The organism is uncultured Allobosea sp. (genome assembly GCF_945956895.1).
GTDB lineage: Bacteria > Pseudomonadota > Alphaproteobacteria > Rhizobiales > Beijerinckiaceae > Allobosea.
The window spans coordinates 1-51870 of the sequence record NZ_CAMFJF010000014.1; the positions used below are offsets into that span (position 1 = coordinate 1).

Annotated in this window: 64 protein-coding genes and 1 tRNA gene (1 of these 65 only partly in view); 36 read left to right on the forward strand and 29 right to left on the reverse strand. The window is 65.7% G+C overall.

Annotated elements, in window-relative coordinates; all coding sequences use genetic code 11:
* Nucleotides 1–737 (forward strand): hypothetical protein (locus Q0Q02_RS10555; RefSeq protein ID WP_293809165.1); only part of this gene is annotated, 737 nt, incomplete at its 5' end.
* Nucleotides 738–799: 62 nt separating this feature from the next.
* On the opposite strand, the gene Q0Q02_RS10560 is transcribed toward Q0Q02_RS10555, so the two are convergent.
* Entirely contained in the window at nucleotides 800–1024 is a 225-nt protein-coding gene (locus Q0Q02_RS10560) for a hypothetical protein (RefSeq protein WP_257735709.1), read from the reverse strand.
* A gap of 122 nt (nucleotides 1025–1146) precedes the next feature.
* Between Q0Q02_RS10560 and Q0Q02_RS10565 the strand changes: the two genes are divergently transcribed.
* The 6 genes from Q0Q02_RS10565 to Q0Q02_RS10590 all read left to right on the forward strand — a co-directional run bounded on the left by Q0Q02_RS10565 (nucleotide 1147) and on the right by Q0Q02_RS10590 (nucleotide 2794).
* Nucleotides 1147–1581 carry a hypothetical protein gene (locus Q0Q02_RS10565; RefSeq protein ID WP_293809169.1) on the forward strand — a complete coding sequence of 145 codons (435 nt, stop codon included), beginning with the start codon at nucleotides 1147–1149 and terminating at the stop codon, nucleotides 1579–1581.
* Complete coding sequence (locus tag Q0Q02_RS10570; protein WP_293809171.1) at nucleotides 1578–1760, forward strand: hypothetical protein; 183 nt, start codon at nucleotides 1578–1580, stop codon at nucleotides 1758–1760. The genes Q0Q02_RS10565 and Q0Q02_RS10570 overlap by 4 nt, the downstream gene beginning before the upstream one ends.
* Entirely contained in the window at nucleotides 1757–1984 is a 228-nt protein-coding gene (locus Q0Q02_RS10575; RefSeq protein ID WP_293809173.1) for a hypothetical protein, read from the forward strand. The genes Q0Q02_RS10570 and Q0Q02_RS10575 overlap by 4 nt, the downstream gene beginning before the upstream one ends.
* Before the next feature lie 209 nt (nucleotides 1985–2193).
* Nucleotides 2194–2394 carry a hypothetical protein gene (locus Q0Q02_RS10580; RefSeq protein WP_293809175.1) on the forward strand — a complete coding sequence of 67 codons (201 nt, stop codon included), beginning with the start codon at nucleotides 2194–2196 and terminating at the stop codon, nucleotides 2392–2394.
* Nucleotides 2391–2624 (forward strand): hypothetical protein, encoded by a 234-nt coding sequence (locus tag Q0Q02_RS10585; RefSeq protein ID WP_293809177.1) that lies wholly within the window; start codon nucleotides 2391–2393, stop codon nucleotides 2622–2624. Before Q0Q02_RS10580 ends, Q0Q02_RS10585 begins: the two co-directional genes overlap by 4 nt.
* Nucleotides 2621–2794, forward strand: a complete 174-nt coding sequence (locus Q0Q02_RS10590; RefSeq protein WP_293809179.1) for a hypothetical protein — start codon at nucleotides 2621–2623, stop codon at nucleotides 2792–2794. Before Q0Q02_RS10585 ends, Q0Q02_RS10590 begins: the two co-directional genes overlap by 4 nt.
* A 15-nt stretch (nucleotides 2795–2809) precedes the next feature.
* Here Q0Q02_RS10590 and Q0Q02_RS10595 read toward each other — a convergent pair whose 3' ends face one another.
* From Q0Q02_RS10595 to Q0Q02_RS10655, 13 genes are all read right to left on the reverse strand, one after another.
* Nucleotides 2810–3091, reverse strand: a complete 282-nt coding sequence (locus Q0Q02_RS10595) for a hypothetical protein (RefSeq protein ID WP_293809181.1) — start codon at nucleotides 3089–3091, stop codon at nucleotides 2810–2812.
* 440 nt (nucleotides 3092–3531) lie between these two features.
* Entirely contained in the window at nucleotides 3532–4032 is a 501-nt protein-coding gene (locus tag Q0Q02_RS10600; protein ID WP_293809183.1) for a thermonuclease family protein, read from the reverse strand.
* Nucleotides 4033–4102: 70 nt separating this feature from the next.
* Nucleotides 4103–4465, reverse strand: coding sequence for a hypothetical protein (locus Q0Q02_RS10605; RefSeq protein WP_293809185.1), 363 nt, complete (start codon nucleotides 4463–4465; stop codon nucleotides 4103–4105).
* A complete protein-coding gene (locus Q0Q02_RS10610) occupies nucleotides 4462–5457 on the reverse strand; it encodes a winged helix-turn-helix domain-containing protein (RefSeq protein WP_293809187.1) in 996 nt (331 codons plus the stop codon). The genes Q0Q02_RS10605 and Q0Q02_RS10610 overlap by 4 nt, the downstream gene beginning before the upstream one ends.
* A gap of 11 nt (nucleotides 5458–5468) precedes the next feature.
* A complete protein-coding gene (locus Q0Q02_RS10615) occupies nucleotides 5469–7253 on the reverse strand; it encodes a toprim domain-containing protein (RefSeq protein WP_293809189.1) in 1785 nt (594 codons plus the stop codon).
* A 2-nt stretch (nucleotides 7254–7255) separates the two neighbouring features.
* A complete protein-coding gene (locus tag Q0Q02_RS10620) occupies nucleotides 7256–8113 on the reverse strand; it encodes a hypothetical protein (RefSeq protein ID WP_293809191.1) in 858 nt (285 codons plus the stop codon).
* Nucleotides 8113–8412 carry a hypothetical protein gene (locus Q0Q02_RS10625; RefSeq protein WP_293809193.1) on the reverse strand — a complete coding sequence of 100 codons (300 nt, stop codon included), beginning with the start codon at nucleotides 8410–8412 and terminating at the stop codon, nucleotides 8113–8115. The genes Q0Q02_RS10620 and Q0Q02_RS10625 overlap by 1 nt, the downstream gene beginning before the upstream one ends.
* 222 nt (nucleotides 8413–8634) lie before the next feature.
* Nucleotides 8635–8886 (reverse strand): hypothetical protein, encoded by a 252-nt coding sequence (locus tag Q0Q02_RS10630; RefSeq protein WP_293809195.1) that lies wholly within the window; start codon nucleotides 8884–8886, stop codon nucleotides 8635–8637.
* Nucleotides 8883–9170, reverse strand: coding sequence for a hypothetical protein (locus tag Q0Q02_RS10635; protein ID WP_367275028.1), 288 nt, complete (start codon nucleotides 9168–9170; stop codon nucleotides 8883–8885). The genes Q0Q02_RS10630 and Q0Q02_RS10635 overlap by 4 nt, the downstream gene beginning before the upstream one ends.
* A gap of 201 nt (nucleotides 9171–9371) precedes the next feature.
* Entirely contained in the window at nucleotides 9372–9524 is a 153-nt protein-coding gene (locus Q0Q02_RS10640; RefSeq protein WP_293809197.1) for a hypothetical protein, read from the reverse strand.
* Nucleotides 9525–9722: 198 nt separating this feature from the next.
* Nucleotides 9723–10856: a hypothetical protein gene (locus Q0Q02_RS10645; protein WP_293809199.1), complete on the reverse strand. Its 1134-nt coding sequence runs from the start codon at nucleotides 10854–10856 to the stop codon at nucleotides 9723–9725.
* A 2-nt stretch (nucleotides 10857–10858) separates the two neighbouring features.
* A complete protein-coding gene (locus Q0Q02_RS10650) occupies nucleotides 10859–12073 on the reverse strand; it encodes an integrase arm-type DNA-binding domain-containing protein (RefSeq protein ID WP_293809201.1) in 1215 nt (404 codons plus the stop codon).
* Between the two features lie 165 nt (nucleotides 12074–12238).
* Nucleotides 12239–12325 (reverse strand) — tRNA-Leu (locus tag Q0Q02_RS10655).
* A gap of 287 nt (nucleotides 12326–12612) precedes the next feature.
* Here Q0Q02_RS10655 and Q0Q02_RS10660 point away from each other — a divergent pair.
* Nucleotides 12613–13617, forward strand: coding sequence for a complex I NDUFA9 subunit family protein (locus Q0Q02_RS10660; protein ID WP_293809203.1), 1005 nt, complete (start codon nucleotides 12613–12615; stop codon nucleotides 13615–13617).
* Between the two features lie 20 nt (nucleotides 13618–13637).
* On the forward strand, nucleotides 13638–14318 hold the full coding sequence (locus Q0Q02_RS10665) for an HAD-IA family hydrolase (RefSeq protein WP_293809205.1): 681 nt from the start codon (nucleotides 13638–13640) through the stop codon (nucleotides 14316–14318).
* 112 nt (nucleotides 14319–14430) lie between these two features.
* Here Q0Q02_RS10665 and Q0Q02_RS10670 read toward each other — a convergent pair whose 3' ends face one another.
* On the reverse strand, nucleotides 14431–15426 hold the full coding sequence (locus tag Q0Q02_RS10670; protein WP_293809207.1) for a D-glycerate dehydrogenase: 996 nt from the start codon (nucleotides 15424–15426) through the stop codon (nucleotides 14431–14433).
* 179 nt (nucleotides 15427–15605) lie between these two features.
* Here Q0Q02_RS10670 and Q0Q02_RS10675 point away from each other — a divergent pair, with 179 nt between their 5' ends.
* Entirely contained in the window at nucleotides 15606–16136 is a 531-nt protein-coding gene (locus tag Q0Q02_RS10675) for an SH3 domain-containing protein (protein ID WP_293809209.1), read from the forward strand.
* A gap of 37 nt (nucleotides 16137–16173) precedes the next feature.
* On the opposite strand, the gene irr is transcribed toward Q0Q02_RS10675, so the two are convergent.
* On the reverse strand, nucleotides 16174–16638 hold the full coding sequence (irr, locus tag Q0Q02_RS10680) for a Fur family transcriptional regulator Irr (protein ID WP_293809211.1): 465 nt from the start codon (nucleotides 16636–16638) through the stop codon (nucleotides 16174–16176).
* A gap of 286 nt (nucleotides 16639–16924) precedes the next feature.
* Here irr and fabA point away from each other — a divergent pair, with 286 nt between their 5' ends.
* The 5 genes from fabA (at nucleotide 16925) to Q0Q02_RS10705 (ending at nucleotide 20321) form a co-directional block, all read left to right on the forward strand.
* The gene (fabA, locus tag Q0Q02_RS10685) at nucleotides 16925–17437 is read left to right on the forward strand and encodes a 3-hydroxyacyl-[acyl-carrier-protein] dehydratase FabA (protein ID WP_047578039.1); all 513 of its coding nucleotides are present in this window, start codon (nucleotides 16925–16927) and stop codon (nucleotides 17435–17437) included.
* A gap of 114 nt (nucleotides 17438–17551) precedes the next feature.
* Complete coding sequence (gene fabB / locus Q0Q02_RS10690) at nucleotides 17552–18778, forward strand: beta-ketoacyl-ACP synthase I (protein WP_293809213.1); 1227 nt, start codon at nucleotides 17552–17554, stop codon at nucleotides 18776–18778.
* An 8-nt stretch (nucleotides 18779–18786) separates the two neighbouring features.
* Nucleotides 18787–19059, forward strand: coding sequence for a DUF3303 family protein (locus Q0Q02_RS10695; protein WP_293809215.1), 273 nt, complete (start codon nucleotides 18787–18789; stop codon nucleotides 19057–19059).
* 128 nt (nucleotides 19060–19187) lie between these two features.
* The gene (gene fabI, locus Q0Q02_RS10700; RefSeq protein ID WP_293809217.1) at nucleotides 19188–20021 is read left to right on the forward strand and encodes an enoyl-ACP reductase FabI; all 834 of its coding nucleotides are present in this window, start codon (nucleotides 19188–19190) and stop codon (nucleotides 20019–20021) included.
* A 54-nt stretch (nucleotides 20022–20075) separates the two neighbouring features.
* The gene (locus tag Q0Q02_RS10705; protein ID WP_265058013.1) at nucleotides 20076–20321 is read left to right on the forward strand and encodes a DUF2188 domain-containing protein; all 246 of its coding nucleotides are present in this window, start codon (nucleotides 20076–20078) and stop codon (nucleotides 20319–20321) included.
* Between the two features lie 70 nt (nucleotides 20322–20391).
* On the opposite strand, the gene Q0Q02_RS10710 is transcribed toward Q0Q02_RS10705, so the two are convergent.
* The gene (locus Q0Q02_RS10710; RefSeq protein ID WP_293809219.1) at nucleotides 20392–20745 is read right to left on the reverse strand and encodes a hypothetical protein; all 354 of its coding nucleotides are present in this window, start codon (nucleotides 20743–20745) and stop codon (nucleotides 20392–20394) included.
* Nucleotides 20746–20917: 172 nt separating this feature from the next.
* Here Q0Q02_RS10710 and Q0Q02_RS10715 point away from each other — a divergent pair, with 172 nt between their 5' ends.
* A complete protein-coding gene (locus tag Q0Q02_RS10715) occupies nucleotides 20918–21202 on the forward strand; it encodes a GIY-YIG nuclease family protein (protein ID WP_293809221.1) in 285 nt (94 codons plus the stop codon).
* Between the two features lie 91 nt (nucleotides 21203–21293).
* On the opposite strand, the gene Q0Q02_RS10720 is transcribed toward Q0Q02_RS10715, so the two are convergent.
* Entirely contained in the window at nucleotides 21294–22526 is a 1233-nt protein-coding gene (locus tag Q0Q02_RS10720) for an argininosuccinate synthase (protein WP_293809223.1), read from the reverse strand.
* A 348-nt stretch (nucleotides 22527–22874) separates the two neighbouring features.
* On the opposite strand from Q0Q02_RS10720, the gene Q0Q02_RS10725 reads away from it, so the two are divergent.
* Both Q0Q02_RS10725 and Q0Q02_RS10730 read left to right on the forward strand, forming a co-directional pair.
* Nucleotides 22875–23483 carry a 2-hydroxychromene-2-carboxylate isomerase gene (locus Q0Q02_RS10725; RefSeq protein ID WP_293809225.1) on the forward strand — a complete coding sequence of 203 codons (609 nt, stop codon included), beginning with the start codon at nucleotides 22875–22877 and terminating at the stop codon, nucleotides 23481–23483.
* Complete coding sequence (locus tag Q0Q02_RS10730) at nucleotides 23480–24385, forward strand: hypothetical protein (protein ID WP_293809226.1); 906 nt, start codon at nucleotides 23480–23482, stop codon at nucleotides 24383–24385. Before Q0Q02_RS10725 ends, Q0Q02_RS10730 begins: the two co-directional genes overlap by 4 nt.
* On the opposite strand, the gene Q0Q02_RS10735 is transcribed toward Q0Q02_RS10730, so the two are convergent.
* Together Q0Q02_RS10735 and Q0Q02_RS10740 are read right to left on the reverse strand one after the other, a co-directional pair.
* Nucleotides 24386–25459, reverse strand: a complete 1074-nt coding sequence (locus tag Q0Q02_RS10735; RefSeq protein WP_293809228.1) for a M48 family metallopeptidase — start codon at nucleotides 25457–25459, stop codon at nucleotides 24386–24388. It lies immediately after the preceding gene.
* Nucleotides 25460–25496: 37 nt separating this feature from the next.
* Nucleotides 25497–26054, reverse strand: a complete 558-nt coding sequence (locus tag Q0Q02_RS10740; protein ID WP_061968393.1) for a LemA family protein — start codon at nucleotides 26052–26054, stop codon at nucleotides 25497–25499.
* A gap of 437 nt (nucleotides 26055–26491) precedes the next feature.
* Here Q0Q02_RS10740 and rpsA point away from each other — a divergent pair, with 437 nt between their 5' ends.
* From rpsA to Q0Q02_RS10770, 6 genes are all read left to right on the forward strand, one after another.
* Nucleotides 26492–28195, forward strand: coding sequence for a 30S ribosomal protein S1 (gene rpsA, locus Q0Q02_RS10745; RefSeq protein ID WP_293809230.1), 1704 nt, complete (start codon nucleotides 26492–26494; stop codon nucleotides 28193–28195).
* Nucleotides 28196–28387: 192 nt separating this feature from the next.
* Entirely contained in the window at nucleotides 28388–29677 is a 1290-nt protein-coding gene (locus Q0Q02_RS10750; RefSeq protein ID WP_293809231.1) for an Hsp70 family protein, read from the forward strand.
* A gap of 70 nt (nucleotides 29678–29747) precedes the next feature.
* Nucleotides 29748–30719: a signal peptide peptidase SppA gene (gene sppA, locus Q0Q02_RS10755; RefSeq protein WP_293809232.1), complete on the forward strand. Its 972-nt coding sequence runs from the start codon at nucleotides 29748–29750 to the stop codon at nucleotides 30717–30719.
* Between the two features lie 28 nt (nucleotides 30720–30747).
* Complete coding sequence (gene ihfB / locus Q0Q02_RS10760; protein WP_047576935.1) at nucleotides 30748–31032, forward strand: integration host factor subunit beta; 285 nt, start codon at nucleotides 30748–30750, stop codon at nucleotides 31030–31032.
* A gap of 177 nt (nucleotides 31033–31209) precedes the next feature.
* Nucleotides 31210–31548 carry a LapA family protein gene (locus Q0Q02_RS10765; protein WP_293809234.1) on the forward strand — a complete coding sequence of 113 codons (339 nt, stop codon included), beginning with the start codon at nucleotides 31210–31212 and terminating at the stop codon, nucleotides 31546–31548.
* A complete protein-coding gene (locus Q0Q02_RS10770) occupies nucleotides 31548–32495 on the forward strand; it encodes an ornithine cyclodeaminase family protein (RefSeq protein WP_293809236.1) in 948 nt (315 codons plus the stop codon). Before Q0Q02_RS10765 ends, Q0Q02_RS10770 begins: the two co-directional genes overlap by 1 nt.
* A gap of 95 nt (nucleotides 32496–32590) precedes the next feature.
* Here the strand turns inward: Q0Q02_RS10770 and Q0Q02_RS10775 are convergent, their stop codons facing one another.
* The gene (locus Q0Q02_RS10775; RefSeq protein ID WP_293809237.1) at nucleotides 32591–32761 is read right to left on the reverse strand and encodes a DUF3309 family protein; all 171 of its coding nucleotides are present in this window, start codon (nucleotides 32759–32761) and stop codon (nucleotides 32591–32593) included.
* 91 nt (nucleotides 32762–32852) lie between these two features.
* A complete protein-coding gene (locus Q0Q02_RS10780) occupies nucleotides 32853–33833 on the reverse strand; it encodes a tripartite tricarboxylate transporter substrate binding protein (RefSeq protein WP_293809239.1) in 981 nt (326 codons plus the stop codon).
* A gap of 116 nt (nucleotides 33834–33949) precedes the next feature.
* Here Q0Q02_RS10780 and mepA point away from each other — a divergent pair, with 116 nt between their 5' ends.
* Nucleotides 33950–34888, forward strand: coding sequence for a penicillin-insensitive murein endopeptidase (gene mepA, locus Q0Q02_RS10785; RefSeq protein ID WP_293809240.1), 939 nt, complete (start codon nucleotides 33950–33952; stop codon nucleotides 34886–34888).
* A 132-nt stretch (nucleotides 34889–35020) separates the two neighbouring features.
* Here the strand turns inward: mepA and Q0Q02_RS10790 are convergent, their stop codons facing one another.
* Together Q0Q02_RS10790 and Q0Q02_RS10795 are read right to left on the reverse strand one after the other, a co-directional pair.
* The gene (locus tag Q0Q02_RS10790; protein WP_293809242.1) at nucleotides 35021–36172 is read right to left on the reverse strand and encodes an extensin family protein; all 1152 of its coding nucleotides are present in this window, start codon (nucleotides 36170–36172) and stop codon (nucleotides 35021–35023) included.
* A gap of 590 nt (nucleotides 36173–36762) precedes the next feature.
* Nucleotides 36763–37014 carry a hypothetical protein gene (locus Q0Q02_RS10795; protein WP_293809244.1) on the reverse strand — a complete coding sequence of 84 codons (252 nt, stop codon included), beginning with the start codon at nucleotides 37012–37014 and terminating at the stop codon, nucleotides 36763–36765.
* 242 nt (nucleotides 37015–37256) lie between these two features.
* On the opposite strand from Q0Q02_RS10795, the gene Q0Q02_RS10800 reads away from it, so the two are divergent.
* The 3 genes from Q0Q02_RS10800 (at nucleotide 37257) to Q0Q02_RS10810 (ending at nucleotide 39842) form a co-directional block, all read left to right on the forward strand.
* The gene (locus Q0Q02_RS10800) at nucleotides 37257–38252 is read left to right on the forward strand and encodes a TIM44-like domain-containing protein (RefSeq protein WP_293809246.1); all 996 of its coding nucleotides are present in this window, start codon (nucleotides 37257–37259) and stop codon (nucleotides 38250–38252) included.
* Between the two features lie 160 nt (nucleotides 38253–38412).
* Nucleotides 38413–39219, forward strand: a complete 807-nt coding sequence (gene dapB / locus Q0Q02_RS10805; RefSeq protein ID WP_293809364.1) for a 4-hydroxy-tetrahydrodipicolinate reductase — start codon at nucleotides 38413–38415, stop codon at nucleotides 39217–39219.
* 2 nt (nucleotides 39220–39221) lie between these two features.
* Nucleotides 39222–39842, forward strand: coding sequence for an alpha-ketoglutarate-dependent dioxygenase AlkB (locus Q0Q02_RS10810; protein WP_293809248.1), 621 nt, complete (start codon nucleotides 39222–39224; stop codon nucleotides 39840–39842).
* Between the two features lie 173 nt (nucleotides 39843–40015).
* Here the strand turns inward: Q0Q02_RS10810 and Q0Q02_RS10815 are convergent, their stop codons facing one another.
* The 3 genes from Q0Q02_RS10815 to Q0Q02_RS10825 all read right to left on the reverse strand — a co-directional run bounded on the left by Q0Q02_RS10815 (nucleotide 40016) and on the right by Q0Q02_RS10825 (nucleotide 44182).
* Nucleotides 40016–40636 carry a trimeric intracellular cation channel family protein gene (locus Q0Q02_RS10815; protein ID WP_293809250.1) on the reverse strand — a complete coding sequence of 207 codons (621 nt, stop codon included), beginning with the start codon at nucleotides 40634–40636 and terminating at the stop codon, nucleotides 40016–40018.
* Between the two features lie 4 nt (nucleotides 40637–40640).
* A complete protein-coding gene (gene grpE, locus Q0Q02_RS10820) occupies nucleotides 40641–41243 on the reverse strand; it encodes a nucleotide exchange factor GrpE (RefSeq protein ID WP_293809252.1) in 603 nt (200 codons plus the stop codon).
* 170 nt (nucleotides 41244–41413) lie between these two features.
* On the reverse strand, nucleotides 41414–44182 hold the full coding sequence (locus Q0Q02_RS10825) for a [protein-PII] uridylyltransferase (RefSeq protein ID WP_293809366.1): 2769 nt from the start codon (nucleotides 44180–44182) through the stop codon (nucleotides 41414–41416).
* A gap of 312 nt (nucleotides 44183–44494) precedes the next feature.
* Between Q0Q02_RS10825 and Q0Q02_RS10830 the strand changes: the two genes are divergently transcribed.
* From Q0Q02_RS10830 to Q0Q02_RS10845, 4 genes are all read left to right on the forward strand, one after another.
* Nucleotides 44495–44764 carry a hypothetical protein gene (locus Q0Q02_RS10830; protein WP_293809254.1) on the forward strand — a complete coding sequence of 90 codons (270 nt, stop codon included), beginning with the start codon at nucleotides 44495–44497 and terminating at the stop codon, nucleotides 44762–44764.
* Between the two features lie 74 nt (nucleotides 44765–44838).
* The gene (locus Q0Q02_RS10835; protein ID WP_293809255.1) at nucleotides 44839–45204 is read left to right on the forward strand and encodes a hypothetical protein; all 366 of its coding nucleotides are present in this window, start codon (nucleotides 44839–44841) and stop codon (nucleotides 45202–45204) included.
* A 42-nt stretch (nucleotides 45205–45246) separates the two neighbouring features.
* Nucleotides 45247–45762 carry an OsmC family protein gene (locus Q0Q02_RS10840; protein WP_293809257.1) on the forward strand — a complete coding sequence of 172 codons (516 nt, stop codon included), beginning with the start codon at nucleotides 45247–45249 and terminating at the stop codon, nucleotides 45760–45762.
* Between the two features lie 115 nt (nucleotides 45763–45877).
* Nucleotides 45878–46534: a response regulator transcription factor gene (locus tag Q0Q02_RS10845; protein ID WP_293809259.1), complete on the forward strand. Its 657-nt coding sequence runs from the start codon at nucleotides 45878–45880 to the stop codon at nucleotides 46532–46534.
* A 15-nt stretch (nucleotides 46535–46549) separates the two neighbouring features.
* Here Q0Q02_RS10845 and Q0Q02_RS10850 read toward each other — a convergent pair whose 3' ends face one another.
* Nucleotides 46550–48724 (reverse strand): ATP-binding protein, encoded by a 2175-nt coding sequence (locus tag Q0Q02_RS10850; RefSeq protein ID WP_293809260.1) that lies wholly within the window; start codon nucleotides 48722–48724, stop codon nucleotides 46550–46552.
* Nucleotides 48725–48786: 62 nt separating this feature from the next.
* Nucleotides 48787–49761, reverse strand: coding sequence for an ABC transporter substrate-binding protein (locus tag Q0Q02_RS10855; RefSeq protein ID WP_293809262.1), 975 nt, complete (start codon nucleotides 49759–49761; stop codon nucleotides 48787–48789).
* Nucleotides 49762–50012: 251 nt separating this feature from the next.
* Between Q0Q02_RS10855 and Q0Q02_RS10860 the strand changes: the two genes are divergently transcribed.
* The 4 genes from Q0Q02_RS10860 to Q0Q02_RS10875 all read left to right on the forward strand — a co-directional run.
* Complete coding sequence (locus tag Q0Q02_RS10860; RefSeq protein ID WP_293809264.1) at nucleotides 50013–50756, forward strand: transporter substrate-binding domain-containing protein; 744 nt, start codon at nucleotides 50013–50015, stop codon at nucleotides 50754–50756.
* 72 nt (nucleotides 50757–50828) lie between these two features.
* A complete protein-coding gene (locus Q0Q02_RS10865; RefSeq protein ID WP_293809266.1) occupies nucleotides 50829–51314 on the forward strand; it encodes a heme-binding protein in 486 nt (161 codons plus the stop codon).
* 99 nt (nucleotides 51315–51413) lie between these two features.
* On the forward strand, nucleotides 51414–51692 hold the full coding sequence (locus Q0Q02_RS10870) for a hypothetical protein (RefSeq protein WP_293809267.1): 279 nt from the start codon (nucleotides 51414–51416) through the stop codon (nucleotides 51690–51692).
* 36 nt (nucleotides 51693–51728) lie between these two features.
* Nucleotides 51729–51870, forward strand: the 5' end (the start) of a protein-coding gene (locus Q0Q02_RS10875; RefSeq protein WP_293809269.1) for a hypothetical protein. It continues 158 nt past the right edge of the window; the window shows 142 of its 300 coding nt (coding positions 1–142); the start codon lies at nucleotides 51729–51731; the stop codon falls past the right edge of the window.

Below are 51870 nucleotides of genomic sequence, written 5' to 3' on the forward strand. Positions count from 1 at the left end.
GCGTCCATGTCCTCGGTTTCGAGGAGGGTCGCTTCATCTTGCAAAAGCAGGTGCAGACGCTCGCGGCGCTCGTCCTCGGATTTCGGAGGCGTGAGGCCAGGAAGGCGATCGGGAAGATGAAGCCGGAGGAAAAGGCGCTATTCGCGGAGGGCTTTCGGTCCGACCTCATCGCCAAGATTCGGGAGACTAGCGACGGTCGGGACATCGTGAAGGCCATCTTCGGCTCGCCAGCAGCTCGGGAGCGTGTCGAGATTGCGCTGGGCAAGGCACAGGCTACGCAGCTTGAAGCGGTGCTGAGCGTCGAGACTGCGATGCTCAAGCTCCAGATGGCGCTTGGCAACTCAAACACGACCCGCCAACTCGTCGAGCTTGGCTTAGCCGGCACAACCGGCGGCATCTATGGCGGGTATCAGCACGGCACGATGTCGGGGCTTGGTATCGGCGTGCTCGCTGGCCTCGCGGCGCGGCAGGCACTTCAAAAAGGCAATGCCAAGATCAACGAAGGCTTGTCCAAAAAAATCGGGGAGATGCTGGCGAGCGGCGATGTCGCCCAGCTCAAGAGCCTGAGCAAGATGGCGACCAAGAGCCCCACCGTGATGCGCTTCCTCGGCAGTGTCGCGGACGAAGCTGGCCAGATCAGCGGCCTCGCCTCAAATACGGGGCCATTGAATATATCGGGCGGGGCGCGGGGTGCGACGCCATATCTGCCAGCAGCCGCAGGCGACGACCAGAAATGACGCCCATGGCTGAGGGCCGCACGATAACAGGATGGCCGCGACCGCGACCGCAAGCGCTCGTCTCAATAGCCGCGAACCCGCTTCACGGCGGCGTCGATCTCGTGGTCAACGATATGGGCGTAAGTGACGACCAGCAGGAAAGCGAAGGCATACGGCGCAAGGATGCCATACCCGACCCCATGCAGCGCCAGCGGAATCAGGCAGGTCGCGATGAACAGCGCAATTTTCTTGCGCTCATAGCGACGCTCGGCCTTGGCTTCCAGATCAGGCTCGATGTCTTGGACCATCCGAACGCCCCGCGATTTGTGTCTCTAAATTGCCCCCTCCAGGCGATGCTCGCAAGGGGACATGCCGTTGCCACGCTGGCGAGCTTCGCGCTGATGGCGTGGGTGATTGCAGGGGGTGCGGCATGAGCGACGATCCGCGCAAAAACGCGAGCAATACGCGAGGTCGTCCGTTCGCTCCCGGCAATCCCGGCAAAGCCAAGGGCTCCCGCCACAAGGTGACGCTGGCGATCGAGGCGCTGCTGGACGGCGAGGCCGAGAAGCTGACGAAAAAGGCTATCGACCTCGCAATGGCGGGAGATATCACGGCTCTGCGTCTCTGCATGGATCGGCTGGCGCCTGTGCGTCGTGACCGGCCCGTCACCTTCGACCTTCCGAAGATTGAGACTGTCAGCGACCTCCCGAAGGCGACGCAGGCCATCATGGAGGCGGTGGCAGGCGGAGAGTTGACGCCATCGGAAGCGGCCGAGCTGGGCAAGCTGGTCGACGCGCACGCCAAGGCGATCGAAGTGACGGACCTACATCGCAGGCTTGAGGTATTGGAAGGAGGCCGCCCATGACTAGGCAGATATCGGCGCGCATCGATCGGCTGGAGCAGGCGCGCGATTCCCAGGCCGGCCGCTTCGTCATGTGGTCGGATTCCGAAGACCCGAACGCGCCTCTGGAGCGCGTCGAGCTTTGCGGCTTATCGCATGAGGAGTGTCTGGATCTCCTCGACGAACCCGAGGTGCTGCAATGACCAACGCCATGCTCGCCCGCATCGTCAAGCTGGAGGAACGGCGCCGGCCGGTCGTCGAGCATGTCGCCAAAGTGGCCCGAGACGCAGCAGTGGCCGCCGACCTCGCCCGGCTCAGGGCCTCCCCCGAGGCCATGGCGGCAGTTCGCGCTCGGCTCCGATGGAACGAGGACGCATGGCGTTCCGGGCAGGCCGCGATTACAGCAGCCTTGAGGGCGGACACATGACCAACGCTCTCGCCCGCCGACTCGATCGGCTGGAGGCAGCGCTGCGGTCGCGCGTCCCTCTGCGCTGCCTGATCCTCTGCGGGACGGTGGAGGAGAATGAAGCCGAGTGCGCGCGGGCGTTTGCTGAAGGGCGCATCTCAGCGCGTGAACCCATCATCCGGGTCAATTGGCCCGCCGGCTATAGGCCAGCAATTCAGGGAGCGGCGTAAATGCGGCTGAACGAGCGATTGGCGAAGTTGGAGCGTGCGGCGGGTGGCAAACTGTACCAACGGCGCATTCTGCATCACGTACTGAACTGCGCTCCTGCCGAGCGGCCGGAACGACTGGCAGCGATTGAGGCATCCGACCCCGACGCATTCCATATCGTCCGCGTCATTGTTCGTCCTGGCGAGCAGGCGATTGCCGCATGAGCCGGGAACTGGAGCGCAGGCTAGCCAAGATGGAGGCTAAGCATCACGCCGACCGCAGCATAGGAAAGCGGGTCGAGCGCATGACTGACGCTGAGCTAACTGCCGCCATCAGGGCATGCAATGCCAAGCTGGAGGAAGAGCATGGCCCCGGTTGGCGCGAGTGGCTGGCCGAGAACGATCCGGCAGGACATAGCGCATTGAGCGAGCTTGAGCAGGAGGGCGCACTATGAGCCGCGAGCTAGAACGCCGCATCGTTGCGCTAGAGCGTGTCAAGAATGGTCACGGTGGGGTGCGTTATGTCGTTCTCGATTATCCGCCGGAAGATGACGAGTGCGAGCCTTTTGAGCTGCGGCGCCCCCTGAGCGAAGCGGAATGGGTGCAGAAGCATTGTTTCGAGTGAAAGGGAACCAAATGGCTAGTTCACCGGGCCAGACTGACTTGGTGCAACTCGGTCTTGCAGCCTTTGAAGCAGGGCTACGAAATGAGCGTGCGCCTTCTCCTTTAGATCCGGCTCAAGATTGGACGAGTATTGTCCCACTGCAAACGATACGGTTTGGACAATCTCGTTCACGCCGGCCATCCCTTTTTGCTCGCCTGCTTGCCGCAATAGGCCTTCGATAAGGGTGTAGACAAACCCCTCCAGGACAACGAGCCGGGCCGTCAGCTCCTCGCGCGTCAATCCTTCATCGTCGTTCATATGCCGCTCCTGCTTCGCATTATCTGGCGGCACTCTGCCTTACCGCATTGGGATTCGATAATCTTGCAGAGGCGCCATAGCTGCCCGTTCCTCTATGCATGGGCGCATGCAAAGAAAAAGCCCGCTGCTCGATGGCTGCGGGCCTCTGGCATTGCCAGGACTTAGGGGTTGCGGCAGTCGCCGGGAAAACTGATGGCTCTCCGCTGATGCGGTCGGTACATCCGCGACAACGCGACCAGGGAGAGCATGCGGCACCGTAGGGCGCCGCGCAGACAACGAGATAATCGCCCGACTGGTTCCCGCAAGGTTTGCGAGAGCGAAAACAGCGCCAAGCGGGCGGGATTGGTTGGCCTTTTCGATGGCCCTTGCCGCTTCGTCTCAATGAAGAGTGCTTTTGACGCAGCAGCTTAGCTCTCCAATTAAGTTCCAGCCGTCAGCATTTAATCCGGCCAACGCTCTCCGCGCCGCCATTGCTCGGGGTCGATGAACGTCCCGGCATGCATCCCGACATCGGCCGCCAAGGCCTCGTCATAGGCCTTGGAGTAGCGAGCGCCCCCATATCGCCAGTACGGGACGGCCCAGCCCTGCCGGATCATCTCCCGCCCGATATCGAGGCCGGCGGCATTCGTGCAGGTGGCGACCTCGCGTCCATAGCGGTCATGGGTTTCGACCGTGCAGCGGACACCATGGCGGATGAGGCCCGCCAGCGCATCCCGCGAATCCCGTCCGCATAGCGTCGCCTTGCCCGCGTCCGATCGGCAGACCTGGCTCAGCTCGGGCGCGTCCATGGCCGAGAGGCGGATGCGCTGCGAACCTATGCGAAGGGTGTCTCCGTCGATGGCCAGGGCTTGGCCGGGGCGAAAGTCATAAGCCTGCGCCCCGGCGCTCGCTATCGCGGCGAGCCATAGGAGCACGACCAGGGCGGGACGGGATTTGAGCATGCGAGAATCTATCAACCCGGAGCCGGATAAACAAACCGCCGGGAACCGAAGTCCCCAGCGGTCGAAGCGCCTAAGCCGCAGGCCGTGGCCACTCAGGATCTAGCGAAACCGATTCACCTTCCGGCCCGTAAACCGTGATGCCGTTATGCCCGCCGAAGACGCGACAGGCAGCCGCCGCGACGCTGTGAGCGATGCCTGCGGTACTGTGCTCGCCTTCCAGCCGTAGCCACACGTTGAAGGCAGGCGAAGCCTTGCTGTTGCACTCGATGCGCTTGATCTTCGCCAGCGCTGCGGCGCCCCACATGAGGCCCAGCATCGACCGCATGCCGTCCAGCTCGTGTTTCAGCGAGTGCCGGCTGGCGACGGCGATATGATCCGCAGGATTGCCAGGACGGCGGACGATGCGACGTTGCGGGAAGTCGACCACGCTCATGCTGCGGCCCTCTTGCCGCGCCAGTTGCCAACCGTCTGCGGGCTGACGCCGCAGCGGCGGGCAATCTCCCGGTTCGAAAGGCCGGGCTCGCTGTCCAAGATGGACAGAACGTCCCGCTGCTTGTTGGCATTGGTCCGACGCAAATCCGCAGGTGGTGCAGATGCGGCGTGTCCATTTTGAGCGGGCGCTCCATAGAGCTGGCGCAGGATGGCGAAATCCCTCCGTAGGCGCTCAACCTCGTCTGCGTCCGATCGGGCATGCCCGGCAGGGTCGATCCACTGGCTTTCCCATTCGAACTGATTCCAGTCCAAGCGGGCCTGCATGTCATCCCAGCATGTGATTGGCCGCGTGCGAATCTTGTGCTCCAGCAAATCGCGCCGGAAGTTTGCCTCCAGATCGTGCATGTATTCACCGCCGCCAGTGGCATCCGCGAAGGCGTTGCGGTCGCGGCGGAGCGTTTCCCAGAACCGCAGTTCGTTCAAAATGCCGGATAGCGTCGGCGGCATCGGCCAGCCATCGTGTATTGCCAGGACGGCAGCCGGATCGGCTTCCCTCATGCTGTACGAGCCGGCCCCCCCAAGCTTTTGCGTGAACCAGCGCTTCGTGCCGCAATAGTCCTCGAACTGCTCGCGGACGGCGAACGGCGTCGCCGCGTTGAATAACGCGACCTCGATCGGTTGCCGCAGGAACACGCCCGCGACGTTGCCATAGCGCTTGAGCGCTTCCCGACATCGAGCAGAGGAATAGTGGCGGCGCTTTTCCTGCCCCTCGCGCATCATTTCGCGAAGCCCGGCGAACGGATCTTCAGCCCGAGCTTTGGCGTCCAATTTGGACGCGGCCTGCTTGAGCGTCATCCCGGCCCGCGAGGCCATGGCTTCAGCCCGAGCACGAGCCGCAGCGCGCTCGCCATCGGTGGCGCCTTCGCTCATCAGGCGGTGGACCTTGGCAAACTTCTCCATGTCCAAAGTGGACGCTTGTGCGTGCATCGTCATCGTGCGTCCTCTCAAGCCGATCGGCGGTTGGTATTTGCGGCGGAGCCCGTTTCCTGGCCCTGAGAGCGGTAGCTGCCTTCGATCGGGTCGAAACGGCGGCTGGCGCTCATGAACCAGAACTTGACCTGGCCAGGATGCCCGCAGATCGGCTGTCGCCTGATCTTCCTCGCCAGCACCAGCGTGCAGCGCTCTTCGAAGTCGCGATAAACCACAATCCCAGCATCCGCTTTGTTGCGCCAATGGGCCGAACCAGAGATGTCATAGAGGCCAGGCACAGGCTCTTTACCGCCGGCAGGGTTCGAAATCTTCGTGGGGTGCGCGACCATGAAGACCGTCACGCCGTGGACCTTGGCGAAGCGCTTGCACTTGCTGATGAGCTGCGAGACGAACTCGGTTTCCGTCATGCCCTGTGGGCGGCCAGCCTCCAGCTCGTTGTAAGGGTCGACGATCAGGCCATTGATGCCCTTGCGCAGAACAGCAGCCTTCGCTCGCTCCAGAACCCAATCGATCGAAGGCGTATGCTCGCCCGAGTCGATGAACACGAAGCGGTCGTGAACCCACCGCATCGACGTGTGAAGCTGCTCCTCATCCATCCGCATCGATGGGCCATCGTGGAAAGGCAGGCCAGCATGAATCTCGCACAGGTCGATGATGTGGCTTTCGCTTCCCGTCTCAGGCGAGAACACAGCCCAGCGCCAGCCGTGCAGGTCCGACATGGTCGCGGCAGCCTGATCCAGCCAACGGCTCTTGCCGTGGTTGGGGATGCCGGTGACGACGACGAACTGGCCGGGCAGCACCTTGAAGGCCTGATCCATGTCCCGCCCCATGCCGAGCGAGAGAGGCTTAGGCCCTTCGCCGCGATAGGTGGCCAGCACCTCGTCCGCGAACGTGTCCGCGCCATAGAGGCCATCGATAGGCCAGGGCTCGGCATTCTCGACACGCCCCCGCAGCACGCCCTTGCCGAACTGCATCAGGCACTCGTTGGCGTCCTTCGTCTGCGTCGTCTCATCGGCCGGGAAGGTGACGCGCCAGCATCGATCCTTGCCCAGCCGGCGGGCCAGCTCCTGAGCGAGCATTTCGCCCGGCCCATCCATATCGGTGGCAATCAGGATGCGGCCGGCGGCCTCTAGCTCGGCCGCATGCGTGGCGAGTGGGTCATAGCGTTTGGCGCCTTCCTGCTCTGGCCGCTCGGGAGCCCCGTTCGGAAGGCTGACCACATTGGACAGTCCGGCCTCGACGAACGCGAGCACGTCCATTTCGCCCTCGACGAAAATCAGATCCTCGCCCGGCTTGATCGCATCGGCGTTGTAAAGGACGGGCTCGGGGTTCTTCTCCTGACAAAAGTTCTTGTCGTTATCGCGGTACTTCACGTTGCGCAGCGTGCCGGCCCATTCGTAGGGAAAGGCGATGCAACTGGCCTCGGCCTCAATCTGCGGAAACCACTTCCGGGTGCGATAGACGCCCATGCGCTCGACGGTGGCGGCGGAGATGCCGCGACCAGCGAACCATGCCAGCATCTTGTCGGGGCGTTCGGGGTGCTCGATCCGAACAGGGCGATTGAACATGCGGACCTCGCGGACGGGATTGCGCCTGAAGTCATCGCCCCCGGCGCCGCCGGTCCAGCCGCAGTGATGGCACTGCCAGCGGACCCGATCGGCAAACACGGTGACGGACAGGCAAGGGTCGGTTTTCTTTTTGCGGAGATGCGAGCAGCGCGGGCAGATTGTCTTGTGGTTGCCCTGCGCCCATGAGCGAAGCCGGATGCCTTCGGCCTTGGCGGTTTCGAGGAAGTCCATGCTCAGCCCCTCGCCATCGTGAACTGGAGGGAATCGGAGCGCTGGGCCGGCCGGGCCTTCAGAGCCGCCTCGATCCAGGCGACGGGATCAGCCGCGTTCTGCTCCTGCGCGTCCTCGATCGTGCGCAAAACCTTGCGCGCATCGTCGCTGGCAACGCGGAGCCATCGCCCGATCAGCGACCGCGCCGGACCAACAGGCTTCCCGGTCAATTCTGAGACGGAAGCAAGGCCCTGCCGGAAGAGACGTTCCCGCCAATCGACGGGGAGGGCAGTAACTGCCGAAGGCTCAGCCGGGGCGGCAACGCCCGTAGCTTTAGCTACGGAATTACCTCCTCCATCCTCCATCTGGCGTGACACTTCCGAAAAAGGCGGAAACCGTCCCGGCTCTGCCGCGTCGCATTCGGAATGCGTCACGGCTGAAGCGTGACCACTCCGCCTATTGTCACGTTCCCGGCGCTTTCTTTCGGCGGCGGTTACGTCTCTCGGGTGATTGAGCGGCCCGGCAACCCCGCGACCGTCGCAGGCGAGAAAGCTGCTCAGCTCGGCGGGATGAGGATGGATCACCTTCGGGGATTTCGGCCGCTGGTAGCGACCGAAGTTGCGGATGGCGCCGTACTGCTTTCCCTCGTGATCGAACGCGCGGATCATGTCGCGCGCCGCCAACTCGGAGAGCATGCTGGGCACGTCTACGGCATCGCCGGGGAACAGCCGCATCTTCAGCGTGAGAGCCTTCCATTCGAAGACGCCCAAATCATCAGCCTCGCACCAGAGGCCGATGAAGAGCACCCGGCTTGCCATGCTGACGGCGGCAAAGGCCTCGTCGGTAAAGAGGCCAGGATGAACCGAGCGGATGCGAGCCATTAGCGCTGCGCCTCCGCAATCATCTCATCGGTCACGTTCTCATCGCACCACGAGCACCATTCAGCATGGACGCGGAGCGGCACGTCATACCGATTGATGGTCATGGTGGTCCCGCGAAACGGACCAGGCACCTCTTCAGGCCGGCGCTCGATCAGCCCGCGCGAAACGAGCGCTTCGAGCACGCGCGGGTGATGGCCGGCCAGATCGTTGCCGATGGCGATTTGTTCGAAAACCTCATGGGCGCGCTTACTCAACCCGGCGCACGGATGAGGCTGGCGAGCAGCTTTCGTGCTGGTCATTGTCCTGCCTCGCTGGAGATGAGGCGCAGGCCATCACGCTCGGCCATTTCGCGAGCGAGAGCGGCGGCAGCCTCGGGAGTGTTCGGGGTGGCGGAGTGGCGCCTGACAAGGCGCCCTCCCTGACTGGTAGCGGCACACCAGCAACCGAAGTCCAAGACGACCTCGACCGCGTCGGGCATGCGCTTAACGCCGCGCACGTTGGGGCGGGGGAACCGGACCACGTCAGCCATCGTGCTCGGCCTCCGTGGTGAGCTGGCGCATCGCCTCGGGCAGCGTATCGAGAGCCGCGTTGGCGAATGCTGCGAACTTGCGGACAGAGCGCATCAGGGCTGGCGCATCGCCCATCGCGAGATGGTCGTAAGCGTGGTCCAGATGGAGGCTGGCATAAGCCAGCGCTCCGCCCATGAAGGCGCGAGGGTTGCTCGCGCTATCGATGTCGCCATGTTGCGGCAGAGGGAGAGGGATAACGTTCACGCCGCCCTCCGCTCGATGACAGTGACAGGGACGCTCAGGATGTAGCGGGCATGCGTACCGGCATAAGGCCCCGCGTGCTTTTCATCGTGGGTGATGACGCCAACCCCGCCCCGGCGGAGCTTGAAGACGTAATGCGACCAGCGCGGGCCGGGATGGTCGATGGGCGTGCAGCCTTTCGAGCCGGCGTTGATGAGGTTGTCCAAGGCCCAGGCGTCGCGGCCCTTGAAGGTGCGCGGCGTCGAATCGCCTTCGATGGTGATGGTGATGCTCTTGAGGTTTGCCATCAGTCGCGGCCCTCCTTCGGCCCGAGAGAGGCGAGGCGGAGAACCGTCAGGGCGTGCAGCTCGGACAAGCCGAAACGACGCTGAAGACGATTGACGATAATGGCGGGGATGGTATCTTCGCTCGGCATTCCGGCCAGGAATGAAGCCTTCGCGAGCCCGGCGCTTCCCCCGCGCCGGGTTTCGTTTGTCAGGTGCATGGCTTCACGCGGCCTCTTTCTCGGAGGCGGCGTCGAGCGCAGCGATATAGCGGTTGACCTCGGAGGCCTTGACGAAGCTGCGGCGGCCATTGCGCGTCAGCTTGAGCTTGCCGGCCTTCACCTCGGCATAAGCCTTGGTGGTCCTGATCCCGAGCATATCAAACGCGGCCTGGGCGGGGATCAAACGATCGACCGGCGCGTGTGAAATCGGAGTGTTCATTTTGATCCTCAGTTCGCCCGCATTCGTTGGAACGCAACCGGCGGGTGAGGACGAAAATGGCTGCGGATCAGCGGCCCCGCGATTTGTACAATTGTTCGGGCGGAAATGGTCCGAACAATCGGCCGTACAATTCAGCTATTGCGACTTCCGACCACGCTTAAGGGTCGGAGCGTGCTGCCGCCAAAGAGCTTGAAAAGAATCGCGCGACACTTCAGGCCGGCTCAATTTGCGCCATGCGTCACTGACTCGCCAGTCGGGCCAAACGCCGGGATGGGCGGCTTTCAATGCCTCAATGTCGGCCGAAGCCGCCGCTCTCTTTTTTGGTAAGGGAGCCGGTGACGTTTCATGGAGTAGGCCGGAAATCCAGCTCCTCAATGAGGATCGCATCACGGTGACATCATTCCACCTCAGCGCATGAGGCTTGTTGTCGCGATACTTTGCATACGAGTCCATATCACCGCGAGCAGGATCGATATCGAGTCCGGCGCCGTCATGGGTCACGGCCAGATCATGTGCGAAAACGGCGACTGGGATGGGCTCGGGGCGGCCCACTGTAGCGCAGGTACCGAACAGCTTGATCTTTCCTTGGCGCGCCTGAGCGAGCAACGCAGCGCCCGTGCGAGCCCGGCGCGCTGCTGCCACTAGTGGGGCCACGTCTGGCGGCGGGATCAGAGAACCAAAAGACAGGACGCTGAGAGCCTGAGCGAGCAAAACCCAATCGCCGCCGGGCATCTGATCCAAGCTCGACAATTCAATCTCGGGCGCCAGCGCCCAAGGCGTTCGGCCTATCAGGTCTGCGCCAGCAACAGAGTTCAACGCCGGCTGTTGGAGGCGAATGAACCTCTCTAGTTCATCTCTCCGGACAAACACTGGCGCGCCACCTGTTTCAGGCCCAGGACAGGTGAGATGATGAAGCTCCGTGCTCAAGCCGGGAACGCCGAACGAAATGGCTTCGATCCAACGTTCGCGGTCAGCGAGTTCGGCTGGTTCGCCGGTTCTCGCATCGCGGATCATCGCGCGGAATTGACCTGAAGCCAGTGCCGTGCGCATCAACCTCTCGACTCGTCTTCGCGATTCGTCAAACGCATTTCGAGCGTCATCAAGTGCGCCGACCCAGTTTCCGCCGAACTCCCTCGAAAGCTCCTCTTTGGGAACCCGTTGGCTAAGCGCAAGGAAGTGCTTCTCGCTATCCTCGATCGTGCGCCAAGCATGCTCAAACGCGTCGGATAGCCACTCGTGGCCATTGGGTAGCGTATGTGCAGCGCCCATCCCTATCGCTCCACCGGCCAACGACGCTTTGCACCTTCGCGCAGTAGATCAACCTGATCTGCCCACCATTGGGCCATCTCGACGCGCTCTTTCCAGTGTGCCCCGCGCGCGTAGGCGCGCCGGACGGCATCAACTTCCTGATGCGCCAGCGCTCGCTCGATAGCATCGGGCGACCACTTGCCGGATTCGTTCAGGAGCGTTGACGCGCTCGCGCGGAAACCGTGCGAGGTAGCGTCTGAATTGGTGTAGCCAAGGCGGCGCAGCGCCGCGTTCAGCGTATTCTCGGACATGGCCCGCTTGACCGATCGGACGGACGGAAAGACCAGCTCCCCATCGCCCGATATCGCCCGCAGTTCGTCCAAGATGGTGAGCGCCTGCTTGGGCAGAGGGACCGCATGCGGCTTGCGCATCTTCATTCGGCCGGCCGGGATGGTCCAAACGGCTTCCTCGGTATCGAACTCCCTCCACTCGGCTAAGCGTAGCTCGCCCGGTCGCGGGAAGAGCAGCGCCATCAGGCGCAGGGCGTGCCGGGTGAGAGGCATTCCGTCATAATCGTCGATGACGCGAAGGAGCGCGCCGAAGGCCTTGGCCTCGGTCACGGCGGCATGGCTCTTTACGACCGGCGCCATCAGCGCCCCCCGCAGCGCCACGGTCGGATCGTCCTTCGCCCGCTGCGTTGCGATGGCGTACCGAAATACCTGCCCGATGATGGATCTCATGCGGCGCGCGGTTTCGAGATGGCCCCGCGCCTCGATCTTCCGCAGGACAACGAGAATTTCGGCGGCGCTGATTTCCGTGATGGGGCGCTTGCCCAGCACCGGCTTGGCCAGGTCCAGGAACCAATCGAACTTGTCGAGCGTCGCTTGGGCCTTGCCGCTCTGTTTCTTCCTGGCGGCAACCTCTGCGGCGATGGCCTCGAAAGTGTTTTCCCTGTTGGCCTTGCCCGTCAGCTTCTCCAGCCGCTTTTCGGCGCCGGGGTCTTTGCCGTCCCGCAGCAGCGCCTTGGCCTCCTCCCGCTTGGCGCGGGCCGCGCGAAGGTCGATCGCCGGATATGTGCCGATGGAGAGTTTCTTCTGCTTGCCATCGTATCGGTAGGCAAGGCGCCACAGCTTGCCGCCTTTCGGCTCAATCCAGAGCTGCAAGCCGCCTCCATCGGAGAGCTTCACCGTGCTCGCGGCGGGCTTGGCGTTCCTTATCGCAACGTCTGTCAGGGGCATGATGTTGGCCTGAATTTCGGGCCTGTTGGCCTATGCAGGCGAGCAGGCCAACAAATTCGGCGGCTGTCAACGAAGGCCGGCGAAGGCCAGCAAAGAGAAAGGCCCCCGAAACCAGCGGTCTCGGAGGCCTTTTCGGTCACCGGCGAAAGCCGGCGAAGGTAAATGTGGTGCCCAGGAGAGGACTCGAACCTCCACGCCCTTGCAGGCGCCAGCACCTGAAGCTGGTGCGTCTACCAATTCCGCCACCTGGGCAACGGCGGTTCGTTTACGGGGGCCGAGTCGTCCTGTCAACGGCCCTGTCGCGGCGAAATGAATTTGTTTTCGCCACCCTGTGGAAAGGGCCTTTGCGGATCGTGCGGATTACGGGCTGTTTTCGTCCGGAAGCGGCGGGTCTGCGTCAAACAAGGGCAGGGCCGCGTCGCGGATAGGGCGGAACGCCGCAGGGGCCGGGATAGAGGGGGCGCCGGCCGCAAAAGGCATTTCCACTTTGGCGGAACATGATCTAGGAGGGCAGAAGCATTCTAAACGGAGCTTTCGCGATGGCTTCCCAGGCCCCGGCCCAGCAACTCGTCACGGTCTTCGGCGGCTCCGGTTTCGTCGGCCGCCATGTCGTGCGCGCGCTCGTCAAGCGCGGCTACCGGGTGCGCGTCGCCGTGCGCCGGCCGGATCTCGCCAATTTCCTCCAGCCGATCGGGACCGTCGGCCAGATTCACGCCGTGCAGGCGAATCTGCGCTATCCCGCCTCGGTCGCTGCCGCCGTGAAGGGCGCTGATGCCGTCGTCAACCTCGTCGGCATCATGCAGGAGCAGGGTCGCCAGAGCTTCTCGGCCGTGCAGGCGAACGGCGCCCGCGCCATCGCCCAGGCTTGCGCCGCCGCCGGCATCGTGCGGCTTGTCCATGTCTCGGCGCTGGGTGCCGACGCCGAATCGGCTTCGGCCTATGCCCGCTCCAAGGCCGAGGGCGAGGCGGCGAGTTTCGCCTCCGTGCCGAATACGGTCGTGCTGCGGCCGTCGGTGATGTTCGGGCCTGAGGATACGTTCTTCAACCGCTTCGCTTCGCTGGCGCGGATGCTGCCCGTCCTGCCGCTGGTCGGCGATGGCGCGACGAAATTCCAGCCGGCCTTCGTCGGCGATGTCGCCGAGATCGCCGCCCGCGCCGTCGACGGCACCGTCCAGGGCGGCCGGGTCTATGAGCTTGGCGGGCCGGAGGTGCAGAGCTTGCGCCAGATCGTCGAGGAAGTCTGCAAGGTGACCGGCCGCAAGCGTCTCCTCGCGCCGCTGCCTTTCGCGCTGGCGCGGATCATGGGCAGTGTCCTTCAGGTCGTCGATACGCTGACGCTCGGGCTGATTCCGGACGAACTCGTCATGACGCGCGATCAGGTGACGCTGCTTGAAAGCGATAATGTCGTCTCGGCAGCAGCCAAGGCCGAAGGCCGCGACTTCGCCGGGCTTGGGCTCGCGCCGACCTCCTCCGAGGCGGTCGTCTCGTCCTATCTCTGGCGCTTCCGCAAGACCGGCCAGTTCGACACGCTTCAGGCCCGCTGAACGGCGGACGGAGCGCGCTCGTGTCGTTCGACCTCGTCATCTACGACTGCGACGGCACGCTGATCGACACCGAGACGCTCTATGGCGAGATCAGCCTCGCCATCTGTCGGGAGATCGGCCTCAACCACTGGACGCTTGACCATTATGTCGAGCAACTCGTCGGTATCCCCTGGGCCGACGGCATGAAGATCATCGAATCGGCGCTCGGCCGGCCTCTTCCGGCCGATTTCGAAACGCGCATCGAGGATGCGGTCGCCCGGCGGCTGGAGACCGAACTGCGCGCGCTTCCCGGCGTACGGGAGGCGTTGTTGGCCATGGCAGAGCGTCGCTGCGTCGCATCCTCGACGGTGCTCGAGCCGCTGCGCCGCAATCTCGCGCTGGCAGGCTTGAGCGACCTGTTCGGGCCCCATGTCTTCTCGGCCTCGCAGGTCGCGCGCGGCAAGCCGGCGCCGGATGTTTTTCTGTTCGCGGCGTCGCAGATGGGCGCGGAGGCGGGGCGCTGCCTCGTGCTGGAGGATTCGGTGCCGGGGGTGTTGGCGGCGCGGGCGGCGGGCATGCAGGTCGCCGGCTTCACCGGCGCCTCTCACGACAAACGGCGCATGCGCGAACGCCTGCTGGCCGCCGGTGCGGCAGCCGTCATCGACGATTACAGGGACTGGCCGGCGGAAGCGGCGCGCCTTGCAAGTGAACGCGCCGCCTGAGCTGCCGGTCTAGGCGCCTGCCGGATCGTTCATCGTCTCAACTGCTCTTGTCAGTCCGGGTTCGCGCCGATGGCACGCCCCGGAATGACAATGGTGTGAGAGGCGCGGCGCCTCAGAGCATGCTCGGCAGCACGCGGTCCGGTGGCTTGTGGCCGTCCATGAAGGTCTTGATGTTGACGATGACCTTCTCGCCCATGTCGGCGCGGCCCTCATGGGTGGCAGAGCCCATATGCGGGAGGACCACGACCTTGTGCTGGCGCGCGAGCTTGAGCAGGCGCGGATTGACCGCCGGCTCGCTCTCGAACACGTCGAGGCCGGCGCCGGCGAGTTCGCCGGCTTCCAGCATGCGGGCGAGCGCCGTCTCGTCGACGACTTCGCCGCGGGCGGTGTTCACCAGGATCGCGTCCGGCTTCATCAGCTTCAGGCGGCGCGCCGAGAGCAGGTGGTAGGTCGCCGGCGTATGCGGGCAGTTGACCGAGACGATGTCCATCCGCGCCAGCATCTGGTCGAGCGAATCCCAATAGGTCGCGTTGAGCTGTTCCTCGATGCGCGGATCGACCCGGCGGCGGTTGTGGTAGTGGATCGAGAGGCCGAAGGCTGCCGCGCGCTTCGCCAGCGCCTGGCCGATGCGGCCCATGCCGACGATGCCGAGGCGCTTGCCGGTGATGCGCCGGCCGAGCATCCAGGTCGGCGACCAGCCGGCCCAGTCGTCGTCCGGGATGACGCGCGCGCCTTCGGCGATCCGGCGGGCGACGGCGAGGATCAGCGCGATCGTCATGTCGGCGGTGTCGTCGGTCAGCACGCCCGGCGTGTTGGTCACGGTGATGCCGCGCTGCACGGCGCTGGCCACGTCGATATTGTCGACGCCGTTGCCGAAATTGGCGATCAGGCGCAACTGGTCGCCGGCTTGCGCGATGATGGCGGCATCGATCTTGTCGGTCACGGTCGGGACGAGCACGTCGGCGGTCTTCACCGCCTCGACCAGAGCTGCCTGCGACATCGGCTTGTCGTCGATATTGAGCCGGGCGTCGAACAGCTCGCGCATCCGGGTTTCCACCACGGCGGGGAGCTTGCGCGTCACCACCACCAAGGGCTTCTTCTTCGACATGGCGGTCACCCCTCCGTCATTGGCCGTATCGGCTGCAATTCCTCAACCCGCCATTAACCCTGGTGGCCCAGGAATGGGAATTGTTGCGCGGCACCATATGCGTGTCTAGGCGGCAGCGCGGCGGATGACAACTTGCCCCTTCGCCGGGGGGGGGGCGGGATGCGAAGGAGAATGGCGCCATGATGGTCTCGTCGATGCGTCACCTGGCTCTGGCGGCGCTGGCCCTCATCGGCTTGCCCGCGATCGCGTCCGCGCAGGACATGCAGGCCGGCTCGGTAACCGGGCTGCCGGTGCCCCGCTATGTCAGCTTGAAGACGGACCGTGTGAACCTGCGCGAGGGGCCCTCGAAGGAGCACCGTACGCGCTGGGTCTATCAGCGCGCCGGCCTGCCGATGGAGGTGACCGCCGAATTTGAGACCTGGCGCCGCGTCCGCGACGCCGACGGTGCTGAGGGCTGGGTGTTGCACAGCCTGCTCTCCGGCCGCCGGACAGCGCTCGTCGCACCCTGGTCGAAGAATAAGGACGAGAATTTCCCGATGCGCAGCGCCGCGAACGAGGAAGCCGCCATCGTCGCCAGGCTGCAGTCCGGCGTCGTCGCCAGCGTCGCATCCTGCGCCAACACCTGGTGCCGCGTCAGCGTCGGCAATATCAGCGGCTTCATCCGTCAGGAGCGCCTCTGGGGCGTCTACCCCAACGAGAAGGTCGACTGAAGACGAGGTGGCGGGAGTTGCTGCGCCGTCAGAGGCGTCAGCCGCCGATCTTGCACAGCCGCACCACGACGTCGACCCGCGCGATCTCGTAGCCTTCGGGCGGGACCGGGAGGCTGGCGATGTCGATCTCGTCGGCGGGGATGTCGATCACCCGGTTTTCGCCGTCGACGACGAAATGGTGATGCTCGTGATCGGCCGTGTCGAAATAGGCCTTGGCGCCGTCGAGCGTGAGCTCGCGCAGGAGGCCCGCTTCGGTGAACTGGCGCAGCGTGTTGTAGATCGTCGCGAGCGAGACCGGAATCCGCTCTTTCATCGCCTCTTCGAACAGCATCTCGGCGCTGACATGGCGCTGGCCCTTGGCGAAGAGCACCCAGCCTAGCGAGACGCGCTGGCGGGTCGGGCGCAGGCCGACGCGCCGGAGCTTCTGGCGGATATCGTGGAAGGGGCAGCCCTGCCGCACGGGCATTCCGTAACCCTGGTCCTGGGAGGTCAGGTCGCTCATGCCCCGCTCGTGCACCCTCGTATGAAACGGATGTCCTGAAGGCTCCGTCTGCTGGAAGAATTCCAATCTGGAATGTAGGGCGTCGACCTCGCGGTCGCAAGCGTTGAACCGGCTTATGGGCTCCTGCGAAGCCTGCCTGCATTGATCTGTCGCAGTTTCGTTGCGGTTTTTGACGCTGCGATGTGGGTCATGGGACGTGCTGCCCTTTCGTTTCCCTCTTCCGCCGTGTTAGCACGGCACACGAGACATCGGCCGAATCCGGCGGGTGCCAGGGAGCCGTACGGGAATGCAGCGTCAGTCGTCTTTCAGCTACGAGGAGATCCTCGCCTGCGGTCGTGGAGAACTGTTCGGGCCGGGCAATGCGCAGCTGCCGCTGCCGCCGATGCTGATGTTCGACCGGATCGTCGAGATCGCCGAAGAGGGCGGTGAGCACGGCAAGGGCCTCGTCCGCGCCGAGTTCGACATCAAGCCCGACCTCTGGTTCTTCGATTGCCATTTCAAGGGCGATCCGGTGATGCCGGGTTGCCTCGGCCTCGATGCGCTCTGGCAGCTCACCGGCTTCTTCCTCGGCTGGCTCGGCCTGCCCGGCCGCGGCCGCGCGCTCGGCGTCGGCGAGGTCAAGTTTGCCGATCAGGTTCTGCCTTCGGTCAAGAAGGTCGTCTACGGCGTCGACTTCAAGCGCGTCTTCAAGTCGAAGCTCGTTCTCGGCATCGCCGATGGCTGGCTGGAGGCCGACGGCAAGCGCATCTACACGGTCAGCGACATGCGTGTCGGCCTGTTCAAGCCGGAAGCGGCCTGAGGAAAAACGTAAGCCGACCTTGCGCGCGACTGCCGCTCGGTCCATTTGCGCGATATGAATCCAGAAGCGGCCGGGCTTGGCCCCGCCGCGTGCTGACAGCTGGAGTAAGCGAGCATGAGACGCGTCGTCGTCACCGGGATGGGCATCGTCTCGTCCATCGGCAACAACACCCAGGAGGTCCTGGCCTCGCTGCAATCAGCCAAATCGGGCATTTCCTATGTGCCGGATTTCGCCGAGCACGGCTTTCGCAGCCAGGTCGCCGGCGTGCCGACGCTCGACCCCGCGACCGTGCTCGACCGGCGCGCCATGCGTTTCCATGGCGGTGGCTCGGCCTGGAATCAGGTCGCGATGGAGCAGGCGATCGCCGATGCCGGCCTCGAGCAGGCCGAGATCAGCAACGAGCGCACCGGCATCATCATGGGCTCGGGCGGTCCCTCGACCCGTGCCCTGATCGACGCCTATGACAAGGCCCGCGAGAGCGGCTCCTCGAAGAAGGTCGGCCCCTTCGCCGTGCCCAAGGGCATGTCCTCGACCGCTTCGGCGACGCTGGCGACCTGGTTCAAGATCAAGGGCGTCAATTATTCGATCTCCTCGGCCTGCGCGACCTCCAATCACTGCATCGGCAACGCCTACGAGCTGATCCAGTGGGGCAAGCAGGACATGATCTTCGCCGGCGGCTGCGAGGAGCTGGACTGGACGCTCTCCGTCCTCTTCGACGCGATGGGCGCGATGTCCTCCGACTTCAACGGTACGCCCGCCCGCGCCTCGCGCGCCTACGACGTCGCCCGCGACGGCTTCGTCATCGCCGGCGGCGCCGGCGTCGTCGTGCTGGAAGAGCTGGAGCATGCCAAGGCGCGCGGCGCCAAGATCTATGGTGAGATCGTCGGCTATGGCGCGACCTCGGACGGCTACGACATGGTCGCGCCGTCGGGCGAGGGCGCGGTGCGCTGCATGCGCATGGCGCTCGAAGGCGTGAAGAGCAAGGTCGACTACATCAACCCGCACGGCACCTCCACCCCGGTCGGCGACGGCAAGGAGATCGAGGCTATCCGCGAGGTCTTCGGCGCGGGCGACAAGGCGCCGCCGATCTCGGCGACGAAGTCGCTGACCGGCCACTCGCTCGGCGCCACCGGCGTGCAGGAGGCGATCTATTCGCTCCTGATGCTCAACAACGACTTCATCTGCGAAAGCGCCCATATCGACGAACTCGACCCGGCTTTCGCCGACATGCCGATCGTGCGCAAGCGCATCGACAATGCGGGCCTGGGCACCGTGCTCTCGAATTCGTTCGGGTTCGGCGGCACCAACGCCACCATCGTGATGAAGCGGCTGGAGGCCTGAGAAGCGCCATGCTCTTCATGGTGATCGAGCATTTCGATCAGGCCCGCGTGAAGGATGTCTACGCCCGCTTCCAGCATAGCGGGCGGATGGCACCGGCTGGCCTGCGCTATGTCGAGAGCTGGATTTCGGCCGATCTCGGCCGCTGCTTCCAGATCATGGAATGCGACGATGTAGCCCTGCTGCAGGAATGGGTCCGGCAGTGGAACGACCTCGTGCGTTTCGAGATCGTGCCGGTCTCCTCCTCGAAGGCCGCCGCTGCCGCGATCACCAAGACCGACTAAGCTTGCAGGCGCCGGCAACAACCCTGCAATGCGGACATGCCGTTCAGAGTTAGACCGACCAGACCAGCCGACTGTCCCTCCTTTTTCCCGCCTTCGGGCCAGATCCTGAAGCCCCTTCAGAGTTTGCCATGCTCCCGCTGATGCACAACAAGCGCGGCCTCATCATGGGCGTCGCCAATCAGAATTCCATCGCCTGGGGCATTGCCCGCACCCTTCACGCCCATGGTGCCGAGATCGCCTTCACCTATCAGGGCGATGCGCTCGGCAAGCGCGTCCGGCCGCTGGCCGAGAGCATCGGCTCGAAGCTGGTCGTGCCTTGCGATGTCGAGGATACCGCCTCGGTCGACGCCGCTTTCGCGACGCTGGACGAGGCCTGGGGCGGCGATCCCGAGCGCAACACGCTCGATTTCATCGTCCACGCCATCGGCTTTTCCGACAAGAACGAGCTCAAGGGGCTCTATGCCGACACCAGCCGCGAGAATTTCTCGCGGACCATGGTGATCTCCTGTTTCTCCTTCACCGAGGTCGCCAAGCGCGCGGCGGAGCGCATGCCCAAGGGCGGCAGCATGATCACGCTGACCTATGGCGGCTCGACCCGGATCATGCCGAACTACAATGTCATGGGCGTCGCCAAGGCGGCGCTGGAGGCGAGCGTGCGCTATCTCGCCGGCGATTACGGTCCGCGTGGCATCCGCGTGAACGCGCTCTCGCCCGGACCGGTGCGGACGTTGGCCGGCGCCGGCATCTCCGATGCGCGCGCGATGCTGTCCTGGCAGCGTGCCAATTCTCCGCTACGCAAGTCGGTTTCGCTTGAAGAGATCGGCGGCTCGGCGCTCTATTATCTCTCGGATCTCTCCGGAGGTGTCACCGGCGACGTCCACCATGTCGATGCCGGCTATCACATCACCTCGATGCCGGCTCTGGATTCGCTGCGCGCGGCCGATAGCGGCAACGGCGACTAGCCGGAACCTCCTGGCCGGGGCGCGGTTTTCCTTCGAGCGAAAGGAGGGTGCGCGATGGTCATGGTCAAGTATGAGGTTGTCGAGCACGACGGCGGCTGGGCCTACAGGGCTGGCGGAGCCTTGTCGGAAACCTTTCCGACGCATGACGCGGCGTTGAAGGCTGCGACCCGTGCCGCCGCCCGCCAGACGGTGGCGGGGAACACCGACGGAATCGTCTATCAGGATCAGAACGGCCGCTGGCACGAGGAGCTGGCGGATGGCCATGACCGGCCCGTGACCCGGGTTGTCGACGGAAGCTGAGCGTGGCCCGTTCGGATGACGTGCAACAGGGCCGCAGGGCGGCCCTTTCGCTTTCGCCTGCTGATCCGTTTCAACGTGCCGTGAAGAAGGTCAGCAGCACCTTGTTCTTCTCGCCGAGCAGGCAGAGGAAGCGGCGCGGTTTGTCTGAACGATCGGTCCGCAGATAAGCCTCGCTCATGACGATACGGGTGACGGGAATATCCTCGATCTTCGTCTCCGACACCGCGACCGTGGCACCGTCCTCGTCGATATAGATATCCTTGATCTCCGGCTCCCTGGCATGGAGCGCCTGCAGCGCGACCGCTTTGCAGGTCGCGATCTCAGGCGTGGCGGGCTTTTCGCTTTTCGGTGGGACTTCTTGCGCGAGGGCAGGGGCCGTCAGCAGCAAGGCGAAGGTTAGCGCGGGGGCGAGGAAGCGAAGCATGCGAGGAGCACTCAGGTTTATCGGTGAGTGCTGAACGCGCGAAGGCGGCGCGGGTTCATGAAGCGGTGCTTTTGAAGGGTGTCATCCCGTGCGCGCTGCGGCGCGAAGTGCCGCTGCGCAGACACGGGATCGCGTGCCGGATTAAGCTCCATCTCTCAGGATCGGAGCCGATATGACCGCCCGCAGCTACGCCGTCTACATCCTCGCGACGCGGAAGGACGGCCCGCTCTATATCGGCATCACGAACGACCTCGAACGCCGGATCAACGAGCACAAGGCCCACGCGATCAAGGGACATGCGGCGAAATACAACATCGATCGCCTCGTCTACGTCGAAACCTTCGACGACCCCAATCAGGCGATCGAACGTGAGAAGGTTTTGAAGAAGTGGCGCCGCGCCTGGAAAGTGGTGCTGATCGAAAAGGAAAACCCGGCGTGGTCTGACCTCACCGGGTGATGGGAGCTTTTATCGTCACGCGGTCCCGTGTCTGCGCAGCGGCATTCACATGCCGCAGCGCGCACGGGATGACGCGCTTCAAGAGCTGGTCTCAGAGCCCCAGCTTCTTCTTGCGCTGGCCGAGCGTGCGCAGGCGCAGCGCGTTGAGCTTGATGAAGCCGGCGGCGTCGCGATGGTCGTAGGCCACCGCGCCTTCCTCGAAGGTGACGAGGTCCTGGTCGTAGAGCGAGTAGTCGCTCGACCGGCCGATGACATGGACGCCGCCCTTGTAGAGCTTGAGGCGCACATCGCCGGTGACGAACTCCTGGCTCTTGTCGATCAGGGCCTGCAGCATCTCGCGCTCCGGCGAGAACCAGAAGCCGTTATAGATCAGCTCGGCATATTGCGGCATGATCTGGTCCTTGAGATGCGCCGCGCCGCGGTCGAGCGTGATCGACTCGATCGCGCGATGGGCCGCATGCAGGATCGTGCCGCCGGGCGTCTCGTACATGCCGCGCGACTTCATGCCGACGAAGCGGTTCTCGACGAGATCGAGACGGCCGATGCCGTTGTCGCGGCCGAGATCGTTGAGCTTGGCGAGCAGCGTCGCCGGCGAGAGCTTCACGCCGTCGATCGCGACTGCGTCGCCCTTCTCGAAGGAGACCGTGACGATCGTCGGCTTGTCCGGCGCGTCTTCCGGCGAGATCGTGCGCGAATAGACGTAATCGGGCACCTCGACCGCCGGATCCTCCAGCACGCGGCCTTCCGATGAGGCATGCAGCAGGTTGGCGTCGACGGAGAACGGGGCCTCGCCGCGCTTGTTCTTGGCGATCGGGATCTGGTGCTGCTCGGCGAAGGCGATCAGCTGCTCGCGCGAGCGCAGGTCCCATTCGCGCCAGGGCGCGATCACCACGACGTCGGGCTTCAGCGCATAGGCAGTGAGCTCGAAGCGGACCTGATCGTTGCCCTTGCCGGTCGCGCCATGGGAGACGGCGTCGGCGCCGGTCTTCTCGGCGATTTCGATCAGCTTCTTGGCGATCAGCGGCCGCGCGATCGAGGTGCCCAGCAGATAGACGCCCTCATAGGCGGCATTCGCGCGGAACATCGGGAAGACGTAGTCGCGCACGAATTCCTCGCGCAGGTCCTCAATATAGATGTTCTCCGGCTTGATGCCGAGCAGCAGCGCCTTGTCGCGCGCCGGTCCGAGCTCCTCGCCCTGGCCGAGATCGGCGGTGAAGGTCACGACCTCGCATCGATAGGTGGTCTGCAGCCATTTGAGGATGATCGAGGTGTCGAGACCGCCGGAATAGGCGAGGACGACCTTTTTCACGCTGCTGTCAGCCATCTGTTCAATTTCCTACCAGAGCATTTTCAAGCGAAGTAGATGCCGGTTCGCATGAAGAAAATGCGATAAAACAAAGACCTAGAACATCTCCACGATTCGAAGAAACGCGGAGATGCGCCAACAACCCCCATGGGCCGCGTTTCGGACGCAATGGCGCACTATCGCAGCACTCGGGGCGAAGCAATCGGAACCTTCTGATCGATCCCGCGTCGTCCTGTGATGGATCGGCGCGGGCGAACGCGTCGTCCCCCCATTCCACAGGCGCCATTCGCGGCGCTTGCGGTCGCGTTACGAAGAGCGCAGGCTCGATCGGGCGCGACACGACATGACGACCTGTTCGGAGGCTGAATGCCGAATCGTCCCGTTTTGGACTTCTGGTATGAGTTCGCGTCGCCCTATTCCTGCCTGAGTGCCCTCAGAATCGAAGAGCTGGCCGAAAAGGCCGGCGTCACCCTGCGCTGGCGGCCTTTCCTGCTCGGCCCGATCTTCGCGGCGCAGGGCTGGAACACCTCGCCCTTTGCGCTTTATCCCAGCAAGGGGCGTTATATGTGGCGCGATACGGCGCGGCGCGGACGGCGGCAGGGCGTTGCCATCGTCAAGCCCGATAATTTTCCCCAGAATTCCTTGACGGCCGCACGGCTCGCGCTCGCTGGCCGCGATGGCGGCTGGACGCCGGCCTTCTCGAAGGCGCTGTTCCGCGCGCATTTCTGCGAGGGGCGCAACATGGCCGAGGAGGCGGTGCTGAGCGCCGCGCTGAAGGAGGCCGGCAGCGATCCCAATGTCGCTCTGCCGTTGTCGCGCAGCGAGGAGGTCAAGGGTCGCCTGCGCGCCGAGATCGAATATGCCAAGTCGATCGGCATTTTCGGGGCGCCCTTCTTCGTTGCCGGCGACGGCGAACTCTTCTGGGGCGATGACCGTCTGGAGGAAGCACTGGAATGGGCGACGGATGGGCGATGATCCTTGATCGGCGGCGCATGTTGATGGTGGGGGCGGGCCTGTGCCTGGCCTCGGCCGCGCGTGCGCGCCCGGTCTTGCCTGGCGACGCACCGACCTATGATGCGCGCGAGCTCACCGACGTGCCCAATGCCGCAGCGATCGGCCGGCGCTACTGGTCGCCCGGTCTCAACGAGGGGTATGTCCCGCAGGGGCTCACGGTTTTCGGCGACGAGGTCCTGATCGCCGCCTATCGCAGCACCGAGCGCGAGCAGGACAACGGTCCGGCGCGGCTGTTCAGGCTTTCGCGTCGGGACGGGCGCCTGCTCGGCAGCTTCGCGCTGCCGGCGACCTATGGCCATCCCGGTGGCCTCGCCACGGCGCGCGATACCTTGTTCGTCGCCAATTCCGGCCGGCTTCTCGCGCTCGATTTCAAGGAATCCTGCCGCACCGGCGAATGCGCGCCGTTGAAAGAGGTGCGCGTCGACAAGCAGATGGGACCATCCTTCCTGGCGGCTTCCGAGGATGCGCTCTGGTTCGGCCCCTATCGCCGCGAAGGCGCGCCGAACCTGCACGCCGTCCCCATCGATCGCATTTTAGCGGACAGCGAGGCGCCGATCGGCCTGGGCGATAGCCGGTCCATCCTGCCGCTGCCGCTCTTCGCGCAGGGCGCGACCTTCGACAAGGCAGGGAAGGTCTGGATCTCGCAGAGCTCGGGCAACCGCCCGGCCTTCCTGTCGCAGCTCGATCCCGCCACGGGCGTCGTGCTGGCGCGCTACCCTGTGCCCGGCGGCATCGAGGATCTCGGCCTCGCGCCGGACGGGAAGCTCTGGGCGGTCAGCGAGGCCGGCACGCAGCGCTGGAACCGGTGGAACACCTTCTATCCACTGGTCTTCGAGATCGACCCGGCGAAGCTCGTCGCCTGATCAGCCTTGGCCGGGAGCCTGCGGCGGCTTGGCCCAAGGCCCGCGTGCCGCGGTTTCCTCGACCATGGTCGGCAGGTCCTGACGTTCGCCGATCTTCGGCGGATGCGGCGGCATCGCCGGCATCCGCCCGCCGGCCGTCTCGATCAGCGCCTGCACGCGCTTCGTGACGGAGGGGTGGGTCGAGAACAGGTCGGCGAAATCGTCGGGGTCGTTCTCGAAGCACATGTCCATCACGCCGGATGGCACGCCCTCGATATCGGCCCGGCCGGAGATCTTCAGCAGGGCGGAGATCATCGCGTCCGGGTTCTTGGTCAATTCGACGGCACCGGCATCGGCAAGATACTCGCGCGAGCGCGACAGCGACAACCTGATCAGGATTGCCAGGAACCAGGAGATCGCGATCACGGCGATGCCGACGACGATGGCAAGCCCGTTGCCCTTCTTGGCATCGTCGGAGGAAACCCTGATCCGGCTGCGGCCGAAGCCGCGGAACACGATCTCGCCGACGAACGAGACGATGCCGGCGATCACCACCGCGATCACCATAAGGCGCACGTCGCCATTGCGGATATGGGTGAGTTCATGCGCCAGGACGGCTTCGACCTCGGCATCGTTGAGCTGGGCAAGCAAGCCGGTCGTGACACTGACCGTGAACTGGCTGTCGTTGACGCCGCTGGCGAAGGCGTTGAGCGCCTCGCTCTCGACGATGGCGAGCTTCGGCACGGCCAAGCCGCGCGAGATGCAGAGATTCTCCAGCATCCGGTAGAGCTTGGGGTTGTCCTCGCGCGCGAGCCCCTTCGACCCCGTGACCGCGTTGATCATCGCGACATTCATGCGAAAGCCGACGAAGACCCAGAGCATCGCCGCCGCGGTGATGAAGGGGAACCAGGAGCGGAAGACGCGGCCGGCCTCGCCGAAGGCGGTGCGCCCGCGCGGCACGCCGCCATAGCCGAAGGCGACGAGCAGCAGGCCCCAGGCGGTGAGATAGACGAGCAGGAAGAGCCCGGCGATCAGGAGGTTGGACCTGATCCGGTTGTTGCGCTGGTGGGTATAGAGCCCGAAGGCCTCGGCCATCGCAGCTGCTCCGCCTGCTGGAAATGTTATTCTGCGGTCAGAATTTCACGCTGGGCGCGACCTCGATCTGGGCCCTGGTCTCGGGGCCGACATCGAAGAATTCGCGCTGGGTGAAGCCCATCTGCGGTGCGAACAGCACGGCCGGGAAGGCCTGGATCGCGGCGTTGAACTCGCCCACCGCATTGTTGAAGAAGCGTCGCGCCGCCGCGAGCTTGTCCTCGACATTGCCGAGATCGACCTGGAGCTGCTGGAAATTGGCGCTGGCCTTGAGGTCGGGATAGGCTTCGCCGAGGGCAAGCAGTCGGCCGACGGCGCCGGAGAGCTGTTGTTCTGCGGCGGCCTTGTCGTGGACGCCGGTCGCGCCTTGCGCTGCATTTCGGGCGGCGATCACGGCGTCGAGCGTCGATTTCTCGTGCGTCGCATAGCCCTTCACCGTCTCGACGAGGTTCGGGATCAGGTCGTGGCGCTGCTTCAGCTGCACGTCGATATCGGCGAAGGCCTGGTTCACGCGCTGCCGCATCGCGACGAGCCCGTTATAGGTCATGATCAGATAGACGACGAGGACGACGATCAGCCCCAGAATGGCCCAGCCCATGGCACCCCTCCCAAATCGCAGACGAAATCCGCCCACAGCCTTGCACGAAGCGTAAGGCCGGGGAAGCTACGCGATATCAGATGGTGCAGGCTCCCTCGAATAGGGGATGCCGGGATGACGATGCCAAATCGGCGCCGCGGGCAGGGCTTCGGCCTTGCTCCGGCGCCTTGCTTGCATTACATCGCCTCTTGTCCGAAGGGCCGTGATCGATCATGTGCCGGGGGCGGTCCAGGAGACCTGCTCCCGTTTCGTGTTGGAGGCATGCCTGCCGGATACGGATCGAGCCGCTGGTCCTGGCGCCTCCGCCGGCCCCGTCTGACGGGGAGGCGGAAACCTCCGAGAGGAGGTGCCGACGGCCGCGATCCGGAACGCAGCACCAACCACGGCGCCTAAAGCCGGACATCCGCGGGATACGCGGCCGGCTCCCAGGAGATTACATGTCTGCAGTTGAAAGCTACAGCGCGGGTCGCGAGGATTTCGCCGCCCTGCTCGAGGAATCGTTCACCCGCAACGAGGCCCTCGAAGGTTCCGTCATCAAGGGCAAGGTCGTTGCCATTGAGAAGGACATGGCGATCATCGACGTCGGTCTGAAGACCGAAGGCCGTGTCGCCCTCAAGGAATTCACCGGCCCCGGCCGTGAGCAGGAACTGAACGTCGGCGACGAGGTCGAGGTCTATCTGGACCGGATCGAGAACGCGCTCGGCGAAGCCGTCATCTCGCGCGACAAGGCTCGCCGCGAAGAGAGCTGGGTCAAGCTCGAGAAGGCCTTCGAGGCCCGCGAGAAGGTCACCGGCATGATCTTCAACACCGTCAAGGGCGGCTACACCGTCGACCTCGACGGCGCCGTTGCCTTCCTGCCGCGCTCGCAGGTCGACATCCGTCCGATCCGCGACGTCGGCCCGCTGATGGGCCAGCCGCAACCCTTCGAGATCCTCAAGATGGATCGCCGCCGCGGCAACATCGTCGTGTCGCGCCGCACCGTCCTCGAAGAGACCCGCGCCGAGGCTCGTTCCGAGCTCGTCGCCTCGCTCGAAGAGGGCCAGGTCATCGACGGCGTCGTCAAGAACATCACCGAATACGGTGCGTTCGTTGACCTCGGCGGCATCGACGGCCTGCTGCACGTCACCGACATGGCGTGGCGCCGCGTCAACCATCCGTCCGAGGTCGTGACCATCGGCCAGACGGTCAAGGTCAAGATCATCAAGATCAACCAGGACACGCACCGCATCTCGCTCGGCATCAAGCAGCTGCTGGCCGATCCGTGGGATGGCATCGCCGAGCGTTACCCGGTCGGCACCCGCCTCAAGGGCCGCGTGACCAACATCACGGACTACGGCGCGTTCGTCGAAGTGGAGCCGGGCATCGAAGGCCTGATCCACGTCTCCGAGATGTCCTGGACCAAGAAGAACGTCCACCCCGGCAAGATCGTCTCGACCTCTCAGGAAGTCGACGTCGCGATCCTCGAGGTCGATCCGGTCAAGCGCCGCATCTCGCTCGGCCTCAAGCAGACCCTGCGCAACCCGTGGGAGCTCTTCGCGGAGCAGCACCCGGCTGGTTCGACGGTCGAGGGCGAGGTCAAGAACAAGACCGAGTTCGGCCTGTTCCTGGGCCTGGAAGGCGACATCGACGGCATGATCCATCTCTCGGATCTCGACTGGAACCGTCCGGGCGAGCAGGTCATCGAGGAATACAAGAAGGGCGACGTCCTGCAGGCCGTCGTTCTCGATGTGGACGTCGAGAAGGAGCGCATCTCGCTCGGCCTGAAGCAGCTCGGCGGCGATCCCTTCGTGGATGCCGGCGAGTTCAAGAAGGGCCAGATCGTCACCTGTGAGGTGGTCGAGGTGAAGGAATCGGGTCTCGACGTGAAGATCGCCGACACCGACATGATGACCTTCATCAAGCGCGCCGAGCTGGCTCGCGATCGCTCCGAGCAGCGCCCCGAGCGCTTCGCGGCCGGCGAGCGCATCGACGCCCGCGTCGTGCTCTTCGACAAGAAGGCCCGCAAGATCCAGGTCTCGATCAAGGCCCTGGAGATGGCCGAGGAGAAGGAGGCGATGGCCCAGTACGGCTCCGCCGATTCCGGCGCCTCGCTCGGCGACATCCTGGGCGCTGCGCTCAAGAAGGCCACCGACAAGAAGTGAGGTTTCGGCCGCGAAAGCGGCCGGACATCCAAGACAGCCCGCGCGGAGCGATCCGCGCGGGCTTTTGTTTCGGTCCTGCTCGTCATTCTCGGGCGGAGCGAAGCGCAGACCCGAGAATCTCAGGACCAGAGAGCACTGGTTTCCGAGATGGTCGGATCAAGCCCGACCATGACGCCATAAAAGGAGCCTGCCATGACCCCCGCCGCTATCGGCATCGACTTCGGCACCACCAACAGCGTCGTCGCGCTGGCGGGGCCGGACGGATCGGTCATGACGCGCTCTTTTGCTACCAAGCAGGGCGCGGTCGATGCCTATCGCTCGGCGCTGATGTTCTGGCGCGAGGGGCGTCCGCCTGAGACCCGCATCACCCATGTCAGCGGCCCTGATGCGCTCGACATGGCCTTAGGCATGACGACCGAGCATCGCTTCCTGCAATCGCTCAAGACCCATCTCTCCAGCCGCGCCTTCCAGGAGACCCGCCTCTTCGGCAAGCTCTTCCAATTGGAGGACCTGATCGGCGTCTTCCTTTCCGATCTCACGACGGACCTGCCGGGCCATGACGTATTGCCGCTGGTTTCCGGCCGCCCGGTCGTCTTTGCCGGCGAGCGCCCTGACGAGGAGCTGGCAGTCGGCCGCCTGAAGGGCTCCTACGGCAAGGCTGGCATGAGCCAGGTCGATTTCGCCTATGAGCCGCTCGGCGCCGCCTATTGGTACGCCCGCGACCTGAAGACGCCGCAGACCATGCTGGTCGCTGATTTCGGCGGCGGCACCAGCGACTTCTCGGTGATGCGCTTCGAGCCCGGCCGCAATGGCGGCCTGGAAGCGATCCCGCTCTCCCATGCCGGTGTCGGCGTCGCTGGCGACACCTTCGACTACCGCATCATCGAGCACGCGGTCTCGCCGGCGCTTGGCAAGGGCACGGACTACCACTCCTTCGGCAAGCTCCTGCCCGTGCCCGCCCATTACCACGCCGCCTTCGCGCAATGGCACAAGCTCTCGCTGATGAAGAGCCGCGAGACCATGGCTGAGCTCAACGCCCTGATCCGCGAGGCGGTCGAGCCCGGCAAGCTCGAGGATCTGTTGACGGTCATCGAATACGATCTTGGCTACGAGCTTTACCGCGCCGTCTCCGCGGCCAAGGTCGCGCTTTCCGACAAGGAGGAGACGACGCTCAGCTTCAGCCAGATGGGCGTCACCATCGAGAAGCCGATCCGCCGCGCCGATTTCGAGCGCTGGATCGCCGATGACGTCGGCGCAATCGAGAGCGCGCTCGATCGCGCGCTGGCCGAGGCCGGGCTCGGTGGCGACCGGATCGAAGCGGTCTTCATGACCGGCGGCACGTCTTACGTTCCAGCCGTGCGCAGCCTGTTCGACCGCCGCTTCGGCGCCGGCAAGGTGCATATCGGCGACGCCTTCCGTTCGGTCGCGAGCGGCCTCGCGCTGCTCGCGCTCGACCGGGCGCGCGCCTCGGTCGCGGCCTGAGGCGGCCCTCGCGCCTTGCCCGTCCGGCGCGGCGGGTCTACATCACGGACCCAGTTCCAGGAGCCTCCCGATGTCGTCCGATGCCGATCTGCTCGCAGACCGCCGCAGCCTGCGGCGCAAGCTGACGCTCTGGCGCGTGCTCGCCGTGCTCGGCGTGATCGTCGCGGCGGTGATCGGCGGCTTCGCCTGGAAGGGCGCCGGCACGGGCAGCCTGTCGAGCCCGCATATCGCGCGGATCACGATCTCCGGCTTCATCTCCGGCGATCGCCGCACGCTCGATCTGATCAAGTCGGTCGAGGACAGCAAGGCGGTGTCGGCTGTCGTGCTGCGTGTCGACAGCCCCGGCGGCACGACCTCGGGCTCCGAAGCGCTGCATACGGCCTTGCGCCAGCTCGCCGCGAAGAAGCCGATGGTCGCGGTCGTCGACGGCCTCGCGGCCTCCGGCGGCTATATCGCCGCGATGGGGGCGGACCGCATCGTCGCCCGCCAGACCTCGCTCGTCGGCTCGATCGGCGTGCTCTTCCAGTTCCCGAACGTCTCGCAGTTGCTGGATACCGTCGGCGTCAAGGTCGAGTCGATCAAGTCGAGCCCGCTCAAGGCGGCGCCGAGCGGCTTCGAACCGACTTCGCCCGAGGCGCGTGATGCCTTGCAGCGCGTCGTCAACGACAACTACGCCTGGTTCAAGGACATGGTGCGCGACCGCCGCCATCTCGCCGAGGGCGAGGTGGCCACGGTCTCGGACGGTCGGGTCCATTCCGGCCGCCAGGCGCTGAACCTTAAGCTCGTCGACCAGATCGGCGGCGAACAGGACGCCATCGCCTGGATGGAGCGCGAGAAGAGCGTCGCCAAGGACCTGAAGGTTCGCGACTGGCGTCGCCGCAGCCAATCCTCCTCCTTCGGCCTGTGGAGCCTGGCCGAGGCGATGGCGCGTGGTGCGGGTCTCGATGCGCTCGCCGCGACGATCGCGCGGGCGGCGGACCAGCCGGTCGGCTTGCGGCTTGACGCGCCCTTGGCGCTCTGGCAGCCTGCCGCTGAAAAATGATGTTGATACAAATGGTTATACTCCAGCGATGATTAAATCCGAACTCGTTCAGCGGATCGCCGACCGCAACACCCATCTTTACCAGCGCGACATCGAGAACATCGTCTCGGCCATCCTGGACGAGGTCGTGAAAGCTCTGGCGCGGGGCGACCGGGTGGAACTGCGCGGCTTCGGCGCCTTCTCGCGCAAGGGCCGTTCGGCCCGCATCGGCCGCAACCCCCGCACCGGCGACGCGGTGGAAGTCGAGGAGAAGTTCGTCCCCGTCTTCAAGACGGGCAAGGAGCTGCGGCTGCGCCTCAACGGCAAGGACTGAGCCGAAGCGTTTTTCAGGGCTGGGTCCATCTCCAGCTCTCACCCTGAGAAGCCACGAAGCGGCGTCTCGAAGGGTGATCCAGGAGGTTCCGGTGGCATCTGGAGCATCCTTCGAGACACAAGCCTACCGGCTTGCTCCTCAGGATGAGGGCTCGCACATGCAAAGGGCACAAACCCGATGAAGGCCTTCTTCAAGGCGCTGGTGCTGGTTCCCATCGCACTGGTGATCGTATTGTTCTCGGTCGCCAATCGCGGCGCGGTGCGCGTCTCGCTCGACCCCTTCAGCCGCGACTTGCCCGTGCTCTCGTATGAGCTGCCGCTCTTCGCGGTGGTGCTCGCCGCGATCGCCATCGGCGTTCTCGTCGGTGGCCTGGCTTCGTGGTTGGCCCAGGGCAAGCACCGCAAGGCGGCGCGCCGCAACCGCCGTGAGGCGGAGGCGCTGCGCTCCGAAACCCAGGCGCTGCGCTCGGCCGTGCCCGACTCGGCGCTGCCGGCACTGACCAACGGACGGAATTGATGCGACTTTTCGATGTGGCCGAGATCGATGCGGCCCTGAGCTATCCCGGCCTGATCGACATTCTCGACGACGCCTTCCGTAGCGAAGTGATTGCGCCCAAGCGCGGCCAGTATGCGATCGAGCGTCCCGGCGAGACGGACGCCATCCTGCTGACCATGCCGGCCTGGAGCGGGCCGGATGTTGCCAATCCCTATATCGGCACCAAGATCGTCTCGGTCTTCTTCGGCAACGGCAAGCGCAACCTGCCGGGCGTGATGGGCGCCTATCTGCTGATGGACGGCGCGACCGGAAAGCCGCTCGCGGTGATGGACGGCAACCGGCTGACGACCTGGCGCACGGCGGCGGCCTCGGCCTTGGCCTCCCGCTACATGTCTAACCCCGAGGCCAGCCGCATGCTGATGGTGGGCGCCGGCGCGCTCGCGCCCTTCATCATCAAGGCGCATCGCTCGGTGCGTCCGCTGACCGAGATCGCGGTCTGGGCTCGGCGCCCCGAAGCCGCGGAGGCGACCGTCGCCGAGCTGGCGAAGGACGGCATCGCGGCCCGCGCCACCACCGATCTCGAAGGCGAGGCGCGTACGGCCGACATCATCTCCTGCGCCACCAACGCGACCGAGCCGCTGATTCACGGCCATTGGCTGAAGCGCGAGGCTCATCTCGACCTGATCGGCGGCTTCACCATGCAGATGCGCGAAGCCGATGCCGATGCGCTGCACCGCGCCCGCGTGATCGTCGATTCCAGCAAGGCGATCGACGAGGGCGGCGACGTCGCCGTCGCCATCGCCGAGGGCAGCTACAGCGCCGACAAGGTGGCGGGCACGCTGGCCGATCTCTGCCATGGCCGGATCGCCGGCCCGGTCGAGGGCGGCGGGATCACGCTGTTCAAGTCGGTCGGCGTCGCGCTCGAGGATCTGGCGGCTGCGGTGGCCGTTTGGGACAACCGTTCCTGACGCTCGAGGCGATCGGGCGGAGGGACAATCCCGTCGCACCGATCGCCAAGCCCAAGCAATCTCGCGCGGCCTGGCTGACGGTTCGCTCGTTTGGCTCAGGCGATCCGCGCGCCGCCAATGGCGCCGAGCAGCCACAGGATCAGGACGATCACGAGCACGAGACCGAGCACGCCGCCGAGCCCTGCCGACCCATAGCTGCGATGCCCGTAATAGCCGCCGCCTCCCAGCAGGAGGACGAGCAGGACGATGATGAGCACGGTGGACATGGCGAATTCCCGTAGATGGGCGCCCCTTTCGGGCGCAGTCTAGCGGGAAACGCCGGCCGTGAAGACGCGGTTCCGCGGGGCCGGCTGCCGGTCATTCCACCTTGAGGCCGACCTCCTTGATCAGGTCGCCCCAGCGCTTCATTTCGGCCTGGAGGAAGGCGCCGAGCTCGGCCGGGCTGTTGCCGACCGGCTCGGCCGCGAGCGCATCCATCTTCGCGCGCACCGCAGGATCCGCGATCGCCGCCTTGGTGTCAGTCTGGATCTTGGCGATGACAGCGGGCGGTGTCTTGGCCGGGGCGAACAGCGCGAACCATGACGAGACGTCGAAGCCCGGCACGGTATCGGCGATGGGCGCAAACTCGGGCGCCGTCGGCGAGCGTTTCGCGGTGGTGATGCCGAAGCCGCGGACGGAGCCGGCGCGCACATGCGGCAACGCCTGCGGGATATTGTCGAAGATCAGGTCGATGCGGCCGCCGATCAGGTCCTGCGTCGCCTGCGCCGTGCCGCGATAGGGCACATGCACCATCTTGGTGCCGGTCAGCTTCTGGAACAGCTCGCCGCAGAGATGCACCGAAGTGCCGATGCCGGAGGAGCCATAGGTGAGCTTGCCGGGATTGGCCTTCGCATAGGCGATCAGCTCGGCGACATTCTTCACCGGCAGGTTGTTGTTGACGATCAGCAGGTTGGGGACCATCGCGACCATGGTGATCGGCGCCAGATCCTTGGCGGGGTCGTAGCTGAGCTTCTGGTAGAGATACTGGTTGGTCGCCATTCCCACTGAGACGATCAGGAAGGTGTCTCCGGTCGGCTCGGCCTTGGCGACGGCGTCCGTGCCGATATTGCCGCCGGCACCCGGCCGGTTCTCGACCACGATATTGGTGCCCCAGCCCTGGCCGAGCTTGTCGGCCACGAGGCGCGCCAGCAGGTCGGTCGCGCCCGCCGGCGGAAACGGCACCACGAGCTTGAGGACGCGCCCCTGTGGCCATGGCTGCTGGCCGAAGCTGATGGAGGGGGCCGCGAGCAGGGCGCTGGTGCCGGCGAGAAGCGCGCGGCGGTCGATCTTCACGGTCATCGATGTCCTCCCGGAGCGGCGCTCTGCGTCGCCATCGCGCAAGGCTGCAATTCGCCGCGGCGCTTGTCCAGCCGTCGCGCTTGACCGGCATGGACGGTCGCGGCGATTCTCCCGCCATGCGCAACCTCTCCCGAATCGCAGGCTCTCTCGCCGCGCTTGCCCTCCTATCGACGGCGGCATTTGCCCAATCGACTGCGGATCAGGAAGCGAAGACCCGCGCCGCCAATATCGCGGCCTGGCCCGATGCCGCCCGCTCGCTTTTCGGCCAGAAGACCGAGCCGGCGAGCATGCAGGCGCGCGCCATCGGCTCCTATGCACGCGGCTGCCTGGCCGGCGCCGAGGCGCTGCCGGTCGACGGGCCGAGCTGGCAGGTCATGCGGCTCAACCGCAACCGCAACTGGGGCCATCCCGCCCTGATCGACTATCTGGAGAAGCTCGCCCGCGACGTGCCGCGCATCACCGGCTGGCCGGGCCTGCTTGTCGGCGATATGTCGCAGCCGCGCGGTGGGCCGATGCTGACCGGCCATGCCTCGCACCAGATCGGGCTCGATGCCGATGTCTGGCTGACGCCGATGCCGCGCGGCCGGCTCGATCGCGAGCAGCGCGAGAACATGTCGGCGGTCAACATGGCGCGCTCCGACTGGCGCGATGTCGATCCCCGCAACTGGACTCCGGCGCACACGAGGTTGATCCGCACCGTCGCGGCCGAGCCGAAGGTCGAGCGCATCTTCGTCAACCCGGCGCTCAAGGTCGCGCTCTGCCGCGAGGCCGGCGCCGACAAGAGCTGGCTGGACAAGGTGCGGCCGATCTGGGGCCACAACTACCATTTCCACATTCGGCTGGCCTGTCCGGCCGGGATGGCGAGCTGCCAGGGTCAGGAACCGCCGAATTTCGGCGATGGCTGTGGGGCGGAGCTCAGCGGCTGGGTCGAGCGCCAACATCAGGCGATCTTCAACCCGCCGAAGCCCAAGCCCGGACCGAAGCCCAAGCCGAAGCCGCCGATGTCGCTCGATGCCCTGCCGCCGGAATGCCGGCAGGTGCTGGTCTCGCGCTGAGCTTCGGCCTCGATTGCCGTCATGCTCGGGCTTGACCCGAGCATCTCATGACCAGCGGTCGACGAACCTTTTTCGGCCAGAGATTCTCGGGTCTGCGCTTCGCTCCACCCGAGAATGACGAGTCCAGTTATTTCAGCGCCGCGGTGGCACGCGCGCGGAGCTGTAGGCGAAGGGGTCGTTCTGCGGGTTGATCGGCAGCGCCTCCTCCGAGCCCTGCTGGTCCATGACGCCCGAGCCGCCGCCATCGCCGAAGGCGGCCTCTTCCTCCGAGGGCTCGACCGCGCCCGGCAGGGTGAGCGGCCCGCGCCGCTCGCTCGGCAAGGGCTGCGGCTGGAAGCGCCCCTGCTGCTGGCGCGCGTCGTATTGCTCCAGGAATCGCTGCTGCGCCTCGAGGTTGTGGTCCTGGCCGCGCCCGTTATTCGCGACCGGATAGCCGCCCTGCAAGGCACCGGGCGGGCGCAGGCCGCCGCTCGGCTGGCGCAGCATCGGCTCGCCGGCATAGGCTGTGGCGGCCTGGGTGCCGCCGCGCTGAGATTGAGGCACGGGGGCGCTCTGCGCGGAGATGTAGGGGCGCGCCGGGTCCGGTGGCGGCAGGTTGTAGTTCGGCGTGTATTTGATGATCGGCTTGCAGATATGCCGGCCCTTGGAGTGCCGGGCGAGGTCGATATGGAAATGGTCATAGTGCATCGGATCGGCGCCCGGGCCGAGCACCGTGCCGAAATAGGTGCAGGCGCCGACGAAGATCTCGCGCAGGAAGTTCTGCTCCTCGGGCGAGCCGCGCCAGCCCTCCTTGACCGTGACGATGCGGTTGTCGTTCAGCCGGAAGGAGAACACGTCGACGGCATTGCCGAACGCGTGCTCGGAGGTGCGCGAGGTTCCCGTGCCGTTATTCATCGCCCGGCAGGAATAGGAGCCGGACCGGATCTCGATCACCTGCGCACCGAGGATGTTCATCGCGGCGGGCTGCACGACCTCGGCGAACCACTGGTCGGTAGTCGCCACGACCGGGCAGGCCAGCAGGGCAGCGCTCGTCAGGCTGACGCTGCCGTTCTGCAGGGCCGTGACCTTCAGGGGCTGCTGCATGCCGCAGGTCCCCGGCCCGTCGATCGGCTTGCCGCGCAGGCTGACATAGGAGGAGATCTGCACCTGGCGGGAGGCCATGCAGGCCGCTTCCGCCTGGTCGCGCCAGGCGGCCCGCTGGGGCTTCTGGAACTTGCCGCAGCCCGCCAGGCCGGTTGCGCCGACGATGCCGAGTGCGATGAGGGCGAGATGTGCGCGTCGCATGACCCATCAAATGCGAAGCGCTTGGTGAATGGTTTCTCAACCGACTGCGCCCCGGCCGCCACAGGCGCATTAACTTTGCCGCCGTGGTGAATCGGGGCTTAATGCGCCGGTCCGGGTCTTGACCGGTGCCGATTTCGACGGCCGAAGCCGCCGTCGGGATGTTGGCAAGATCAGCGTGGGGCGCCTTGGGTCTAACCATGGCGGAGCTGTGGCGAAGCGCGGGACAGTGCTCGCGACGAAATCGCGCAGTCAGAAATATCCCCAAATCTAATCAATGATTTAACCGATAATTAAGGGTGATGTAGCCTCCGCCGCCGGCCCGCCATGGTGCCGCCCCCTTGCGGCCTTCGTCAGTTCTGCTAGCCTTCACGACAGGTCAATGACACAGGAGGGTGTGATGAGTGTCACGCTACGTCTCGACCGATTGATCATGGGTGCGGCCTTCGTTTTCATGATGGCGATCGTTCTGGGAGCGTTCTGACAACCGGTCAGGCTCGAAGTCGCTAGGACCACAAGAGCAATAAAAGCAACGCCGCCGGGTAATGTCCCGGCGGCGTTTTGTTTTGCCGTGAGGTCTCAGGCGGACGTGCTCAGCTTTCCGGGCAGGCGGTTTCCGTCACTTCCCAGGACATCATGTTGACCACCCGCCCGCAGGTCGCGACCTTGCGCCCCTGCGTGGTCCGGATGCAGGACTTGGAGCCTTCGGCGATCTTGCGGCCGTCGTTCCAGCAGAAGCAGAGTGGCTCCGGGGCCTGGGCGAGGCGCGGCTTGTCCAGCGCGATGGCCGGCTCGCTGGCAGCGGCCGCTTCGCTGAGCAGGAACAGGACAGCGAGTGCGAGCATGCAGCTCAGCACGCGATGTCGGCGAGGCCTCGGTCCGGATCCGGTCACGGCGCTCTCCCGGCGCCCCGCATGGCGAGACGGTCCCTCAGCTTACCATATCGGTCCAATCGCAACGAATAATTATGCACTGAATTGAAATAGTAAGGCATTTCAGTCTGTTAGCCGGATGGGGCCTTGCGCGGAATGCAGGCTCTCTCCATATTGGTCGGCGGTGAGCCCATTGGGGGGCTCCGGGAGGAACAATGTCTCTGATTTCGCTCGCCCGTCGTGGACGTGCCGTCGCCCTGGTCACCGGGGCCCTGTTGCTCGTGCCGCTCGTTGCCGAAGCCCGTCCGGGCGGCGGCCGCAGCTCGGGCAGCCGTGGGTCGTTCACCAATAGCGCGCCGCCGTCGACCAACACGACACCGGGCGGCGCCCAGACTTTCCAGCGCTCGGCTCCGTCCTCGCCGGCTTCGCCGTCCATGGCTGGCCCCTCGGCCGCCGGCGCGGCTGCGGCGCAGGCTGCCCGGCCGTCCTTCGCCCGCAACATGATGATGGGCATCGGCGCCGGCCTGCTCGGCGCGGGTCTGTTCGGCATGCTCTCGGGCTCCGGCTTCTTTAGCGGCCTGGCCTCGCTTGCCGGCATGCTCGGCTTCGTTTTGCAGCTCGCATTGATCGCCGGTATCGTGGTGCTCGCCATCCGCTTCTTCCGCCGCCGTTCCGAGCCACAGCTCGCCGGCGCGGGCGCACCTTATGCCCGCCAGGGCTATGATGCGCCGCAGCCGCAGCCTGCCGCTTCCGCCATGGGCGGCTTCGGTGGCGGTGCCGCTGCTGCCGCCGCGCAGCCCCAGCCGATCGAGCTTTCGGGCGAGGATTTCAACGCGTTCGAGCGCCTGCTCGGCGAGATCAACACCGCCTACTCGAGCGAGGACGAGGCTGGCCTGCGCCAGCGGACGACGCCCGAGATGTTCGGCTATTTCGACGAGGATCTGAGCGACAACGCCCGCCGCGGCGTCGCCGATCGCGTCTCCGACGTCAAGCTGCTGCAGGGCGACCTGTCTCAGGCCTGGAAGGAAGGGGATACCGATTACGCGACGGTTGCGATGCGCTTCAGCCTGATCAACGCGGTCTATGATCGCAAGTCCGGCAAGATCGTCGACGGCAGCGCCACGCAGGCCCAGGAGGTCCGCGAGTACTGGACCTTCCTGCGCGAGCGCGGCGGCGCCTGGAAGCTCTCGGGCATCCAGCAGACGGCCTGAGCGTCAGCGACGTGAGAGAATGAGAAACGGCCGGGGCGACCCGGCCGTTTTGCTTTGCCCGGCTTTCGGGTGTTCCGCTGGCGAAGCCCGGCCTATTGCGCTACTGGCGAAGGTGCCTGCCTTCGCAGAGCCAGACCGGAGCCCGCCTTCCATGAGTGATATGCGTCTCGTCGTCGTCGGTGCTGCCGGGCGGATGGGCCGGATGCTGATCCGCGCCATCGATCAGGCCGAGGGCTGTACGCTCGTGGCCGCGATCGAGCGCTCCGGCTCCGCCGCGCTCGGCGATGACGCCGGCATCCTCGCCGGCCTGCCGATGTCGAGCGTCAAGGTGACGAGTGATGCCGCCGCTGCCTTCGCCGCCGCCGACGGCGTCCTCGATTTCACCGCGCCGGAGGCGACAGTCGCTTTCGCGAAGCTCGCCGCTGATGCCGGTATCCTGCATGTCGTCGGCACGACCGGGCTTGAGCCCAAGCACCTGGCCGAGCTGGCCGAAGCGGCCAGGCGCACGCCGATCGTCCGCTCCGGCAATATGAGCCTTGGCGTCAACCTGCTGGCGGCTTTGGTGCGCAAGGTGGCCGCGACGCTCGGCTCCGACTGGGATATCGAGATCGTCGAGATGCATCATCGCATGAAGGTCGATGCGCCCTCCGGCACGGCAGTCCTGCTCGGCGAGGCGGCGGCCGAGGGGCGCACCGTCGATCTCGCGCAGCAGCGCGTCGCTGGCCGCGACGGCATCACCGGTGCGCGCGAGGCCGGCACGATCGGCTTCGCGGCGCTGCGCGGGGGCACGGTCGTCGGCGACCACAAGGTGATCTTCGCCGGCAGCGGCGAGCGGCTCGAGCTCGCCCATGTCGCGGAGGATCGCAGCCTCTTCGCGCAAGGCGCGGTCAAGGCCGCGCTCTGGGGCAGGGGGCGCAAGCCCGGCCTCTATTCCATGGCCGACGTGCTCGGCCTCGACGCGCTCTGACCATGACCCGCGTCACCGTCGCGCCGGGCGTCGTCCACTGGCCGGGCCGGCTAGCGCCGGAGGAGCAGGCGGCGCTGGTGGCGGAGCTCAGGGCAGTGGCGCGCAAGGCGCCGTTCTTCCAGCCGCGCATGCCCAAGACTGGCACGCCCTTCTCGGTCCGCATGACCAATTGCGGCTCGCTCGGCTGGGTCTCTGACATCAATGGCTATCGCTACCAGCCGGATCATCCCGAGACCGGCGAGCCTTGGCCGATCATGCCGGCGCCGCTTCTCGATCTCTGGCGGGAGCTGGCGGGCTATCCGCATCCGCCCGAGGCCTGCCTCGTCAATTTCTACGCCGCCGGCGCCAAGATGGGCCTGCATCAGGACCGCGACGAGCAGGATTTCGATGCGCCTGTCCTGTCGGTCTCGCTCGGCGATGCCGCGCTCTTCCGCATCGGCGGCACGACGCGCGGCGGCAAGACGACCTCGCTCAAGCTCGCTTCCGGCGATGTGCTGCTCTTCGGCGGCGAGGCGCGGCTGGCCTATCACGGCATCGACCGCATCCTGACGGGATCCTCGACGTTGCTGCCGGAGGGCGGGCGGATCAACCTGACCTTGCGGCGGGTAACGAAGCCGAAATAGACTTCGTCCGGGCAGGCGCACCCTTTGTCATTCCGGGGCGCGTCGCAGGCGCGAACCCGGAACCCACGACTGGGTGGACCGCTCGTTGTCCGGCATCGAATGTCTCACCCGGTCGTGGGTTCCGGGTTCTTCGCTTCGCGAAGCCCCGGAATGACAAGGGTGGATCGTACCGCTTAATCAGGCGTCTTGCGCGGCAGGCTGGGGAAGGACCAGCCGAACAGGAGCGAGCCCGCCCGCAGGCCGAAGCCGGCCGCGAGGCCCCCGAGCATGACGACTGGAGCGGACAGGCCAAGACCGACGAGCAAAGCGGTCATGGCCGCTCCCGCCGTTGCAGCGGTGACGTAGAAGTCGCGGCTCCACAGCACTATCGGCCGGTCGCCGGCGAGGATGTCGCGCAGGATGCCGCCGAAGGTCGCGGTCATCGCGCCGAGCGCGACGGCCGAGAGCACGGGCGCCGCGGCGTCGAGTCCCTTGAGCGTGCCGACGACGGCGAAGAGCGACAGGCCCGCGGCATCGGCCCAGATCAGCAGCTTGCGGCCGGCCCAGCCTTCGAGGACGCCGGGCCTCACATAGGCGAGGGCCCAGGCACCGAGCGCGACCACGGTGCAGGCGATGACATCGCTGGGATCGCGCACCCAGAAGATGCCGCGCCCGAGCAGGATGTCGCGCAAGGTTCCGCCGCCGACGCCGGTGACGGTCGCCAGCAGGATGAAGCCGAACGGGTCCATGCCCTTGCGGGCGGCGACGAGGGCGCCGGTCAGCGCGAAGATGGCGACGCCGGCGACCTCGAACACGGCGTCAGTGCTGGGTCGGTTCGCCGGCCGGCGCTTCCGGAGCCTTGGGCGCGCCGGCGGAGACGCCGACGAGCGCCGGGCGCAGGACGCGCTCGCCGATCTTGTAGCCGATCTGCACGACCTTCGAGACCAATCCCTTCGCGATCGTGGCGTCGGGCGCCTCGAACATCGCCTGGTGCAGGTTGGGGTCGAATTTCTCGCCCTGTGGGTCGATCTGGCGCACGCCGTGGCGCTCCAGCGTCTTGAGCAATTCGCGTTCAGTCAGTTCGACGCCTTCATGCAGCGCCTTCGCCGCAGCATCGGCTGCCTTCATCGCATCGGCCGGCAGGCTTTCCAGCGCCCGGCGCAGGTTGTCGGAGGAGCCGAGCATGTCGCGCGCGAAGCTGGTCACTGCATAGGCCTTGGCATCGGCGATCTCGCGCTCGGTGCGGCGGCGCAGGTTCTCCATCTCGGCGAGCGTGCGCAGCAGTTTGTCCTTGAGGTCGTCGCGCTCGGCCTGGAGCTTGGCGAGCTGCGCCGCGAGGCCTGCCTCGGCGGCGGCCGCCTGCTCGGGCGCGTCCGCGCCGACGTCGAGGTTGGGGTCTTCCGTCGCAGGGTTCTGCGTCATTTTATCGTCACGTCCCTTTCTCAGCATTTTCGAGCGAAGTGGATACCGGTTCGCGTGAAGAAAATGCGGCAAATCAAGACTAGGCTGCGCCGCCCCTCGTGGGGCTGGCACCGATCTGATCGGGGTCACAGCCGCGTTCGTGCCGGATATCGGCCTTATGGTCGTTTAAATCAAGCGCGGGCCGGCACTTTCGCCTTGGCCGGGGCCGGCTTCTCGCCCTCGAACTTGAAGACGTCGATGAGCGCCTTGCGGATCGTCAGTTGCCGGCCGGTCGTCACGATCTTCGCATGGGTCAGGTCGGTGACGTAGAACACGTCGACCGCCTTTTCGCCGAAGGTCGCGATATGGGCCGAGGCGATGTTGAGGTTGAGCTTTCCGATTGCGGTGGTGAGATCGTAGAGCAGCCCCGGCCGGTCGAGGCCGGACACCTCAAGCACCGTGTGCCGGGCCGAAAGCACATTGTCGATCACGACCTCGGGCTCGACCTGGAAGGTCTGGCCGCGCGGCGGCGGAGCACGGCGCTGCGCCACGAGATCGGCGATCTTGATCTCGCCCTTCAGCGCACGCTCGATCGCGGCGGCGATGCGTTCGGCCCGGCGCAATTCGTCGTCGTCCCGGTCGAAGGCGCGCGAGACCGAGATCGTATCGAGCACGAGCCCGTCGCTGGTCGTGAAGATCTGCGCGTCGACGATATTGCCGCCGGCCGCCGCACAGGCGCCGGTGACGATGGCAAGCAGGCGCGGGTGGTCGGGCGCGAGCACGGTGAGCTCGGTCACGCCGCGGAACTTGTCGGTCTCGACGATGGTCGCCGTGGTGCGTCCGGCAGCTTCCGCCTCGCGCAGGAAGCGCGCATGCTTCTCCTGCTCGTCCGGGTCGACCTTGATCCAGTAGGCGGGATAGTGGCGGGCGACATAGGCGTCGCGCTCCTCGGTGCTCCAGTCCGACAGGCGCCGGCGCAGTTCGTCCTGCTTCATCGCGACGCGCGCCTTGCGCTCGACGGCCGAATGCCCGCCGGTGAGGACGAGTTCGGTCTCGTAGTAGAGCGTGCGCAGCAACTGGCCCTTCCAGCCGTTCCAGACGCCGGGCCCGACGGCCTTGATGTCGGCCACGGTGAGAACCAGCAGTAGCTTCAGGCGCTCCAGGGTCTGCACGGTCGCGGCGAAGCTCTCGATCGTCTTGGGGTCGCCGAGATCGCGGCTCTGCGCCACCGTCGACATGTCCAGATGGTGCTCGACCAGCCAGGCGGCGGTCTCGGTCTGCGCGCTGGTCAGGCCGAAGCGCGGCCCGAGCTTGCGGGCGATCCGCGCCCCGGCGATCGAATGGTCTTCTGGCTTGCCCTTGGCGATGTCGTGCAGGAAGAGCGCGACATAGAGCGCCCGCCGGTTGGCGATGGTCGGCATGATCTCGTTGGCGAGCGGGTGCTCGGCCTCCAGCACGCCGGCGTCGATCTCGGCCAGCACGCCCATGGCGCGGATCAGATGCTCGTCCACCGTGTAGTGATGGTACATGTTGAACTGCATCATCGCGACGACGCGGCCGAAATCCGGGACGAAGCGGCCGAGCAAGCCGGATTCGTTCATCCGCCTGAGCACGACCTCGGGCGAGCGCCGGCCGGTCAGGATCTCCAGGAAGATGCGGTTGGCTTCCGGCTCGTTGCGCAGGCCGGGCGTGACCAGCCGGAGCGACTGTGTCACCAGCCGGCTGGCATCGGGGTGGATCGCGAGATCCTCGCGGCTGGCGATGGCATAGAGGCGGAGCAGGTTGACCGGATCGCGCTCGAAGGCGCTGTCGTCGACGACATCGAGGCGCTGGCTCGTCAGCTTGAAATCGGCATGGCCGAGCGAACGCTCGCGCTTGCGCTTGGCGAAGGTGCCGAGCAGCTTCGACAGGCTGGCGCGCGGCTTCTGCTGGCGGGCTTCCAGCGCGGCGCAGACGATGGCGGTGAGATCGCCGACATCCTTGGCGATCAGGAAGTAGGCTTTCATGAAGCGCTCGACCGGCGCCTGGCCGCGGCGTCCGGCATAGCCGATTTGCGCCGCGACCTGCCGCTGCAGATCGAAGGACAAACGCTCCTCCGCCCGGCCCGTGATGAAATGCAGCCAGCAGCGCACGCGCCAGAGGAATTCCTCGGAGCGCTGGAACATCTGCAGTTCCTGCTGGTCGAACAACCCGGCCTCGACCAGTTCGCGCACGTCATGGACCCGGTAGGCGTATTTGGCGATCCAGAACAGCGTGTTGAGGTCGCGTAAGCCGCCCTTGCCGTCTTTGACATTCGGCTCGACCAGATAGCGCGAGGCGCCGGCCCGCTGCACCCTGAGCTCGCGCTCGGCGAGCTTGGCCTCGGTGAAGGCCTGGGCCGTGCCTTCGACCACCTCCGCATCGAAGCGGCGGACCATCTCGTCGAAGAGCGCGCGATCGCCGACCAGGAAGCGCGCTTCCAGTAAGGCCGTGCGGATCGTCATGTCGGCGCGCGCCTCGCGCACGCAATCGTCGATCGAGCGGACGGAGTGGCCGGTCTTCAGCTTCAGGTCCCAGAGCGGGTAGAGCATGGATTCGACTACGCTCTCGCCCCAGGCCGTCTGCTTGTGCGGGAACAGGAAGAGCAGGTCGACATCCGAGCCCGGCGCCAGCGTGCCGCGCCCGTACCCGCCGACGGCGACAACCGCGATCCGCTCGGATTGCGAGGGATTGTCGGCCGGATAGAAATAGGTCGTCGCGGCGCTGTGCAGCCCGCGCACAACGGCGTCCATCACCGCCGAGAGCCGATGCGCGCAGGCGAGCCCGCCGCGCGGCCCCGACAGGATGGTCCGGGCCGAGGCATGGCCCTCGTCCAGCAACTGCCGGAGCCCGGCGATCAGGGCCTGCCGCATCTGGGCCTTGTCGCGGCGGTTGATCGTCTCGAACAGCCGCGCGATCCCGACCTCGGGGCCATGCAGCATCTCGGCGAGCGACAGGGCGGGCATGGCGGGAGGCGTGGTCACGAAGGCTCCGGTTCGGCGAGCATCGCCTTTCGTAACATGGGTAGGGGTGCAGGGAGAGCGTAAAATTAAACGTTATTCAATGTGAGATTTTGGCAAAAAACGCTACTGAATGTATTGTTTGACAAAAAGAACAATCGGACCTTAAGGTCGGATACGCGCCGATTTGAGCCTCAGCTTGCGGGCGCGAAACAAATGCAGCTAAAGCGCGGGACGACGGGACGGCCGATGCCGTTGGCGCTCCTTCCGCTTTGTCTATGGATGGAGCCAGCGATGTCGGCAGTTCTTCACGATTTCTCCCGCCCTTCCGAGCATGCCCTGCCGCGCCCCCATGCTGGCGAGATTGTCGCCCTGCTCGGTCCGTCCGAGGTACGGAAGGCGGCGCTGCGAGCCTTTGCCGGCCTGAAGGACGATGAGGGGGCGATACCGACGGCCGAGATCGGCCTGCTCTGCGCCCGGCCGCGCTTCTTCCCTTGGCTCGATCTCTCTGAGAACTGGCTTTCGTCCTGCCGAAGGCGACGCCGTTCGAGCGCGAGGGCCTGATCGCCAATGCGCTGGTTCGTCTTGGTCTCGCCGGGCGGGCGACCCAGCGGCCGGCCGAGCTCTCGCCGGAAGGATTGCTGCGCCTCGCCATCGCCCGCCTCCTGCTGGTCAGGCCGCGGCTGCTGCTGATCGATGAGCCTTTTGCCGCGCTCGATGCCGAGGTTCGCGCGCGGCTCGCCGCCTTCCTGCCGGAACTCTGCACGCTGGCGCGCCCCGCCGTCGTCGTCGCCACCGGCTCGGTCGAGGAGGCGCTGTACCTGGCCGATCGCGTCCTCGTCCTGCCGCGAGAGCCGGGGCCGGCCGCCTTCAGCCTCGACAACCTGCTGGCGCGTCCGCGCGAGGAGGGCTCCGTCGGCTTCGTCACCTTGCGCCGCGAACTGCGTCGGGCGCTCGAAAAGGAAGACCGGCATACCGTGCCGGAGGTGGAGGCGGCGGCCTGAAATGGCTACAAGCCAGCGGGCCGCTTCAGGAGGATCACGATCATGGACGTCACTGCCCTGCGCGCCTTGCAGGCTCCCCTCAAGGACGAGTACCGCACCAACCCCGATGCGGCGGTCATCACGCTGAAGGCCCATGGCGAGCTCGATGACCAGAACATCGCCTGCAAGGTCGAGACCGGCCGCGCCATCGCGCTCGCCGGCTTGCATCCGGCCACGGGCGGCTCGGGCGCCGAGCTCTGCTCCGGCGACATGCTGCTGGAGGCGCTGGTCGCCTGCGCAGGCGTGACGCTCAAGGCGGTCGCGACCGCGCTCGAAATCGAGTTGAAGAAGGGTGTGGTCCGCGCCGAGGGCGATCTCGATTTCCGCGGCACGCTCGGCGTCGCCAAGGATGCCCCCGTCGGCTTCAAGGCGATCCGCCTCTTCTTCGACGTCGAGACCGATGCGCCGCAGGAGAAGCTCGACGCGCTGCTCAAGCTCACCGAGCGCTACTGCGTCGTCTTCCAGACGATCTCGGGTGGTACCTCCTGCACATCGATGCTCGCTCGCGTTTCAATCTAAGATATTGAGGCACCACGCTCTGAGACCAGTCAGCCGGACGTGGTCGGTCAGTAACCTGAAACCGAAAGAAGGGCGGTTGTCGCTACGGCATGGCTGAGGCAGTTTAGGCCCTGTCATGCAAATCCTTCTTGTCGACGACCATGCCCTTATTCGCGACGCACTTCGCGCCATCCTGGCCGAGATCGTGGCGGATGTCGTCATCGACGAGGCGGACTCCGCCCGCAAGGCTATGGAACTCGCCGAAAGCAATCCCCAGAAGCAGCTCGTCATCCTTGACCTCGGCTTGCCGGACGGCGACGGCCTCGATCTGCTGAAGACAATCCGCGCGCGTCTCCCGGCGACGGCTGTGGTCGTCCTGTCGAGCAGCACGGAATCCGATGTGATGGCCGCGGCGCTCGATGCCGGCGCCGTCGGGTTCATTCCGAAATCGGCGCCCCGCTCGGTCATGGTCGGTGCGCTCGGCCTCGTTCTGGCTGGCGGTATCTATATCCCACCGGAAGCCTGGCCGTCCCGGCCGAAGGATGCGCCCGCGGCAGCGCCGGAGCGGCCTCCGACGCCGGCCGAGCTCGGCCTCACGGAGAGGCAACTCGATGTCCTGGCGTTGCTGATGCGTGGCCGCAGCAACAAGGCGATCGCCCGCACGCTCTCGATCGCCGAGGTCACGGTGAAACATCATGTCACCGCGCTGATGCGGGCGCTTCAGGTCAGCAACCGCACCGAAGCGGCGCTCGCGATAGCCCGCTACGGTTGGCAATTGCCGGATATCGCCTGAGCATGCCGTCTCTTGTCACGACCCGGCCATTGCCTTTGTGATGGCGGCGCGCAGGGCGATCGGCGACACAGGTTTGCGCAGCACGTCGACGGCAGCGCCGGCTTTACGCGGCAGCAGAGCTTCCGGCTGCCCGCTGACCACGATGACCCGCAAATCAGGCCGCAGGTTCCGCATCGCCTTAATGGCCGCGATCCCGGCGCCCGTGGCGACATCGCCGTGATCAGTGATGAGGAGGTCGATGGGTGTGCCGTCCAGTTCTGCCGGCGATGCTGCGTTCCAAACCTCGAAGCCCCATGACCGGAGCAGGACAGCGGTCGCATTCCGCGCGGCCGGATTGTCGCCGAGCACGGCGGCATGACGCCCCTGACCGAAGAAGGCATGGCGCTGGAGATCGGCCATCGGCAACGGCTCTGTGACCGGCGGAACGACGGGCACCTGTATCGCGAAGGTAGAGCCTCGGCCTGGCATCGAATCCAGGCTGACCGGATGGTTCAGCAGGCGCGCGAAGCTTGCGACGATGAAGAGTCCGAGCCCCAGTCCGCGCTCGCCGCTCTGGCCGGGTGTCGACGCCCGGAAAAACTCTCCGAAGATGTCGGATTGCATCTCTGCGGGGATACCCGGGCCGGTATCCGTGACCGCGATCATCAATAGGCCGCCACGATCGCTGCAGGAAAGCGTGACGCTGCCATTGTTCGTGTAGCGGATCGCGTTCGCCAGCAGGTTCTGCAGGATGCGCTGCAGGAGCAAAGCGTCGCTTTCGATCCAGAGCCCGCTGCTGTCGATTTCCAGCTCCAGGCCCTTGGCCGCGGCTGCCGGCGCGAAGAGCACGCGCAGGGCATCGCAGAGCGGGGCGATAGGAAAGCGGGACAAGGCGGGCCTGATCGCGTCGGCTTCGATCTTCGACGTATCCAGGATCGCGTCGAACATGCCGTTGAGGCTCCCGACAGCTTCGACGAGCTTGTCGTTGAGGCGCGCGCGCCGCTCCTTGGTGGGGTTCGCGTGCAGCTCGTCGACGAAGAGGCTCAGGGCGTGCAACGGCTGGCGCAGGTCGTGGCTGGCGCTGGCCAGGAACCGAGACTTGGCCTGATTGGCGCGTGCCAGTTCCTGTGTCCGCTGCGCGACTTTCTCTTCGAGCGTCGCCCGCTCGGCTTGGAGACTGCTGGCCATCTCGTTGAAGCGCTCGCCGAGTTCGGCGAACTCGTTGGAGCCGGCGATCGCGATCCGATGATCGAGCGCTCCCGCGCCGATCCGAGCCGCGCCGGCCGTCAGCGTCTCGATCGGCCGGATCATGTGCCGCGCGATCAATACGCCGCAGACGACCGCCGCCACGAGCCCGCCCAGCAAGGCGATGAGCGACAGGCGGATGGAGGCATATACGGGTGACAGCACCTCGGCCCGCGGCAGTTCGGTGACGACGTTCCAGCCGAGCGACGGCAAACGGGTATGCGCCGACAGGATCTTCTGCCCGTCGAGATCGCGGCCGGCGACGAGTGATTCCCTCTCGCCTGGGGACGCCGCGGTCAGCGCAGCCCGGACCTGCGGCAGGGCCGAGACGTCGGCTCGCCGCAGGACCAGGCTGATATCGGGATGCGAGATCAGGCGCCCCGCATCGTCTACCAGCAGCATGCGACCGGCCTCGCCGATGCGGCTTGCCGCGACGATGTCCCAGATCAGCTTGAGATTGACGTCCGCGACCACGCTGCCCTGGCGGGTGGAGGAGCTGCCGAGATGGATGGTGACATAGGGCTCCGAGCCGTCCTGAAAATAGACGGGGCCGACATGGCGCCCCTGTTGCCGCGCGGCCAGATAGGCATCCGTCCGGCCGAAATCCGCGCCCGAGGCCGCGACGTCCGGCCCTAAACGGGATACGCGCAACTGCTCCCGGCCTTGCGGATCAAGCAGGCGCAGCGTGCTCACCGGCGCCAGCGCCCGCAGGGTTCGCAGCGCATCGATCCGCCGATCATCCTCATTCGTGCTCGACCAGGACGGCGCGATCAGCCAGCGCAGATGCGCTTCGAGCTCGTCGACGAAACGCAGGATGCGTTCGGCCGCCGTCGCGGCCTGCAGCTGATGCAGCGCGGTCACTGTCCTCATCTGCGCGCCGAGGATGAGCCAGAGGCTCATGCCGCCGGCGCAGACCAGCACGAGCGCGGCAATGCCCGCGATCGCTGCCGCGACCTTGATCGACAATCGGCGCCCCAGCCTCCGGATAAAATGTCCGGGATGAGCGAAGCTGCGCCGATCGGCTGGCTTCACTCGATCACCTCGTCAGCACGAGCCAGAATCGCGCGCGAAAAGGCCAGGTTGAAGGAGCGGGCCGCCGTCTGGTTCAGGATGAGTTCGAACTGCGTCGGGCGCTCCACCGGCAGGTCGCCCGGCTTGGCGCCGGCGAGGATACGCGCCACGAAAAACGCGACGCGACGGTAGATCAGTGACAATCGTGGGCCGTAGGTACAGAGCGCGCCGGCCTGGGCGAAGACCGGCCAGCCGGAGATGACGGGGATGCGTTCCTCGTTCGCGACCGTCATGATCGCCTTGCGATGCGCGATGGCGAAGCCGTCGGGCAAGAGCGAGATCGCGTCCGGCCGAAGACGGGCGAGATCGGCCCGCGCCGCCAGCACCGCATCGCTGTTCGGCGTGGCGATAAAATCGATCGCGATCCCGAGGCGATGCCCGGCTTCTTCGGAGGAGGCGCGCTCGATATCCGAACCCGCGTGACGCGGGTTGCCGAGCACGGCGACGCGATTCAGTTTCGGGATGATCTCCTTCAGCAGTTCCAGCCGCTTCCCGAGCAGTTCGAAAGCCATGAAGGTGACGCCGGTGCAATTGCCGGAAGGCTGGGAGAGGCTTTTAGCGAAGCCTGCGGCGATGGGATCGGCGCTCGTGACGAAAATGATCGGGACGGGTAATCCCAGCTTGAGCACGTCCGGGATCGCCGCGCCCTGCACGATCAGGAGCTCGACGCCGCTCTCGACGAGCTCTCGCGCCAATGCGGGAACACGCTCCATCCTGTCGTCGCCGTAGCGATAGAGGATTTCGATGCTTTCCCCGGGGATGAGCTTCTGCTCCACGAGCCCCTCGCGCAGTGCGTCGAGATAGGGCGAGAGGCTTGCCGCCAGCTGGGCCGTCAGCCAGCCGATGCGTCTGATCCGGCCTGGCGTCGCCGCGAGGCTGCGAGAGGCAGCTGCACAAGCTGTCATGACCAAAAGCTCGCGTCGATTGCGCATGTCGGCCTCCCCCAAGGACAACAAGAATGCCGTAGCGGAAGGCGAATGCCTAGCGGCTGATACCGAAGTGCCGGCACCCGCGCCGCTGCGTCGGTTTGGGAAATTATCCTGTAAAGACAAAGTTTTGCTTGTCAGCCCGCGCTCCCGCGAGGAGTTCGCCGGTGGCACCTGCGGATAATGTTGCGGCCCGATGACGGCGCCTATCGTCCTGGCGATCGGGGTCATCTGCTCCAGCAAGCGAGGACGACATCATGAAAATCGGGATCGCAGGCGCTCTCGTCGCAAGCCTCTGGACCGCGATACCGGCCGCCCAGGGGCAGACGCTGGTCAAGGTCGGCATCACGCCAGCCGGCCAGCCCGCATCCGGCCTGAACCAGGAGACCAAGGCGCCAGAGGGTTTCGCCGTCGAGATCATGCAGACGGTCAGCGCCGATGCCGGCCTCAGCCTGCAGTTCCAGGCGATGCCCTTCGGCGAATTGCAGCAAGCGCTGATCGAGCGGCGGATCGACGCCATTGCGGGGTCTTTCGGCATCACGCCCGAGCGCCAGAAGGTCGTCGACTTCACCCATCCCTATGGCAGCTATCGCGACGTCCTGATCGTGAAGGCGTCGAACACCGCTGCCTTCAAATCGGTAGCAGACCTCAAGGGGATGAAGATCGCGACATCGCGCGGCAGCTCCTATGTCAAGCCGCTTGAGGATGCTGGCGCCGACATCTCGCTTTCGGCCACGCCGCCGGAATCGATTGCCAAGCTCCAGGCCGGCAGCGTCGAGGGGATCATCGATAACGGCTTGCAGGCCAATTTCCTGCTGCGGACGAGCGGGAACACAGGACTGCGGACGGTCGCGAGCTATCAGCCCATCCTCGTCGGTCAACTCGCCTTTGCGGTGCGCAAGGGTGATGCCGACCTGCTGATGAAGATCGACCGCTCGCTGTCCAAGCTGGAGGCGGCCGGCACCGTCGCTGCGATCAAGACGAAATGGGGCCTCGACTGATCTCGAGGCGTCCAATCCGACCTCCGAACCCGCACCCCCAAGCGCCGAACGGCGCCTGCCGGAGCCTGTCCCATGAAGATGACTTCGTTGCTCGCATTCACCGTGCTTTGCCTGCCGGCAGCGGCTCATGCGCAAGCGCCTCAAGTGGAAAAGAACGTCTCGATGGCGATGGCGCAGGCCATCATCGTCGGTGCCGTCGAGGAATGCGCCAAGACCTCGTTCCGGGTCTCCGTGGTCGTCGTCGACAAGGCGGGGCAACCCGCTGCGGCGCTGCGCGGCGACGGCACCGCGCCGCACACCATCGAATTCGCCCGCATGAAGGCCTACACGGCCCGGACCCGCAACCAGACCTCGCTGGAGTTCGCCGCGTCGACCGCCAGCGGCGACGCTGCTGCGCTGCGCCAGATTCCGGGCGTCATCGCGATTGGCGGTGGCGTGCCGATCAAGGTCGGCACCGAGACGATCGGCGCCGTCGGGGTCTCCGGCGCGCCTGGTGGCGACAAGGACGAAATCTGCGCCAAGGCGGGGATCGCCAGGGTCACGGCGGCGCTCAACTGATCCGGATTCCCGCCACGGCCGACCGATGCTGCCGCGCGGCGAGCAAGCGGCCGGCCCTTTCGACGTCAGCGCCCACAACCGACAAGAAGGACAGCGACCATGGTCTCCTCATCGAACGCGCGCAACTCCCTCGGCCGTTCCGGAAAGGCCTGCGGCATCGCGGCATGCCTGCTCGGTCTCCTGTCGGCGCCGGGCCTCTCCTTCGCACAGGGCGCCCAGGACGTCTGCCCCAGGGGATATTCGATCTTCCAGACGGTCTGCTTGAACGAAGCGACGGGCGATGTGGTCAATCAATCCCGCAGGAGCGAGGCCGGAGGAATTCCATCGCCGGTGTCCAATCCTGACAAGGCGCCAGCTCCGGCCAAATCAGGCGGCTGAGCATCGGTCTGGCACAGCAGGTTCAGGAGGTGTGTCATGTCAGGCCGACGGCTTCTCGGCGTGGTCTTTGTCTCGCTGATGTCGGGCCTGTCCGGCTCGGTCCCGGCTCTTGCTGGTAGCACGGCGGCAAAGGCCTGCGCCTCGCATGATCTCGTCGTCTTCAACCTGATCGAAAGGC

Coding starts and splice junctions, on each gene's coding strand:
- Q0Q02_RS10715 (WP_293809221.1), top strand. CDS start 20,918: ATGACCGCCCGCAGCTACGCCGTCTACATCCTCGCGACGCGGAAGGAC.
- Q0Q02_RS10695 (WP_293809215.1), top strand. CDS start 18,787: ATGCTCTTCATGGTGATCGAGCATTTCGATCAGGCCCGCGTGAAGGAT.
- Q0Q02_RS10840 (WP_293809257.1), top strand. CDS start 45,247: ATGGACGTCACTGCCCTGCGCGCCTTGCAGGCTCCCCTCAAGGACGAG.
- Q0Q02_RS10870 (WP_293809267.1), top strand. CDS start 51,414: ATGGTCTCCTCATCGAACGCGCGCAACTCCCTCGGCCGTTCCGGAAAG.
- Q0Q02_RS10795 (WP_293809244.1), bottom strand. CDS start 37,014: ATGCTCGCACTCGCTGTCCTGTTCCTGCTCAGCGAAGCGGCCGCTGCC.
- irr (WP_293809211.1), bottom strand. CDS start 16,638: ATGAGCGACCTGACCTCCCAGGACCAGGGTTACGGAATGCCCGTGCGG.
- Q0Q02_RS10660 (WP_293809203.1), top strand. CDS start 12,613: ATGGCTTCCCAGGCCCCGGCCCAGCAACTCGTCACGGTCTTCGGCGGC.
- Q0Q02_RS10750 (WP_293809231.1), top strand. CDS start 28,388: ATGACCCCCGCCGCTATCGGCATCGACTTCGGCACCACCAACAGCGTC.
- Q0Q02_RS10595 (WP_293809181.1), bottom strand. CDS start 3,091: ATGAACGACGATGAAGGATTGACGCGCGAGGAGCTGACGGCCCGGCTC.
- Q0Q02_RS10615 (WP_293809189.1), bottom strand. CDS start 7,253: ATGGACTTCCTCGAAACCGCCAAGGCCGAAGGCATCCGGCTTCGCTCA.
- grpE (WP_293809252.1), bottom strand. CDS start 41,243: ATGACGCAGAACCCTGCGACGGAAGACCCCAACCTCGACGTCGGCGCG.
- Q0Q02_RS10830 (WP_293809254.1), top strand. CDS start 44,495: ATGTCGGCAGTTCTTCACGATTTCTCCCGCCCTTCCGAGCATGCCCTG.
- Q0Q02_RS10860 (WP_293809264.1), top strand. CDS start 50,013: ATGAAAATCGGGATCGCAGGCGCTCTCGTCGCAAGCCTCTGGACCGCG.
- Q0Q02_RS10735 (WP_293809228.1), bottom strand. CDS start 25,459: ATGGCCGAGGCCTTCGGGCTCTATACCCACCAGCGCAACAACCGGATC.
- Q0Q02_RS10825 (WP_293809366.1), bottom strand. CDS start 44,182: ATGCTGCATGGCCCCGAGGTCGGGATCGCGCGGCTGTTCGAGACGATC.
- Q0Q02_RS10775 (WP_293809237.1), bottom strand. CDS start 32,761: ATGTCCACCGTGCTCATCATCGTCCTGCTCGTCCTCCTGCTGGGAGGC.
- Q0Q02_RS10620 (WP_293809191.1), bottom strand. CDS start 8,113: ATGGCTCGCATCCGCTCGGTTCATCCTGGCCTCTTTACCGACGAGGCC.
- Q0Q02_RS10780 (WP_293809239.1), bottom strand. CDS start 33,833: ATGACCGTGAAGATCGACCGCCGCGCGCTTCTCGCCGGCACCAGCGCC.
- Q0Q02_RS10640 (WP_293809197.1), bottom strand. CDS start 9,524: ATGCTCGGGATCAGGACCACCAAGGCTTATGCCGAGGTGAAGGCCGGC.
- Q0Q02_RS10580 (WP_293809175.1), top strand. CDS start 2,194: ATGCGGCTGAACGAGCGATTGGCGAAGTTGGAGCGTGCGGCGGGTGGC.
- Q0Q02_RS10590 (WP_293809179.1), top strand. CDS start 2,621: ATGAGCCGCGAGCTAGAACGCCGCATCGTTGCGCTAGAGCGTGTCAAG.
- Q0Q02_RS10790 (WP_293809242.1), bottom strand. CDS start 36,172: ATGCGACGCGCACATCTCGCCCTCATCGCACTCGGCATCGTCGGCGCA.
- Q0Q02_RS10560 (WP_257735709.1), bottom strand. CDS start 1,024: ATGGTCCAAGACATCGAGCCTGATCTGGAAGCCAAGGCCGAGCGTCGC.
- Q0Q02_RS10670 (WP_293809207.1), bottom strand. CDS start 15,426: ATGTCGAAGAAGAAGCCCTTGGTGGTGGTGACGCGCAAGCTCCCCGCC.
- Q0Q02_RS10770 (WP_293809236.1), top strand. CDS start 31,548: ATGCGACTTTTCGATGTGGCCGAGATCGATGCGGCCCTGAGCTATCCC.
- Q0Q02_RS10645 (WP_293809199.1), bottom strand. CDS start 10,856: ATGGGCGCTGCACATACGCTACCCAATGGCCACGAGTGGCTATCCGAC.
- Q0Q02_RS10740 (WP_061968393.1), bottom strand. CDS start 26,054: ATGGGCTGGGCCATTCTGGGGCTGATCGTCGTCCTCGTCGTCTATCTG.
- Q0Q02_RS10855 (WP_293809262.1), bottom strand. CDS start 49,761: ATGCGCAATCGACGCGAGCTTTTGGTCATGACAGCTTGTGCAGCTGCC.
- fabB (WP_293809213.1), top strand. CDS start 17,552: ATGAGACGCGTCGTCGTCACCGGGATGGGCATCGTCTCGTCCATCGGC.
- Q0Q02_RS10810 (WP_293809248.1), top strand. CDS start 39,222: ATGACCCGCGTCACCGTCGCGCCGGGCGTCGTCCACTGGCCGGGCCGG.
- Q0Q02_RS10720 (WP_293809223.1), bottom strand. CDS start 22,526: ATGGCTGACAGCAGCGTGAAAAAGGTCGTCCTCGCCTATTCCGGCGGT.
- Q0Q02_RS10575 (WP_293809173.1), top strand. CDS start 1,757: ATGACCAACGCCATGCTCGCCCGCATCGTCAAGCTGGAGGAACGGCGC.
- Q0Q02_RS10605 (WP_293809185.1), bottom strand. CDS start 4,465: ATGAGCGTGGTCGACTTCCCGCAACGTCGCATCGTCCGCCGTCCTGGC.
- fabI (WP_293809217.1), top strand. CDS start 19,188: ATGCTCCCGCTGATGCACAACAAGCGCGGCCTCATCATGGGCGTCGCC.
- Q0Q02_RS10600 (WP_293809183.1), bottom strand. CDS start 4,032: ATGCTCAAATCCCGTCCCGCCCTGGTCGTGCTCCTATGGCTCGCCGCG.
- Q0Q02_RS10730 (WP_293809226.1), top strand. CDS start 23,480: ATGATCCTTGATCGGCGGCGCATGTTGATGGTGGGGGCGGGCCTGTGC.
- Q0Q02_RS10845 (WP_293809259.1), top strand. CDS start 45,878: ATGCAAATCCTTCTTGTCGACGACCATGCCCTTATTCGCGACGCACTT.
- Q0Q02_RS10865 (WP_293809266.1), top strand. CDS start 50,829: ATGAAGATGACTTCGTTGCTCGCATTCACCGTGCTTTGCCTGCCGGCA.
- Q0Q02_RS10650 (WP_293809201.1), bottom strand. CDS start 12,073: ATGCCCCTGACAGACGTTGCGATAAGGAACGCCAAGCCCGCCGCGAGC.
- Q0Q02_RS10625 (WP_293809193.1), bottom strand. CDS start 8,412: ATGACCAGCACGAAAGCTGCTCGCCAGCCTCATCCGTGCGCCGGGTTG.
- Q0Q02_RS10610 (WP_293809187.1), bottom strand. CDS start 5,457: ATGACGATGCACGCACAAGCGTCCACTTTGGACATGGAGAAGTTTGCC.
- Q0Q02_RS10710 (WP_293809219.1), bottom strand. CDS start 20,745: ATGCTTCGCTTCCTCGCCCCCGCGCTAACCTTCGCCTTGCTGCTGACG.
- dapB (WP_293809364.1), top strand. CDS start 38,413: ATGCGTCTCGTCGTCGTCGGTGCTGCCGGGCGGATGGGCCGGATGCTG.
- Q0Q02_RS10585 (WP_293809177.1), top strand. CDS start 2,391: ATGAGCCGGGAACTGGAGCGCAGGCTAGCCAAGATGGAGGCTAAGCAT.
- Q0Q02_RS10570 (WP_293809171.1), top strand. CDS start 1,578: ATGACTAGGCAGATATCGGCGCGCATCGATCGGCTGGAGCAGGCGCGC.
- Q0Q02_RS10635 (WP_367275028.1), bottom strand. CDS start 9,170: ATGGCAAACCTCAAGAGCATCACCATCACCATCGAAGGCGATTCGACG.
- sppA (WP_293809232.1), top strand. CDS start 29,748: ATGTCGTCCGATGCCGATCTGCTCGCAGACCGCCGCAGCCTGCGGCGC.
- Q0Q02_RS10565 (WP_293809169.1), top strand. CDS start 1,147: ATGAGCGACGATCCGCGCAAAAACGCGAGCAATACGCGAGGTCGTCCG.
- Q0Q02_RS10800 (WP_293809246.1), top strand. CDS start 37,257: ATGTCTCTGATTTCGCTCGCCCGTCGTGGACGTGCCGTCGCCCTGGTC.
- Q0Q02_RS10725 (WP_293809225.1), top strand. CDS start 22,875: ATGCCGAATCGTCCCGTTTTGGACTTCTGGTATGAGTTCGCGTCGCCC.
- mepA (WP_293809240.1), top strand. CDS start 33,950: ATGCGCAACCTCTCCCGAATCGCAGGCTCTCTCGCCGCGCTTGCCCTC.
- Q0Q02_RS10675 (WP_293809209.1), top strand. CDS start 15,606: ATGATGGTCTCGTCGATGCGTCACCTGGCTCTGGCGGCGCTGGCCCTC.
- fabA (WP_047578039.1), top strand. CDS start 16,925: ATGCAGCGTCAGTCGTCTTTCAGCTACGAGGAGATCCTCGCCTGCGGT.
- rpsA (WP_293809230.1), top strand. CDS start 26,492: ATGTCTGCAGTTGAAAGCTACAGCGCGGGTCGCGAGGATTTCGCCGCC.
- Q0Q02_RS10705 (WP_265058013.1), top strand. CDS start 20,076: ATGGTCATGGTCAAGTATGAGGTTGTCGAGCACGACGGCGGCTGGGCC.
- ihfB (WP_047576935.1), top strand. CDS start 30,748: ATGATTAAATCCGAACTCGTTCAGCGGATCGCCGACCGCAACACCCAT.
- Q0Q02_RS10765 (WP_293809234.1), top strand. CDS start 31,210: ATGAAGGCCTTCTTCAAGGCGCTGGTGCTGGTTCCCATCGCACTGGTG.